This is a genomic window from Inquilinus limosus DSM 16000 (assembly GCF_000423185.1).
Classification (GTDB): domain Bacteria; phylum Pseudomonadota; class Alphaproteobacteria; order DSM-16000; family Inquilinaceae; genus Inquilinus; species Inquilinus limosus.
The window spans coordinates 188456-244435 of record NZ_KE383985.1; the positions used below are offsets into that span (position 1 = coordinate 188456).

53 protein-coding genes and 1 tRNA gene (2 of these 54 only partly in view) are annotated in these 55980 nt (G+C 70.7%); 23 read left to right on the plus strand and 31 right to left on the minus strand.

Annotation, left to right across the window (positions count from 1 at the left end):
• The 5 genes from hisF to G537_RS40875 form a co-directional block, all read left to right on the plus strand.
• Window positions 1-406, plus strand: the 3' portion of a protein-coding gene (gene hisF / locus G537_RS0130565) for an imidazole glycerol phosphate synthase subunit HisF (RefSeq protein ID WP_026873283.1). It extends 359 nt beyond the left edge of the window; the window shows 406 of its 765 coding nt (coding positions 360-765); the start codon falls outside the window, past its left edge; its stop codon occupies window positions 404-406.
• Window positions 403-744 carry a phosphoribosyl-ATP diphosphatase gene (locus tag G537_RS0130570; protein WP_026873284.1) on the plus strand — a complete coding sequence of 114 codons (342 nt, stop codon included), beginning with the start codon at window positions 403-405 and terminating at the stop codon, window positions 742-744. The genes hisF and G537_RS0130570 overlap by 4 nt, the downstream gene beginning before the upstream one ends.
• A 149-nt stretch (window positions 745-893) precedes the next feature.
• Window positions 894-1265, plus strand: a complete 372-nt coding sequence (locus G537_RS0130575; protein WP_026873285.1) for a histidine triad nucleotide-binding protein — start codon at window positions 894-896, stop codon at window positions 1263-1265.
• The gene (locus G537_RS40870) at window positions 1262-3124 is read left to right on the plus strand and encodes an adenylate/guanylate cyclase domain-containing protein (protein ID WP_034853637.1); all 1863 of its coding nucleotides are present in this window, start codon (window positions 1262-1264) and stop codon (window positions 3122-3124) included. The genes G537_RS0130575 and G537_RS40870 overlap by 4 nt, the downstream gene beginning before the upstream one ends.
• Window positions 3125-3208: 84 nt before the next feature.
• On the plus strand, window positions 3209-5161 hold the full coding sequence (locus G537_RS40875) for an NAD(P)-binding protein (RefSeq protein ID WP_051249335.1): 1953 nt from the start codon (window positions 3209-3211) through the stop codon (window positions 5159-5161).
• A 108-nt stretch (window positions 5162-5269) separates the two neighbouring features.
• Here G537_RS40875 and G537_RS40880 read toward each other — a convergent pair whose 3' ends face one another.
• Window positions 5270-6175, minus strand: a complete 906-nt coding sequence (locus G537_RS40880; RefSeq protein ID WP_051249336.1) for a DMT family transporter — start codon at window positions 6173-6175, stop codon at window positions 5270-5272.
• Window positions 6176-6264: 89 nt separating this feature from the next.
• Here G537_RS40880 and G537_RS0130595 point away from each other — a divergent pair, with 89 nt between their 5' ends.
• Window positions 6265-7155: a LysR substrate-binding domain-containing protein gene (locus tag G537_RS0130595; RefSeq protein ID WP_034853534.1), complete on the plus strand. Its 891-nt coding sequence runs from the start codon at window positions 6265-6267 to the stop codon at window positions 7153-7155.
• A 6-nt stretch (window positions 7156-7161) separates the two neighbouring features.
• Here the strand turns inward: G537_RS0130595 and G537_RS0130600 are convergent, their stop codons facing one another.
• From G537_RS0130600 to G537_RS40890, 3 genes are all read right to left on the minus strand, one after another.
• Window positions 7162-8421, minus strand: a complete 1260-nt coding sequence (locus G537_RS0130600) for a lytic murein transglycosylase (protein WP_034853535.1) — start codon at window positions 8419-8421, stop codon at window positions 7162-7164.
• 101 nt (window positions 8422-8522) lie between these two features.
• Window positions 8523-9404 (minus strand): MBL fold metallo-hydrolase, encoded by an 882-nt coding sequence (locus G537_RS40885; protein WP_034853536.1) that lies wholly within the window; start codon window positions 9402-9404, stop codon window positions 8523-8525.
• Window positions 9405-9736: 332 nt separating this feature from the next.
• A complete protein-coding gene (locus tag G537_RS40890) occupies window positions 9737-10804 on the minus strand; it encodes an aldo/keto reductase (RefSeq protein ID WP_034853537.1) in 1068 nt (355 codons plus the stop codon).
• A gap of 195 nt (window positions 10805-10999) precedes the next feature.
• On the opposite strand from G537_RS40890, the gene G537_RS42550 reads away from it, so the two are divergent.
• The 3 genes from G537_RS42550 to G537_RS0130625 all read left to right on the plus strand — a co-directional run bounded on the left by G537_RS42550 (window position 11000) and on the right by G537_RS0130625 (window position 14753).
• Window positions 11000-11884: a helix-turn-helix transcriptional regulator gene (locus G537_RS42550; RefSeq protein ID WP_051249337.1), complete on the plus strand. Its 885-nt coding sequence runs from the start codon at window positions 11000-11002 to the stop codon at window positions 11882-11884.
• Between the two features lie 179 nt (window positions 11885-12063).
• Complete coding sequence (locus G537_RS0130620; RefSeq protein WP_026873288.1) at window positions 12064-12543, plus strand: (2Fe-2S)-binding protein; 480 nt, start codon at window positions 12064-12066, stop codon at window positions 12541-12543.
• Window positions 12543-14753, plus strand: coding sequence for a xanthine dehydrogenase family protein molybdopterin-binding subunit (locus G537_RS0130625; protein WP_026873289.1), 2211 nt, complete (start codon window positions 12543-12545; stop codon window positions 14751-14753). Before G537_RS0130620 ends, G537_RS0130625 begins: the two co-directional genes overlap by 1 nt.
• A gap of 55 nt (window positions 14754-14808) precedes the next feature.
• Here G537_RS0130625 and pnp read toward each other — a convergent pair whose 3' ends face one another.
• From pnp to rimP, 8 genes are all read right to left on the minus strand, one after another.
• On the minus strand, window positions 14809-16959 hold the full coding sequence (pnp, locus tag G537_RS0130630) for a polyribonucleotide nucleotidyltransferase (protein ID WP_034853538.1): 2151 nt from the start codon (window positions 16957-16959) through the stop codon (window positions 14809-14811).
• A gap of 229 nt (window positions 16960-17188) precedes the next feature.
• On the minus strand, window positions 17189-17458 hold the full coding sequence (rpsO, locus tag G537_RS0130635) for a 30S ribosomal protein S15 (protein WP_026873291.1): 270 nt from the start codon (window positions 17456-17458) through the stop codon (window positions 17189-17191).
• Window positions 17459-17472: 14 nt separating this feature from the next.
• Entirely contained in the window at window positions 17473-18429 is a 957-nt protein-coding gene (gene truB / locus G537_RS0130640; RefSeq protein WP_026873292.1) for a tRNA pseudouridine(55) synthase TruB, read from the minus strand.
• Window positions 18419-18850, minus strand: coding sequence for a 30S ribosome-binding factor RbfA (gene rbfA / locus G537_RS0130645; RefSeq protein ID WP_034853540.1), 432 nt, complete (start codon window positions 18848-18850; stop codon window positions 18419-18421). Before rbfA ends, truB begins: the two co-directional genes overlap by 11 nt.
• 114 nt (window positions 18851-18964) lie before the next feature.
• Window positions 18965-21652 (minus strand): translation initiation factor IF-2, encoded by a 2688-nt coding sequence (gene infB, locus G537_RS0130650; protein ID WP_026873294.1) that lies wholly within the window; start codon window positions 21650-21652, stop codon window positions 18965-18967.
• A 21-nt stretch (window positions 21653-21673) separates the two neighbouring features.
• Window positions 21674-22402: an RNA-binding protein gene (locus tag G537_RS0130655; RefSeq protein WP_245579174.1), complete on the minus strand. Its 729-nt coding sequence runs from the start codon at window positions 22400-22402 to the stop codon at window positions 21674-21676.
• Window positions 22375-23865, minus strand: coding sequence for a transcription termination factor NusA (gene nusA, locus G537_RS0130660; protein WP_026873296.1), 1491 nt, complete (start codon window positions 23863-23865; stop codon window positions 22375-22377). The genes G537_RS0130655 and nusA overlap by 28 nt, the downstream gene beginning before the upstream one ends.
• 13 nt (window positions 23866-23878) lie before the next feature.
• The gene (gene rimP / locus G537_RS40900) at window positions 23879-24433 is read right to left on the minus strand and encodes a ribosome maturation factor RimP (protein ID WP_051249338.1); all 555 of its coding nucleotides are present in this window, start codon (window positions 24431-24433) and stop codon (window positions 23879-23881) included.
• 311 nt (window positions 24434-24744) lie between these two features.
• On the opposite strand from rimP, the gene G537_RS40905 reads away from it, so the two are divergent.
• The 7 genes from G537_RS40905 to G537_RS0130700 are packed head-to-tail and all read left to right on the plus strand — an operon-like array spanning window position 24745 to window position 33263.
• Window positions 24745-25968: an ROK family transcriptional regulator gene (locus G537_RS40905; RefSeq protein WP_034853543.1), complete on the plus strand. Its 1224-nt coding sequence runs from the start codon at window positions 24745-24747 to the stop codon at window positions 25966-25968.
• Window positions 25955-27328 (plus strand): glycoside hydrolase family 28 protein, encoded by a 1374-nt coding sequence (locus G537_RS40910; RefSeq protein WP_051249339.1) that lies wholly within the window; start codon window positions 25955-25957, stop codon window positions 27326-27328. Before G537_RS40905 ends, G537_RS40910 begins: the two co-directional genes overlap by 14 nt.
• 17 nt (window positions 27329-27345) lie before the next feature.
• Window positions 27346-28446 carry an ABC transporter ATP-binding protein gene (locus G537_RS0130680; protein ID WP_026873297.1) on the plus strand — a complete coding sequence of 367 codons (1101 nt, stop codon included), beginning with the start codon at window positions 27346-27348 and terminating at the stop codon, window positions 28444-28446.
• Between the two features lie 2 nt (window positions 28447-28448).
• The gene (locus G537_RS40915; protein ID WP_051249381.1) at window positions 28449-30224 is read left to right on the plus strand and encodes a GH116 family glycosyl hydrolase; all 1776 of its coding nucleotides are present in this window, start codon (window positions 28449-28451) and stop codon (window positions 30222-30224) included.
• A gap of 26 nt (window positions 30225-30250) precedes the next feature.
• Window positions 30251-31501, plus strand: coding sequence for an ABC transporter substrate-binding protein (locus G537_RS0130690; RefSeq protein ID WP_026873298.1), 1251 nt, complete (start codon window positions 30251-30253; stop codon window positions 31499-31501).
• A complete protein-coding gene (locus G537_RS40920; RefSeq protein WP_051249340.1) occupies window positions 31498-32445 on the plus strand; it encodes a carbohydrate ABC transporter permease in 948 nt (315 codons plus the stop codon). The genes G537_RS0130690 and G537_RS40920 overlap by 4 nt, the downstream gene beginning before the upstream one ends.
• Window positions 32446-32447: 2 nt before the next feature.
• On the plus strand, window positions 32448-33263 hold the full coding sequence (locus G537_RS0130700; protein ID WP_026873299.1) for a carbohydrate ABC transporter permease: 816 nt from the start codon (window positions 32448-32450) through the stop codon (window positions 33261-33263).
• Window positions 33264-33281: 18 nt separating this feature from the next.
• On the opposite strand, the gene G537_RS0130705 is transcribed toward G537_RS0130700, so the two are convergent.
• The 13 genes from G537_RS0130705 to G537_RS0130770 all read right to left on the minus strand — a co-directional run bounded on the left by G537_RS0130705 (window position 33282) and on the right by G537_RS0130770 (window position 44346).
• Window positions 33282-33563, minus strand: a complete 282-nt coding sequence (locus G537_RS0130705; RefSeq protein ID WP_026873300.1) for a helix-turn-helix domain-containing protein — start codon at window positions 33561-33563, stop codon at window positions 33282-33284.
• A complete protein-coding gene (locus tag G537_RS0130710) occupies window positions 33560-33886 on the minus strand; it encodes a type II toxin-antitoxin system RelE/ParE family toxin (protein WP_026873301.1) in 327 nt (108 codons plus the stop codon). Before G537_RS0130710 ends, G537_RS0130705 begins: the two co-directional genes overlap by 4 nt.
• Before the next feature lie 56 nt (window positions 33887-33942).
• Window positions 33943-34650 (minus strand): tRNA (guanine(46)-N(7))-methyltransferase TrmB, encoded by a 708-nt coding sequence (gene trmB, locus G537_RS0130715; RefSeq protein ID WP_026873302.1) that lies wholly within the window; start codon window positions 34648-34650, stop codon window positions 33943-33945.
• Between the two features lie 4 nt (window positions 34651-34654).
• Complete coding sequence (gene metK / locus G537_RS0130720; RefSeq protein ID WP_026873303.1) at window positions 34655-35824, minus strand: methionine adenosyltransferase; 1170 nt, start codon at window positions 35822-35824, stop codon at window positions 34655-34657.
• 104 nt (window positions 35825-35928) lie between these two features.
• Window positions 35929-36402 (minus strand): helix-turn-helix domain-containing protein, encoded by a 474-nt coding sequence (locus G537_RS0130725; protein WP_026873304.1) that lies wholly within the window; start codon window positions 36400-36402, stop codon window positions 35929-35931.
• 134 nt (window positions 36403-36536) lie between these two features.
• Window positions 36537-38171: an apolipoprotein N-acyltransferase gene (lnt, locus tag G537_RS0130730; protein WP_081689159.1), complete on the minus strand. Its 1635-nt coding sequence runs from the start codon at window positions 38169-38171 to the stop codon at window positions 36537-36539.
• Window positions 38107-39012, minus strand: a complete 906-nt coding sequence (locus tag G537_RS0130735) for a hemolysin family protein (RefSeq protein WP_026873306.1) — start codon at window positions 39010-39012, stop codon at window positions 38107-38109. Before G537_RS0130735 ends, lnt begins: the two co-directional genes overlap by 65 nt.
• 4 nt (window positions 39013-39016) lie before the next feature.
• Window positions 39017-39541 carry an rRNA maturation RNase YbeY gene (ybeY, locus tag G537_RS0130740; protein WP_026873307.1) on the minus strand — a complete coding sequence of 175 codons (525 nt, stop codon included), beginning with the start codon at window positions 39539-39541 and terminating at the stop codon, window positions 39017-39019.
• Window positions 39538-40539, minus strand: a complete 1002-nt coding sequence (locus tag G537_RS0130745; RefSeq protein ID WP_026873308.1) for a PhoH family protein — start codon at window positions 40537-40539, stop codon at window positions 39538-39540. Before G537_RS0130745 ends, ybeY begins: the two co-directional genes overlap by 4 nt.
• Window positions 40540-40568: 29 nt before the next feature.
• Window positions 40569-41963, minus strand: a complete 1395-nt coding sequence (gene miaB / locus G537_RS0130750) for a tRNA (N6-isopentenyl adenosine(37)-C2)-methylthiotransferase MiaB (RefSeq protein WP_281171516.1) — start codon at window positions 41961-41963, stop codon at window positions 40569-40571.
• An 82-nt stretch (window positions 41964-42045) separates the two neighbouring features.
• On the minus strand, window positions 42046-42888 hold the full coding sequence (locus tag G537_RS0130760) for a lysophospholipid acyltransferase family protein (protein WP_026873310.1): 843 nt from the start codon (window positions 42886-42888) through the stop codon (window positions 42046-42048).
• Between the two features lie 8 nt (window positions 42889-42896).
• On the minus strand, window positions 42897-43733 hold the full coding sequence (locus G537_RS0130765) for a GNAT family N-acetyltransferase (protein WP_051249341.1): 837 nt from the start codon (window positions 43731-43733) through the stop codon (window positions 42897-42899).
• Between the two features lie 202 nt (window positions 43734-43935).
• Window positions 43936-44346 carry a Ros/MucR family transcriptional regulator gene (locus G537_RS0130770; RefSeq protein ID WP_026873312.1) on the minus strand — a complete coding sequence of 137 codons (411 nt, stop codon included), beginning with the start codon at window positions 44344-44346 and terminating at the stop codon, window positions 43936-43938.
• Window positions 44347-44435: 89 nt separating this feature from the next.
• On the opposite strand from G537_RS0130770, the gene G537_RS0130775 reads away from it, so the two are divergent.
• Both G537_RS0130775 and G537_RS0130780 read left to right on the plus strand, forming a co-directional pair.
• On the plus strand, window positions 44436-44690 hold the full coding sequence (locus G537_RS0130775) for a sulfurtransferase TusA family protein (protein ID WP_026873313.1): 255 nt from the start codon (window positions 44436-44438) through the stop codon (window positions 44688-44690).
• A gap of 74 nt (window positions 44691-44764) precedes the next feature.
• On the plus strand, window positions 44765-45142 hold the full coding sequence (locus G537_RS0130780; protein WP_026873314.1) for a YciI family protein: 378 nt from the start codon (window positions 44765-44767) through the stop codon (window positions 45140-45142).
• Here the strand turns inward: G537_RS0130780 and G537_RS40925 are convergent.
• Window positions 45139-46047, minus strand: a complete 909-nt coding sequence (locus G537_RS40925) for a LysR substrate-binding domain-containing protein (RefSeq protein WP_051249342.1) — start codon at window positions 46045-46047, stop codon at window positions 45139-45141. The genes G537_RS0130780 and G537_RS40925 overlap by 4 nt on opposite strands.
• 103 nt (window positions 46048-46150) lie before the next feature.
• Here G537_RS40925 and phnX point away from each other — a divergent pair, with 103 nt between their 5' ends.
• The 5 genes from phnX (at window position 46151) to G537_RS40930 (ending at window position 52121) form a co-directional block, all read left to right on the plus strand.
• Window positions 46151-46981, plus strand: a complete 831-nt coding sequence (gene phnX, locus G537_RS0130790; RefSeq protein WP_026873315.1) for a phosphonoacetaldehyde hydrolase — start codon at window positions 46151-46153, stop codon at window positions 46979-46981.
• Between the two features lie 112 nt (window positions 46982-47093).
• Window positions 47094-48113, plus strand: a complete 1020-nt coding sequence (locus G537_RS0130795) for a putative 2-aminoethylphosphonate ABC transporter substrate-binding protein (protein ID WP_026873316.1) — start codon at window positions 47094-47096, stop codon at window positions 48111-48113.
• Window positions 48114-48164: 51 nt separating this feature from the next.
• Window positions 48165-49238 (plus strand): putative 2-aminoethylphosphonate ABC transporter ATP-binding protein, encoded by a 1074-nt coding sequence (locus G537_RS0130800; protein WP_026873317.1) that lies wholly within the window; start codon window positions 48165-48167, stop codon window positions 49236-49238.
• A gap of 13 nt (window positions 49239-49251) precedes the next feature.
• Window positions 49252-50967 carry a putative 2-aminoethylphosphonate ABC transporter permease subunit gene (locus tag G537_RS0130805; RefSeq protein WP_051249343.1) on the plus strand — a complete coding sequence of 572 codons (1716 nt, stop codon included), beginning with the start codon at window positions 49252-49254 and terminating at the stop codon, window positions 50965-50967.
• 11 nt (window positions 50968-50978) lie between these two features.
• Window positions 50979-52121, plus strand: a complete 1143-nt coding sequence (locus G537_RS40930; RefSeq protein WP_034853545.1) for a TIGR03364 family FAD-dependent oxidoreductase — start codon at window positions 50979-50981, stop codon at window positions 52119-52121.
• Window positions 52122-52231: 110 nt separating this feature from the next.
• Here the strand turns inward: G537_RS40930 and G537_RS0130815 are convergent.
• The 5 genes from G537_RS0130815 to G537_RS0130835 form a co-directional block, all read right to left on the minus strand.
• A tRNA-Arg gene (locus G537_RS0130815) sits at window positions 52232-52308 on the minus strand.
• Window positions 52309-52434: 126 nt separating this feature from the next.
• Window positions 52435-53211 (minus strand): ABC transporter permease, encoded by a 777-nt coding sequence (locus G537_RS0130820; protein ID WP_026873319.1) that lies wholly within the window; start codon window positions 53209-53211, stop codon window positions 52435-52437.
• A complete protein-coding gene (locus G537_RS0130825) occupies window positions 53195-54025 on the minus strand; it encodes an ABC transporter ATP-binding protein (RefSeq protein WP_026873320.1) in 831 nt (276 codons plus the stop codon). The genes G537_RS0130820 and G537_RS0130825 overlap by 17 nt, the downstream gene beginning before the upstream one ends.
• Before the next feature lie 7 nt (window positions 54026-54032).
• Window positions 54033-55046 carry an ABC transporter substrate-binding protein gene (locus tag G537_RS0130830; RefSeq protein WP_026873321.1) on the minus strand — a complete coding sequence of 338 codons (1014 nt, stop codon included), beginning with the start codon at window positions 55044-55046 and terminating at the stop codon, window positions 54033-54035.
• A gap of 56 nt (window positions 55047-55102) precedes the next feature.
• Window positions 55103-55980: the 3' portion of a 4-oxalomesaconate tautomerase gene (locus G537_RS0130835; protein WP_026873322.1), read on the minus strand. Its footprint extends 226 nt past the window's final position; the window shows 878 of its 1104 coding nt (coding positions 227-1104); its start codon lies beyond the right edge, outside the window; the stop codon is at window positions 55103-55105.

A 55980-nucleotide genomic window follows, 5' to 3' on the forward strand; every position in this document is an offset into this window, starting at 1 on the left:
CGGCCGGCAATGCGTGGTCGTGGCGATCGACGCCAAGCAGGTGTCGCCCGGGAAATGGGAGATCTTCACCCATGGCGGCCGCAAAGGCACCGGCATCGATGCGGTGGAATGGGCCGACCGGATGGGGGCGGCGGGCGCCGGCGAGCTGCTGGTGACCTCGATGGACCGCGACGGCACCAAGGAGGGCTTCGACCTCGAGCTGCTGAAGGCGATCCGCAAGGTGGTCGGTATCCCGATCATCGCTTCGGGCGGGGTCGGCACGCTGCAGCACCTGGCCGACGGAGCGCTGGTCGGCGGCGCCACCGGACTGCTGGCCGCCTCGATCTTCCACTTCGGCACCTATTCGATCGCCCAGGCCAAGCAGCACCTGGCCGAGGCCGGGCTGCCGGTGCGGATGGCGGCATGAGCGGCAAGCCGGAGATCGACGCCAGGATCCTGGACCGGCTGTCCGCCGTGATCCGGTCGCGGCGCGGCGCCGATCCGGCGTCGAGCTACACCGCCAAGCTGCTCGCCCGCGGCCGGCCGAAGATCGCCCAGAAGCTGGGCGAGGAGGCGGTGGAGACGGTGATCGAGGCGATGCGCGGCGACGCCGACGCCATCGCCGCCGAAAGCGCCGATCTGCTCTACCATCTCCTGGTGCTGTGGGCCGATGCCGGGGTGGCGCCGGAGGCGGTGTGGACGGTGCTCGAATCGCGGGAAGGCGTCAGCGGCATCGCCGAGAAGGCGGCGCGGCCGACGGAGTGAACGCGTCCGTCCGTGACGGAAGAGGCCGGCCGGGGCCCGCGACAACGCGTCGCCGCCGGCACCGAAAGGGTCGCTGGGGCGTTGGCTGAATTTCGCCGCGATTCAGCAGCATGTGTCATCCTTCATCAGCGAAGACCGAGGACGAACCGATGGCCTATGACCCGAACAATGTCTTCGCCCGCATCCTGCGCGGCGAGCTGCCGTGCAAGAAGGTGTACGAGGACGAGCATGTCCTGGCCTTCCACGACATCGGCCCGAAGGCGCCGGTGCATGTGCTGGTCATCCCCAAGGGCGCCTACGTCTCGATGGACGATTTCTCGGAGCGCGCCAGCGACGCCGAGATCGCGGCGCTGACCCGGGCGGTCGGCCGGGTCGCCCGCGATCTCGGCTTGGCCGAGCCCGGCTACCGCATCCTGTCGAACATCGGCGGCCACGGGCACCAGGAGGTGCCGCACCTGCACATCCATGTCTTCGGCGGCCGGCCGCTCGGCCGGATGCTGGATCCCGCCATCGCCCCATGACCCTGCCGGTCTCCGCCGAGGCCGCGGCACCGGCCCGCAGGAGCAACGGGCCGCGCCGGCGCACCGTCACCCTGGCCCGCACGCTGGCCGTCGCCATCGGCGGCCTGGTGGCGATCGCGGTCGCGGCGGTGCTGGCGATCTACTGGACCACGGCGGCGCGCACCACCTTCGACCTCTTGACCAACCAGGCCGAGATCGGCGTGGCCTCGGTCGAGGCGCAGCTGCGCCAGCATCTCGAGCCGGTGTCGAACGAGCTCGGCAGCCTGGCCCTGCTGCTGCAGCAGGGGCGGCTCGACCCGGACAACATGGACCGGTTCTCGACCATGCTGACCGGCGCGCTCGCCGCGTCGCCGCAGGTGCGCTCGATCGCCTACCTGACCGAGGATCTGCGCATCCGCGGCGTCACGCGCGAGCAGGACGGCAGCTACGACACCTTCGACGAACAGAACGAGACCGAACCCAGCCGCCAAGCCCTGGCCGAGGCCGCCGGCAAGGTCGACGCCTATTGGGGCGAGATCCTGTACCTGAAGGAGGGGCCGCACGCGACGGTGATGAACCTGCGGCAGCCGGTGCGCCGCGAGGGCCAGCTGGTCGGCGTGCTGTTCGCGGTGGTCACGGTGCAGGACCTGTCGAAGTTCCTGGCGCGGGTCTCCAGCGACCCGTCGCAGGTGCCCTTCATCCTCTACGGCGAGAACCGGGTCCTGGCCCATCCGCGCATGGCCGCGGACCCGCCGCCGGCTTCGGAGGAGCAGCCGCTGCCGCGGCTCGACCAGGTCGGCGACCCGGCGCTGGCGGCGCTGTGGACCGAAGGCGCGCCGGTCACCGTGCGCAACCCGCGGGTGCGGATCCGCGAGGTCCAGATCGGCGACCAGGACGAGATCTTCCTGTACCGCACCATCTACGGCTTCGGCCCGACGCAACTGATCCTCGGCATCCATGTGCCGGGCGACGCGATCGGGGCCGAGGTCTGGCGGGTGATCCGCGCCGGCCTGGCCGGCCTCGCGGTGATGGTGCTGGCGATCATCGTCGGCGTCTTCGTCGGCCGCATGATCGCCCGGCCGGTGCGCGCCTTCTCCGACCAGGCGCGGGCGGTGGGGACGCTGGAGTTCAGCCAGCTCAAGCCGCTGCCGGGCAGCGTGTTCCGGGAGCTGAACGAGGGCGCCCAGGCCTTCAACACCATGCTGGTGGGGCTGCGCTGGCTCGAGACCTATGTGCCGAAGGGCCTGGTCCGGCGCCTGATCGTCAAGGGCGACGGCGAGGATGTGGTCTCGATCGAGCGGATCATGACGGTGATGTTCACCGACATCGCCAATTTCAGCGCGGCGGCGGAACGGCTGCCGGCGGCGCGGATCGCCGCCTTCCTGAACGAGCATTTCGCCATGCTGGCGCGCTGCGTCGAGGCCGAATCCGGGACCATCGACAAGTTCATCGGCGACTGCCTGATGGCGTTCTGGGGGGCGCCGGAGAAGGTGAAGGACCATGCGCCGCGGGCGGCCCGCGCGGCGCTCTCCATCGCCGCGGTGATGCGGGCCGAGAACGACCGCCGCGCCGCCGCCGGCCGGCCGCGGCTGAAGCTGCGCATCGGGCTGCACAGCGGCCCGGTCGTGGTCGGCAACATCGGCGCGCCCGGGCGCACCAACTACACCATCGTCGGCGACACCGTGAACATCGGCAACCGGCTGGAGCAGCTGGGCAAGGTGCTGGCGGGCGACGAGGAGACGACGATCCTGATCAGCGCCGAGACCGCGGGGCTGCTGGGCCCGGAGTTCGAGGTGGAGAGCCTGGGCCCGCGTCGCGTCCGCGGCCGCAACGGCGAGGTCGAGATCTTCCGGCTGATCGGGATGAAGCCGGCGGACTGAGATCCGCAAGCCGCCACGGTTCGTACCGCAATTCCGCCACCATGACCCCTCTGAATCGGTGCCAGCCAGGGACAGGGGGGAACCATGCCGTCCGATCGCGATCTGGGAATGGGCCGGGCCATCAGCCGGCGGGATTTTCTCGACGGCGCCGCCATGACGGTGGCAGCGGCCGTGCTGCACCGGCCGTTCGTCCGCAGCGCCTTCGCGGCGACCCAGGGCTATCCGCCGAAGCTGACCGGCCTGCGCGGCCATCACGAAGGCTCCTACAGCGTCATGCACGCGGTGCGCGACGGCAGCTTCTGGGACAAGGCCGGGGCGCCGGAGCCGACCGGCGAGCGCTACGACCTGGTGGTGGTCGGCGGCGGCATCTCGGGCCTGGCCGCGGCGGTTCAGTACCGCAAGCAGGCCGGCGCGAATGCCCGTGTGCTGGTGATCGAGAATCACGACGATTTCGGCGGCCACGCCAAGCGCAACGAGTTCACCAGCGCCGACGGCCGCACCATCATCGGCTATGGCGGCTCGCAGTCGCTGCAGACGCCGAGCTATTTCAGCCCGGCGGTGAACGCCCTTCTGGCCGAGATCGGCATCGAGCCGAAGCGCTTCGAGGATTATTACGACCAGGGCTGGGCCGAGGCGCGCGGCCTGTCCCGTGCCGTGTTCTTCCCGAAGGAGGTGTTCGGCGCCGACGCGCTGGTGAAGGAGGCCGAGGCCGCCGCCGACTGGGTGCCGCAGACGCCGCTGACCGACAAGACCAAGCAGGACCTGATCGCCCTGATCGATTCGCCGGCCGACTACCTGCCGGGGCTGTCGCGGGCCGAGAAGCTGGAACGGCTGTCGAAGACCACCTACGCCCAGTTCCTGACCGAGCTGGTGAAGGCCGACCCGCAGCTGGTCGCGTATTTCCAGGGCTCGACCGAGGGCTATTTCGGCGTCGGCATCGACGGCACCACCTGTCTCGACGCCTGGGCCAACGGCAATCCCGGCTTCGACGGCATGGATCTGGGCGACGGTGCCTATCCGACCATGAGCCCGAGCGGCCGCCTGGCCCGCACCGACCCGGACGACTACATCTACCACTTCCCCGACGGTAATGCCGGCGTCGCTCGGGCGCTGGTGCGGGCGCTGGTCCCGGCGGCCGTGCCGGGCGGCAGCATGGAGGATCTCGTCCTCGCGCCGGTCGATTACGCCAGGCTCGACCTCGACGGCCAGCCGGCGCGGATCCGGCTCAGCTCGACCGTGGTGCGGGTGAAGCACCAGGGCGACCCCGCCTCGGCCAGCTCGGTCGAAATCTCCTACGTCCAGGGCGGCCGCCTGCGCACGGTCGAAGCCGGCCATGTGGTGCTGGCCTGCTGGCACCGGGTGATCCCGTTCCTGACCGACGAGCTGCCGGCGGCGCAGGTCGAGGCGCTGCGCGACCAGCAGAAGGTGCCGCTGATCTACACCAACGTCCTGATCCGGAACTGGACCGCCTTCGCCAAGCTGGGCATCGACGGCTTCGACGCGCCCGGCCATTTCTGGTCGGGGGCGGAGATCGACTTCCCGGTCAGCATGGGCGGCTACCGCTTCGCCGACAAGCCGGAGGACCCGGTGCTGCTGCATCTCAGCAAGGTGCCGCTGCAGCCGGGGCTGTCGTCGCGTGAGCAGTCCCAGGCCGGGCGCCTCGAGCTGACCCGGCTGACCTTCGAGGAGATGGAGCGGCAGATCCGCGACCTGCTGGGCCGCGCCCTGTCCGGCGGCGGCTTCGACCCGGCGCGTGACATCGAGGCGATCACCGTCAACCGCTGGTCGCACGGTTATGCCTATGAATACATGCGGCCCTGGGACCCGTTCTGGCCGAACGGGCCGCTGCCGATCGAGACGGCGCGCCGGCCCTGGGGCCGGGTGGCGATCGCCAACTCCGATTCCGGCGCCTACGCCTACGCCCATTCGGCGATCGACCAGGCCACCCGGGCGGTGCGCGAGCTGCTGGGCACGCCGGACGGGGCGCCGGCCTTCGCCGACTTCCCCGGCCCGCCGCGCGAGCAGCTGGGTCTGTAGGAACAGTTCTCACACCGTCATTGCGAGGAGGCGAAGCCGACGAAGCAATCCAGGGGCCACGCTAAACTGCCCTGGATTGCTTCGCTGCGCTCGCAATGACGAGAAGCCTCACATTTCCTTAGGGAAAGCGATAGCCGCAGTCGACCCCGCACGTCCGCGCGTGTTGACCAGGACCACGCCGGCGATGGCGATCGCGCCGCCCAGCAGCGTCTGCGGCCCCGGCATCTCGCCCAGCATCGGCAGGGCGAGGACGGTCGCGACCGGCGGCACGAGGTACAGGAAGTTCGCCGCCCGCGCCGCGCCGAAATGGCCGAGGGCATAGGTCCAGGTGGCGTAGCCGATCGCGGCGGGCAGCACGCCGAGGCCGATCACCGCGGCGACCGTCGCCGGGCCGGCCTGCGACAGCCCGTCCGCCGCGGCGGGCAGCCAGGGCGAGAGCAGGAGCGCGCCGGTCAGCAGCGTCCAGGCGGTGCAGGTCAGGGCGCCGTACCGCGCCACCAGCGGCTTCTGCAGCACGACGTAGCAGGCCATGCACAGCGCCGAGCCCAGCACCAGGCTGGCGCCGGCGCCGAAGGCCAGGCCGCCGGGCTGGGCCGAGGCGATCAGCGCGATGCCGGCGAAGCTGACCAGCGTGCCGGCCCAGCCGCGGGCGCCGAAGCGCTCGCCCAGCACCAGCCGGGCCAGGAGCGCGGTCAGGATCGGCGCGGTGTTGACGATGAAGCTGGCGGCCCCGGCGGCCACGGTGCGCTGCCCGGTGTTCAGCAGGATATTGTAGGCGGCGATGCCGATCAGCCCGCACAGGGCGAAGCGCAGCAGGTCGGGCCAGGCCGGGCGCGGCGGCCGGCGCCAGGCCAGCCAGGCCAGAACCAGCAGCGCCGCCACCGCGAAGCGGGCGGCGGCCAGCGGCACCGGCGCCAGCTCGCGCAGCGCCAGGCGGATCGCCGGAAAGGCCGAGGCCCAGGACAGGATGGTGACGGTCACCGCGGCAGTGGCCAGGGAAGCGCGGCTGGGCACGGCAAGGCACCTCGGTTCGACGAAGGGTCTCCGTTCTGGCACCGGCCGGGCTGTTGACATAGCGCACCGATCGAGCGCGAGCTGTGCGTATGCATCACAGCTCGTCACCCGAACGCCCGCCGCTCGACGCCCTCGACACGGTCTGCGTCGTCGCCCGCCAGGACTCCTTCAGCGCGGCGGCGGAGGCGCTGGGCCTGACCCATGGTGCGGTCAGCCGGCGCGTCGCGACGGTGGAGGCCTGGCTCGGCACCGCCCTGTTCGAGCGCCATGGCCGCGGCGTGCGCCTGACCCCGGACGGGCAGCGCTTCGTGTCGAAGGTCGAGGCGGCGTTCCGGCTGATCGACGAGGCGGCGGTGCGCTGGCGCCGCCGGCGCGGGCCGGAGGTGGTGCGGATCAGCGTGGTGCCGGGCTTCGCCAAGCTGTGGCTGTTCGAACGGCTGGCGGAACTGGAGCAGGGGGACCCGGCACTGCGGATCGAGATCGCCGTGGAGGGCCGCAACGCCGATGTCGAAGGCGGCGAGGTCGACCTCGCCGTGCGCTACGGCACCGGCGGCTGGCGCGGTGTCGAGGTGTCGAAGCTGCTGCCGGAACGGCTGTATCCGGTGGCGCATCCCCGGCTGGCGCAGCGGTTCGGCCCGTCGCCGGAAGGGCTGCTGCGGGCGCCGCTGCTGCACGATTCCGACCTGACCGGCTGGCGCGCCTGGTTCGCGTCCTGCGGCATCACGCTGAAGCCGCGGCCGCAGGACCGGCGCTTCGAAGACTACACGCTGGTCCTGGCGGCGGCGGAAGCCGGGCTGGGCGTCGCCCTGGCCCGGGCGCCGTTCTCCGACCGTGCCATCCGTGCAAGCGGCCTGGTGCGGCTGGGGGAGCGGGAGGTGGCCAGCCCGCTGGCCTACCACCTGCTGACCCGCACGGGCGAGACCCGGCCGGCGGTCGCCGCGCTGGTGGTACGGATGACGGCCCTGGCCCGGACGATGTGACGCCGGCTATCCCGCCCGCACCGCCTGCAGCAGGCTCGTCGTCGCGAAGCCGTCCGGGACCAGGCCCTTGGAGACCTGCCAGGCCCGGATCGCGCCGCGCGTCGCCGGCCCGATCAGCCCGTCCGGCGTCCCGCCGGTGGAGAAGCCCCGGGCCGCCAGCAGCGACTGCAGCTCCATCACCTCGCTGCGCGACAGCGGCTGCTCCTCGCGCGGCCAGGCCCCGGCGATCGGGCCGCCGCCGGCCAGCCGGTCGGAGAGGGTGGCGACCGCGAGCGCGTAGCTGGTCGAGTTGTTGTACTTCATGATGACGCTGAAGTTCGGCCCGACCAGGAAGGCCGGGCCGCGGGCGCCCGCCGGGGTGATCACCGAGGCGTCGCCCAGCGCCGGCAGGCTGCGGCCGGAGACGGGCTTCACCCCCAGCGCCGCCCACTGCGCCACAGGGCGCTTGGTGCTCAGCTCCGCCACCGAATAGTCGAAGCCGGGCGGCAGGGTGACCTCGACGCCCCAGGGCTGGCCGCGCTGCCAGCCCGACTGCGCCAGGTAGTTGGCGGTCGAGGCCATGACGTCGGGGATGCTGCCCCAGATGTCGCGGCGGCCGTCGCCGTCGGCGTCGACGGCGGAGCTCAGGAACACCGTCGGCAGGAACTGGGTGTTGCCCATGGCGCCGGCCCAGGAGCCGAGCATGCGGTCGCGGCTGATGTCGCCCTGCTGCAGGATCTGCAGTGCGGCGAACAGCTGCTCCCTGGCCCAGTCCCGGCGGCGGCCCTCATAGCCGAGGGTGGCGAGGGCGTCGATCACCTCGGTGCTGCCGAAGTTCTGGCCGTAATTGCTCTCGATGCCCCAGATCGCGACGATGACCTGCTTCGGCACGCCGTAGCGCTGCTCCACGGCATTGGCGATCGATCCCCACTGCGCCAGCATCGCCTGGCCGTTGCGGATGCGGTCGGCCGAGACGGAGCGGTCGAGATAGTCCCAGATGGCGCGGGTGAACTCGGCCTGCGACTGGTCGGATTCGATCACGTTCGGCAGGAACTGCACGGTGTCGAAGGCGGTGGCCAGCGTCGCCTGGCTGATCCCGCGGGCCGCGGCCTCGGCGCGGAACGCCGCCACCCATTGCTGGAAGCCCTGCGCCTCGGACTGGGCCGGGGGGAAGGCCGAGGCGCCGGGCGCCGGGGTCGGCACCACCGGCTGGCCCTGGCCCGAGCTCTGGCAGCCGGCCAGCAGCACCACCCCGGCCAGAACCGCCATCCGTGTGGTCATCGACATGGGCCTCTCCGCGATTCCGAATCAGTCGGTGAACGTCGCGGCAAAGTGCCTTGAGATCAAGGCCGGAAGGCGGCAGGGCTGCCGCAAAGTCCCACGCAAGGTCACCCCTGCGGCGCGTCGGGGAAGGCGTCGAGCGGGATCTTCAGATAGCGCCGGCCGTTCGCCTCGGGCTCGGGCAGGCGGCCGCCGCGGATGTTCACCTGCAGCGCCGCCAGCATCAGCGCCGGCAGTGGCAGCGTCCGGTCGCGGTCCCGGCGCAGCGCCACGAACTCGGCCTCGGTGAGCGCGGCGACGTGGATGTTGCGCTCCTTCTGGTCGGCGACGGTGCTCTGCCAGCGCGGCTCCCGCCCGTCCGGCTGGTAGTCGTGCCCGGTGAACAGGCGGGTTTCGTCCGGCAGAGCCAGGATCCGCTGGATCGAGGCCCAGAGCTGGCGCGCATCGCCGCCGGGGAAATCGGCGCGGGCCGTGCCACCGTCGGGCATGAACAGCGTGTCGTGGATGAAGGCGGCGTCGCCGACGAGATAGGTGACCGAAGCCAGCGTGTGGCCCGGGCAGAACATCACCTGGGCCTCCAGCGACCCGATGCGGAACCGGTCGCCGTCGCGGAACAGCCGGTCCCAGCCCGACCCGTCGGTCGGCTGGCCCGGCAGGTTGTAGATCTCCCGCCACAGCGCCTGGACGCCGGCGACCTTCTCGCCGATCGCGGTCGGCGCGCCGGTCTTCTCCTTCAGATATGCCGCGGCGGAGAAATGATCGGCATGCGGGTGGGTGTCCAAAATCCAGGCGATCCGCAGCCCGGCGCGCTCGACATGGTCCAGGATCCGGTCGGCATTGCGGGTGGAGACGCAGCCGGATTTCGGGTCGAAGTCGAGGACGGAATCGATGATCGCGCAGGTCTCTCCGTCGGAGACGACGTATTGCAGGCTCGAGGTGCGCGGGTCGAAGAAGGCGTCCACCGTGGGCGCCGTGCCGGCCAGTGCCATGGTCGCTCGCTCGCAGGAATTCGTCGCAGCATCTCTCACCATGGTGGCAAAATACTCCGCAAACGGGAATTTCAACCTGAAGCGAAATCTTGACGCAGGATTACAGACTCAAGTCATCAATCGCAACAATAACACAATAAATGCTGTCCATCCATATCATTGGATGTTACCAGACGATCGGGAAGCATTGACATGAGGTCTGCGTCCAATACTGAGATCGGTGCGCGAGCCGGCCATGGATTTAGGATCAAAGACAGAACGTCTATGCGGATTATCGGTTTATGGCCGGCGGGCGGTTGGGGTTCGCATGAGCATTCCCATGCATGCTGCGATCAGCTCCGGGCGCGCAGCTCGGCCTGGGCGCGGGCGATGATGCCAGGGTAGCGCTTGTCCGGGTACCACGGCATCCCGGCGATGCCGTCGAAGCCGGGGATCGTCTCCATGTGCCGCAGCATGCGCCGGCGCATCTCGGCATCGGGCAGCGGGCCGCGCAGCGCGGTGATGTTCTCGGCGGCGTGGTCCGGATCGGCGGTCGCCGGCAGGGCGCAGGTCACGGCCGGGTTCGAGATCACCCATTTCAGGAAATACGCCGCCCAGCTGTCGATGCCGAGCTCGGCGGCGAAGTCGGGCAGCGGCCGGCCTTCAACGACCTTGAACAGCCGCGCCTTCTCGAACGGCATGTTGGTCAGGACGGCGGTGCCGCGGTCGGCGGCTGCCGGCAGCACCCGCTCCTCCGCGCGCCGGTTGAAGATCGAGTAGTTGACCTGCACGAAGTCGAGATCGCCGCGCTCCACCCAGCCGGCCAGCGGCTCCAGATAGGCGTTCTCGTAGTGGGTCACGCCGAGATGGCGGATCCGCCCCTCCTTCTTCCAGGCGCGCAGATACGGAACGATGAGGTCGACATTGACCAGGCTGTGGCACTGCATCAGGTCGATCCGGCCGCGCCACAGCCGGTCTTCCGACAGGCGCAGGCTGCGCTGGGCGTGGCTCTCATCGGCCAGGAAGTCGCCCGTCGCCCAGATCTTGTTGGCGACGAAGATCCGGTCGCCGATGCCGAGCGCGGTGGCGAAATCCCCGACCGTGGTCTCGGCGGTGCCGTAGAGGGGCGAGGTGTCGACCACGCGGGCGCCGCCGTCCCAGTACCGGCGCAGCACCTCGCGCAGATGGTCGCGCGGCGCGCCCGGAATGGTGTCGAAGGTGAGGAAGGTGCCGAGGCCGATCGCCGGCAGGGTCTCGCCGGTGCGCGGCACGGTGCGGGTGACGACGCCGCCATCGGCGGTCTGCGCGCGGGCGGAAGGGCCGGGCAGGGCGGGCGCCGCGGCGAGGAGGCCGAGCCCGAGCGCACCGCGCATCAGGCCGCGCCGATCGGTGGAAGGGAGAAGGTCCTGGGTCCGTCGCATCGCTGTATCCGTTCGGGCTGGTGCGATGCGGACTGTACCGGCCGTCCCCGCGGCGGATGCGCCGGATCCTGACCCGCCTGCGCCGGATCCTGACCCGATCCGCGGGCGGGGATGCGTCGGCGGGGCACACTGACACCCGAAATCGCCGCGGCTAACCTCGGCGCGTCGGTCGAGACCGGGAGCCGCAGGGACCGCATGGCATACGAGCGCAGGATCGAGCCGCGGGCCACCGGCTGGCGCAGCTTCGCCTGGGCCGGCGGCGTCTTCGACACGGCGCGCCGGTCCTACACCGAGGCCGTCGAGGGCACGATCCGGATCCCGCATCACCTGGTCCTGGTGACGCTGACGGGCGGCGCGCGCCATCAGGAGGTGCTCTCGTCCTGCGGCCACCGCTTTGTCGGCAGCGACCGGCCGGGCGCCGTGTCCTTCGTGCCGGCCCATTGCGAACGCCGGCTCCGGCTGCGCGGGGTCGAATCGGAATGGGCGTCGATCTCGCTCGACCCCGCCCTGCTGGAGGACGAGGTGTTCGACCCGGCCGGGCGGTCGCTGGACGGCGCCGCCTTCACCAATCAGGAGGCGCCGTTCCTGGCCGGCATGGTGGCGGAGGCCGCGCGCCTCGCAGCGGAAGGCGGGCTGGACCGCAGCTATGGCGAGGCGATGTCCTGGGCCCTGGCCCATCACCTCGTCCGGCGCTACGGCCGCGCCCGGCCCGACGGCGGCCCGCGCCGCTGGGCCTTGCCACCCTGGCGCCTGCGCCGGATCGCCGACTATGTGGACGCCCATTTCGCCGCGGAGATCCGGATCGCGGATCTGGCCGAGGCGGTCGGCCTCTCGCCCGGCCGCCTGCATCGGGCGTTCCGGGCGACGACGGGCCAGACGCCGCTCGCCTTCATCAATGAGAGGCGGATCCGCCGCGCCATGCGGATGCTGGCGACCGGCGGCGGCTCCGTGGCGGAGATCGCGCTGCGCTGCGGCTTCGTCAGCCCTGGCCACTTCGCCCGGGTGTTCCGCGGCGTCACCGGCATGACCCCGTCGCAGTACCGCGCGGTGAACGGCGCCGGCCCGGCCCGCGAGGCCTAGCAACGGACCGTCCGCATGGGACCGGATGCCGCAGCGGGCCAGTGACCTAGGACGGTCACCGGGTTACCTGGCAAAGTTCTGCGACAAACGGATCGTATCCTTCTCCTTCCCGGATTTCCGGACCGGGCGCGCAGGCGGCGGTCCGCCAGGCACGCCCGGTCGCAGAGACGGAGCTGTCCATGGCTGTCGACCTCAACATCAATGGCCGGACCGAGCGGATCGACGCCCCGCCGGAGATGCCCCTCCTGTGGGCGCTGCGCGACGAGCTCGGCCTCGTCGGCACCAAATTCGGCTGCGGGGCGGGGCTGTGCGGCGCCTGCACCGTGCATCTCGACGGCGCCCCTGTGCGCGCCTGCCAGACCGCGATCGGCGATGTCGGCACGTCGAAGATCGTCACCATCGAAGGCATCGGCGCCACCGAGATCGGCGCCCGGCTGCAGCAGGCCTGGCTGGCCTTCGACGTGATGCAGTGCGGCTACTGCCAGGCCGGGCAGATCATGTCCGCCGCGGCGCTTCTGGCCACCACCCCGGCGCCCGGCGACGGCGACATCGACGCCGCCATGGCCGGCAATCTCTGCCGGTGCGGCACCTACAACCGCATCCGCGCCGCCATCCTCCGGGCGGCCGAACGGAAGGCGGCGGAAGGGAGGGCCGGCTGATGGGACACATCCTCACCGAATCCGGCCTCGGCCGGCGCGCCTTCCTCAAGGCCTCGCTGCTGGTGGGCGGCGGCCTCCTGATCGACGCGACCCTGCCCCTCCCGGCCGCAGCAGGGGAAGACGGCGGCGGAACGTTCGGTGCCTTCATCGCCATCGCGCCGGACGGGCGGGTGACGATCACCGGCAAGAACCCGGAGATCGGGCAGGGCATCAAGACCTCGCTGCCGATGATCATCGCCGACGAGCTGGACGTCGACTGGGACCAGGTCACCGTGACCCAGGCCGTGGCGGACGAGGCCGTCTACGGTCCGCAGACGGCCGGCGGCAGCCGGGCCACGCCGAGCAACTGGATGCCGATGCGCCAGGTCGGCGCCGCGGCACGGGGGCTGCTGGTCCAGGCGGCGGCGCGGCGCTGGGGCGTGCCGGCCGACAGCGTCACCACGCGATCGGGGCGCCTGCTGCACGCCGCCAGCGGACGCAGCCTGGGCTATGGCGAGGTCGCGGCCGAGGCCGCGGCGCTGCCCATGCCCGACCCGGCCGAGATGCGGCTGAAGGACCCGGCCGAGTTCCGCATCATCGGCCGGCCGATCGGCGGCTGCGACAGCCCGAAGGTGGTGCGCGGCGAGCCGATCTTCGGCATCGATGTCCGGCTGCCGGGCATGCTGTACGCGGTGTTCGAACGCTGCCCGGTGTTCGGCGGCACGCTGAAATCGGCCGATCTCGACGCCGCCCGCGGCCGGCCGGGCGTGCGCCAGGTCTTCACGGTCCGGGGCAACGGCCGGCCGGAAAGCCTGGTCGACGGCGTCGCGATCCTGGCGACGAACTGGTGGCTCGCGGATCAGGCGCGGCAGGCGCTGAAGCTCGAATGGGATGAAGGCCCCGGCGCGACGCAGAGCAGCGACGGCTACGACGCCCGGGCCAAGGCGCTGTTCGAGGGCAAGCCGCAGGCCGAGCTGTTCCGCGCCGGCGACGTGGAAGGCGCCATGGCCGGCGCGGCCAGGCGGATCACGGCGGACTACGCCTATCCGTTCCTGTCGCACGCGCCGCTCGAGCCCCAGAACTGCACCGCCCTCTACCGCGAGGACGGGACGCTGGAGCTGTGGGCGCCGACCCAGATGCCGCAGCGCGGGCGTGCCCTGGTGGCCGAGGCGCTGGGGCTGAAGCCCGAGGCGATCACCATGCACATGCCGCGCATCGGCGGCGGCTTCGGCCGGCGGCTGATGAACGACTATGTGGTGCAGGCGGCGGCGATCGCGCGGCAGGTGCCGGGCACGCCGGTCAAGCTGGTGTGGACGAGGGCGGAGGACATCCAGCACGACTTCTACCGCCCGGCCGGCTGGCACCGTTTCACCGCCGGCTTCGACGCCACGGGCAGGCCGACCGTCTTCACCGGCCATTTCGTCACCCTGACGCGGGGCGGAAAGCCGGTCCCGAGCGGCGATTTCGACTTCCAGGAGCTGCCGGCGCTGATGGCGCCGAACCTGCTGTTCGCCCAGTCCGGCATCGACAGCGTGGTGCCGACCGGGGCGATGCGGGCGCCGCGGTCGAACGGGCTGGCCTGGGCCTACCAGTCCTTCCTGGACGAGGTGGCGGCCGAGGTGGGCATCGACCTGCCGACGCTGCTGCTGGGGCTGCTCGGCGAGCCCAGGGCACTGCCGGCGCGCGAGGGGGCGCGGGCGCAGTTCCACACCGGCCGGGCCCGCGGCGTGATCGAGAAGGTGGTGTCGATGTCGAACTGGCCGGTCAAGCCGGCCGCCGGCAGCGGCAAGGGCTTCGCCTTCTACTTCTGCCATCTCGGCTATTTCGCCGAGGTGGCGGAGGCGGCGGTGGCGCCGGACGGCACGGTCACCGTGCCGCGCGTCTGGGTGGCGGGCGACATCGGCAGCCAGATCGTCAACCCCTCCGGCGCCGAGAACCAGGTGCGTGGCTCGGTGATCGACGGCCTCGGCCAGGCGCTGGGCGGCCTCGCCATCACCGTGGCCGGCGGGCGGGTCGAGCAGGAGAATTTCGACACTTATCCTCTGCCGCGGATCCCCGGCACGCCCGAGATCGCGGTCGAGTTCGTCGCCACCGATTTCCCGCCGACCGGCCTCGGCGAACCGGCCCTGCCGCCGGTGATCCCGGCATTGTGCAACGCCGTCTTCGCCGCGACCGGCAAGCGGGTGCGCCGGCTGCCGATCGACACCGCCGGATTCAGGCGGGCGGCGTAAGCAACAAAAAGGGCGGCCCGAAGGCCGCCCTTGTCTTCTCCACCGAGGGGAAGCCTCAGCCTGCCGTCTCCGGCTGCGGCTTGGCCTCCTCGCGCGGCAGCTCCTGGCCGGTCTGCTGGTCGATGAACTTCATCGACAGCTTGATCTTGCCGCGGTCGTCGAAGCCCAGGACCTTGACCTTGACCTCGTCGCCGACCTTGACGACGTCGGCCACCTTGGCGACGCGGCCGGGCCGCATCTCCGAGATGTGGACCAGGCCGTCGCGGCTGCCCAGGAAGTTGACGAAGGCGCCGAAGTCGACGGTCTTCACCACCTTGCCGTTGTAGACCTTGCCGACCTCGGGTTCGGCGACGATGCCCTTGATCCACTCGATCGCCGCGGTGGCCGCGCCCTCGTCGACCGCCGCCACCTTGATGGTGCCGTCGTCCTCGATGTCGATCTTGGCGCCGGTGGTCTCGGTGATCTCGCGGATCACCTTGCCGCCGGTGCCGATCACTTCGCGGATCTTGTCCTTCGGGATCGAGAAGGTGGTGATCCGCGGCGCGTTCTTGTTGACCTCGCCGCGGGCGGCCGACAGCGCCTTGGCCATCTCGCCCAGGATGTGGATGCGGCCCTCGCGCGCCTGCTCCAGCGCGATCTTCATGATCTCCTCGGTGATCGAGGTGATCTTGATGTCCATCTGCAGGCTGGTGACGCCGCGCTCGGTGCCGGCGACCTTGAAGTCCATGTCGCCGAGATGGTCCTCGTCGCCCAGGATGTCGGTCAGGACGGCGAAGCGGTCGCCCTCCTTGATCAGGCCCATGGCGATGCCGGCGACCGGGCTGGACAGCGGCACGCCGGCATCCATCAGCGCCAGCGACGAGCCGCAGACCGTGGCCATCGAGGAGGAGCCGTTCGACTCGGTGATCTCCGACACCACGCGGATGGTGTAGGGGAACTGCTCCTTGGTCGGCAGGATCGGATGCACCGCGCGCCAGGCCAGCTTGCCGTGGCCGATCTCGCGCCGGCCCGGGCTGCCCATGCGCCCCGCTTCACCGACCGAATAGGGCGGGAAGTTGTAGTGCAGCATGAAGTTCTCGCGGTACTCGCCCTCGAGCGCGTCGATGATCTGCTCGTCCTGGCCGGTGCCGAGGGTGGTGACCACCAGCGCCTGGGTCTCGCCGCGGGTGAACAGGGCCGAGCCGTGGGCCCGCTTCAGCACGCCGACCTCGGCGACGATCGGGCGGACCGTCTTCGTGTCGCGGCCGTCGATGCGCAGGCCGGTGTCCAGGATGTTGCCGCGGACGATGTCGCTCTCGAAATCCTTGAACACCTTGGCGCCGACCGCGAGCTCGGCGTCGTTGCCCTCCAGCAGGGCCAGCGCCTTCGCCTTGACCGCGTCGACCGCGGCGTAGCGGTCCTGCTTGCGGACGATCTTGTAGGCCTCGCGCAGCTCGCCGGCGACATGCTCCTGGAACTTGGCGCGGACGGCGGCGACCTCGGCCGGCTCCTCCGCAAGGTCCCAGGGCTCCTTGGCGCACATCTCGGCCAGCTCGATGATCGCCTGGATCACCTGGCGGCTGGCCTCGTGGCCGAAGGCGACGGCGCCCAGCATGACCTCCTCGGTCAGCTCCTGCGCCTCGGACTCGACCATCAGCACGCCTTCATCGGTGCCGGCGACGACCAGGTCGAGCGCGCTCTCCTTGATCTGCGCCAGGGTCGGGTTCAGCACGTACTGGCCGTCGATGTGGCCGACGCGGGCGGCGCCGATCGGGCCCAGGAACGGGATCCCGGAGATCGTCAGCGCGGCGGAGGCGCCGATCATCGCCGGGATGTCCGGGTCGTTCTCCAGGTCGTGGCTCAGCACCGTGGCGATGACCTGGGTCTCGTTGCGGTAGCTGGGGTGGAACAGCGGGCGGATCGGGCGGTCGATCAGGCGGCTGACCAGCGTCTCGTTCTCGGACGGGCGGCCTTCGCGCTTGAAGAAGCCGCCCGGGATCTTGCCGGCGGCGAACGCCTTCTCCTGGTAGTTGACGGTCAGCGGGAAGAAGTCGGCGGCCGATTTGGCCTTGGAGCCGACCGCGGTGCAGAGCACGACCGTCTCGCCATAGGTGACGAGGACGGCGCCGTCGGCCTGGCGGGCGATCTTGCCCGTCTCGAGGACCAGCTTGCGGCCGCCCCAGTTGATCTCTTTGCGATAGATGTTGAACATCGCTTTTCCTTCCATCGGACACCCCGTGCCGCGGGGGGCATCAGGGTCGGGCCGCTCCACGCCGGGCCCGGGGGCGAAATGCGACAAGCGCCGCCGGCGGGGTGCCGGCGGCGCCGATGTCACGAAACGAAGCCGCTGTTCTGCACGGGTCCGGCGCAGCCGCTCGCCACGGCGGTCCGCCGGAGCGGTCGGAGTCCGACCGTCGACGGACCTGGGCGAAGGCGCTGGCCGGGCATGCGGGAGTTCAGCGACGCAGGCCGAGGCGCTTGACGATGTCCTCGTAGCGCGCGGCGTTCTTGCGCTTGAGATAGTCGAGCAGGCGGCGGCGGCGGCCGACCATGATCAGAAGACCGCGACGGCTGTGGAAGTCCTTCGCATGCGTCTTCAGGTGTTCGGTCAGGTTGGCGATGCGCTCGGACAGAATCGCGATCTGCACCTCCGGCGAACCGGTGTCCCCGGCCTTGGGGGCGTAGGTGCCAATGACTTCCTGCTTGCGCTCCGGCGTAATCGACATCGTGGTCTCCTGGATCAGAGGTTGAGGAGGCGCACCGGCCGGATCTCGCCGCCGTCGACACGGGCCAGGGCCACGGGAACGCTCCCGCAGGTGGCCAGCACGATGGCGTCCGGGTTGTCCGGATCGAGATCGAGGGCGGCGATCCGCTCCCGATCCGAGCGTCGTAGCAGCGCGACCGACTGGCCGTGCCGCATCCGATGCGCTTCGGCTTCCGTCAGGGCCACCGCCGGGATGTCGTCCAGCGGGGTCTCGACCGGAAGCAGAATGCCGTCGAGGGCCGATCGCTCGGCCCCCGGCTGCTTGGCTAGCGCGTCGATATGCTCCAAGGGGACCGCGTCGTCAAGACCGAAGGGGCCCACCGCGGTGCGGCGCAATGCGACGATGTGCCCCACGGTGCCGAGGGCGAGGGCGATGTCGCGGGCCAGGCCGCGCATATAGGCGCCCTTGCCGGACTGCACGTCGAACACGGCATGATCGCGGTCCGGGATCTCGACCAGGCGCAGATCGTCGATCCGGATCAGCCGCGGCGCCAGCGTCACCGCCTCGCCGGCCCGGGCCAGGTCGTAGGCGCGCTCGCCCTCCACCTTGATCGCGGAGAAGGCGGGAGGGACCTGCTCGATCTCGCCGATGAAGCGCGGCACCACCGCGGCGACGGCGGCGGGGTCGGGCCGGACCTCGCTGGTCGCGGTGACCCGGCCCTCGGCGTCGTCGGTGTCGCGCGCCTCGCCCCAGCGCACGGTGAAGCGGTAGGTCTTCTCGCCGTCCATGGCGTAGGGCACGGTCTTGGTCGCTTCGCCCAGCGCCACCGGCAGGATGCCGCTGGCCAGCGGGTCCAGCGTGCCGGCATGGCCGGCCTTCTCGGCGTCGAACAGCCGGCGGATGCGGCCGACCACCTGGGTCGAGGTGACGCCGACCGGCTTGTCGACCACCACCCAGCCATGCACCGGGCGGCCGCGCTTCCTACGCGCCATCTTCGGAGTCCGTCTCGTCGTCCGCGCCCTTGCCGTCCCGCTCCAGGTCGCGCGCGACCGCGTCCTGGTGCATCAGCGTGTTGATCTTCTGCGCGTAGTCGAAGCTGGTGTCCGCCTGGAAGCTCAGCTGCGGCGTGTAGCGCAGCCGCACGGCGCGGGCGACCTGGCTGCGCAGGAACGGGGCGGCGCGGCGCAGCGCCGGCAGCACCGTGTCCATGCCGGTGCCGGTCAGCGTGGTGACGAAGACGGTGGCGTGCTTCAGGTCCGGGCTCGGCCGCACCTCGGAGACGGTGATCGACACGCCGGAAAGGTCGGGGTCGTGCAGCTCGCCGCGCATCAGGATCGCGGCCAGGGCGTGGCGCAGCTCCTCGCCGACGCGCAGCTGGCGTTGGCTCGGGCCGTTGGCTGGATGGTGTCGCATGATCTGTACTCGAAACGGCGCCGGTCCGGCGGGCGGGGATGCCGCCCGGCCGGACCGGGGAAGGAACTGCCGCCGGGCCCAGGGCCGGCGGCGCTGGCGCAGAAGGGGCGGGCGTTAGAGCGCGCGCGCCTCCTCGACCAGCTCGAAGCACTCGATGACGTCGCCGGCGCGGATGTCGTCGTAGTTCTCGAAGGCCATGCCGCATTCGTAGCCCTCGCGCACCTCGCGGACCTCGTCCTTGAAGCGCTTCAGGGTCTTCAGCGTGCCCTCGTGGATCACGACGTTGTCGCGCAGCAGGCGGACGCCGGCGCCGCGCTTGACGATGCCGTTGGTGACCATGCAGCCCGCGACCTTGCCGACCTTGGTGATGTTGAAGACCTCGCGGATCTCGGCATTGCCGATGTAGTTCTCGCGCATCTTCGGCGCCAGGAGGCCGGTCAGGGCCGCCTTCACGTCGTCGATCACGTTGTAGATGATCGAGTAGTAGCGGATCTCCACGCCGTCGCGCTTGGCCATCTCCCGCGCCTGCGGGTTGGCGCGGACGTTGAAGCCGATCAGCATGGCGCCGGTCGAGGCGGCGAGGGTGACGTCGCTCTCGGTGATGGCGCCGACCGCGGAGTGCAGCACCCGCACCTTGACCTCGGCGTTGTCGCCCGCGGCCTTCTCCAGCGATCCGGCGATGGCTTCGACCGAGCCCTGCACGTCACCCTTGATGATGACCGGCAGCTCCTTGGCCTCGCCCTCGCGGATCTTCTCGAACATCTGCTCCAGCGAGCCGCGCGCGGTGGCGACATGCGCCGCCTCGCGCCGCTTGCGGGTGCGGAACTCGGTGATCTCGCGGGCCCGCGCCTCGCTGTCGACGACGATGAAGTCGTCGCCGGCCAGCGGCGTGCCGTTGAGGCCGAGCACCTCGACCGGCTGGGCCGGGGCCGCCGACTTCAGGTTCTGGCCGCGGTCGTCGAGCAGGGCGCGCACGCGGCCCCATTCGCCGCCGGTGACGAAGATGTCGCCGACCTTCAGCGTGCCGCGCTGGACCAGGACGGTCGCGACGGAGCCGCGACCGCGCTCCAGCTTGGCCTCGATCACCGTGCCCTCGGCCGGGCGGTCGGGATTGGCCTTGAGGTCCAGCACCTCGGCCTGCAGCAGGATCGCCTCGACCAGCTTGTCCAGGCCCTGGCCGGTCTTGGCCGAGACCAGGACGTCGAGCGTCTCGCCGCCCATCTCCTCGACCACGACCTCGTGCTGCAGCAGCTCGGTGCGCACGCGCTCGGGCCGGGCATCGGGCAGGTCGATCTTGTTGATGGCGACGATGATCGGCACCTCCGCCGCGCGGGCGTGGCGGATGGCCTCGATCGTCTGCGGCATGACCCCGTCATTCGCCGCCACCACCAGCACGACGATGTCGGTGGTGTTGGCGCCGCGGGCGCGCATCTCGGTGAAGGCGGCGTGGCCCGGCGTGTCGATGAACGTCACCCGGTCGCCCGACTCCACCTGCACCTGATAGGCGCCGATGTGCTGGGTGATGCCGCCGGCCTCGCCCGACACCACGTCGGTGTGGCGCAGCGCGTCGAGCAGCGAGGTCTTGCCGTGGTCGACATGGCCCATGATGGTCACGACCGGCGGCCGCGGCTGCAGCTCCTCCGGCCGGTCCTCGTCGCCGCGCAGGCCGATCTCGACGTCGGATTCGGCGACGCGCTTCGGCTTGTGGCCGAATTCGGAGACCACCAGCTCGGCGGTGTCGGCGTCGATCGACTGGGTGATCGTCGCCATCACGCCCAGGCGCATCAGGGTCTTGACCACGTCGCCGCCGCGCTCGGCCATGCGGTTGGCCAGCTCCTGCACGGTGATGACCTCGGGGATCACCACCTCGCGGGCGATCTTCTCCTGGTTCTGGCTCTGCATCGCCAGGCGCTCGCGCTCCCGGGCCCGGCGCATCGCCGCCAAGCTGCGGCCGCGGATCTCGCTGCCGTCGTCGCTGAGCGCCTGCACCACGGTGAGCTTGCCGGAGCGGCGCTTCGGCTCGGCCTTGCCGGCGCCGGGGGCGCGCTTGGCCGGACCCGGAGCCGCACCGCGGCCGGCGGGGCCGCGGGCCGGCCCGCGACCGCCGCCACCACGACGGCGGGTGTCCTCTTCGTCATCGGCGACGACCGGGGCGCCGCGGACATTGCCGGCCGGCTCGGGCAGGCCCCGGGCGGCCGCGGCCTGGCCGGAGCGGTCGGCCGCGGCCTTGCGGCGGGCCTCCTCGGCGACGCGCTCGGCGTCGCGGCGCTTCTGCTCTTCCTCGAGCAGGAAGCGTTCCTCCTCGGCCTTGCGCTTGGCCTCGCTCTCGATCGCGGCCAGCTCCTCCAGCTCGCGCCGGCGCAGCGCCTCGGGATCGAGCGGGGCCGCCGGCTCCGGCGTCGGCTCGACGGCCTCGGGCTCCAGCTGCGGCGCAGGCTGTGCCGGCGCCGGCTGCTGATGCCGGCGGGCCTCCTCCTCGCGCAGGGCCTCCTGCAGGGCGCGCTGCCGCGCCTCGCGCTCGGCCTGGGACAGCACCCGGCCGCCGAGGATGCCGCCGCCGCCGCGGGGGCCGCGCCCGAGCTGGCCTTCGGCCGCCCGGCGTGCCGCCGCGCCGCCGTCGGCGAGGGCGGTGTTGGTGCCGCCGCGCTGGCGCTTGACCTCGACCGTCACCGCCTTGGAGCGGCCATGGCTGAACTGCTGGCGCACCTGGCCCGAATCCGCCGGCTTCCCACCCAGGGTGAGCTTGGGTTTCGCACTGCCCAGCGACAGCGTCTTGCGATCCTGTTCCTTGCTATCCGTCATATCGTCCAGCGTGATCCGCCGCTATCCCTGCACAGAGAAGGCCGGCGCGGCATTTGCTGCCCCGTCGACCACACCACGTCCAGCCGGTCCGACCCGGTCGGCTCGACCACGAACTCCCTCCAGCCGTGCCGCTTCCGCGACCAGCCGTTCCGCCAGCCCGCCGCGGGCGACCGCAGCGTGTACCATCCGGTCCCGGGCGAAGGCCATCCCGAGCGCGTCGGCGGAGAAGATCTCCAAAATCGCCGGCGCCGGCCGGACCGCGGCGGCCAGGGCCGCCAGCTTGGCTCGCCCATCCGCCGCGCCGTCCGCTGCCGCCAGCAGCACCGCGGCGCGACCCTCGGCCAGCCACGCCTTCACTTTCTCATATCCGGCCACCGCCTGTCCCGCGCGGCGTGCCATCCCGATAAGATCGATGCAGCTCTTGTGCAAGAGCGCTTCGACCCGATCGACCAGATCCTCGGGGGCGCGGACCGGCTGGCGGGCCGCCTTGGCGAACAGGCCCTTGGCCTGGGCCCGGCGCAGCGCCTCGCGCTCCGCGGACACCCACAGGCCGCGGCCCGGCAGCCGCTCCGCCAAATCGGGCACGACCTGACCGTCGGGGCCGACGACGAAGCGAATCAGCTCCGCCTTCGGCCGCACGGCTCCGGTCGCGATGCAGCGCCGCTCGGGCCCCGTGGCCTCGGGCAGGTCTGCGTCCTCAGGAAAAATGGCGGTCGCGTCGCTCAGGCCTTCTCCTCCTCCTCGAACCAATGGGCCCGCGCCTGCATGATCAGGGCGTTGGCCTCGTCGAGGGTGATCGTCTTCTCACCCAGGATCTCGACCAGCTCATCGCCGGCCAGATCCGCCAGGTCATCCAGGGTCTTGACCCCGTTCTCGCCGAGCTTGACCAGGATCGCCGGCGTCAGCGACTCCAGCGCCGCCAGATCGTCGGCCACACCGAGCTCCTTATAGCGCTCGGTCAGCTGCCGGTCGCGCTCCTCGAGCCAGCGCAGCGCGCGCTCCTGCAGCTCGCCGGCCACGTTCTCGTCGAAGCCTTCGATCTCCGCCAGCTCCTCGAGCGGCGTATAGGCGATCTCCTCGACCTGACGGAAGCCCTCGGCAACCAGGAGATGGGCAATGACGTCGTCGACGTCCAGGGCCTCCATGAACAATTCGCTGCGCTGCTTGGTCTCTTCCTGGCGGCGCTCGCTCTCCTCGGCCTCGGTCAGGATGTCGATGTCCCAGCCGGTCAGCATCGATGCCAGGCGGACATTCTGGCCGCGGCGGCCGATCGCCAGCGACAGCTGGTCGTCCGGCACCACCACCTCGATCCGGTTCTGGGTGTCGTCCAGCACGACCTTGGCCACCTCGGCCGGGGCCAGGGCGTTGACCACGAAGGTGGCGGCATCCGAGGACCAGGGGATGATGTCGATCTTCTCGCCCTGCAGCTCGCCGACCACGGCCTGGACGCGGCTGCCGCGCATGCCGACGCAGGCGCCGACCGGGTCGATCGAGCTGTCCTTCGAGATCACCGCGATCTTGGCGCGGCTGCCCGGGTCGCGGGCCACCGCCCTGATCTCGATGATGCCGTCATAGATCTCCGGCACCTCCATGGCGAACAGCTTGGCCATGAACTGCGGATGGGTGCGGGACAGGAAGATCTGCGGCCCGCGCGGCTCCTCGCGCACGTCGTAGATATAGGCGCGGACGCGGTCGCCGACCTTGAAATGCTCGCGCGGCAGCAGCTCGTCGCGGCGGATGACGCCTTCGGCGCGGCCGAGGTCGACCGTGACGTTGCCGTATTCGACGCGCTTGACCGAACCGTTGACGATCTCGTCGACGCGGTCCTTGTACTCCTCGAACTGCCGGTGGCGCTCGGCCTCCCGCACCTTCTGCACGATCACCTGCTTCGCCGTCTGGGCGGCGATGCGGCCGAAATCGATCGGCGGCAGGTCGTCGATGACGAAGTCGCCGAGCTTCAGATGCGGCCAGCGCTTGGCCGCGAAACCCGCGTCGATCTGGGTCGCCTCGTCCTCGACCGTCTCGACGATCTGGCGATAGCGGCGCAGCTCGATCTCGCCCGACTTGCGGTTGATGTGGGCGCGGATGTCGTGCTCGTGGCCGTACTTGGAGCGGCCGGCCTTCTGGATGGCCTGCTCCATCGCGGTCAGCACCTCGTCGCGATCGATGCTCTTTTCGCGGGCCACGACATCGGCAACGTGCAGAAGTTCCATGCCTCGGGCGTTCCTATGCGTCTTGGGTGTCGGGCTGGGGGGCGGCGGCGGCAGCCGCGGCCTCGGCCTGCTCGACCTCTGCGGCGGCGGCTTCGATCAGGGCGTCGGTCAGGATCAGCTTCGCCCGCTGGATCTCGGCGAAGGGCAGCCGCACCGGCTCCTCCCCGATCTCCTCGGCGCGCAGCAGCACCGTCTCGCCGTCCAGCCCGGCCAGGACGCCGCGGAAGCGCTTGCGGCCGTCGACCGGGACCCGCGTCTCGATCCGCGCCTCGTGGCCGAGGAAGCGTTCGTAGTCGGCGAGCCGGGTCAGCGGGCGGTCGATGCCGGGGGAGGAGACCTCGAGCGTGTAGGCCGTCGGGATCGGGTCCTCGACATCGAGGATCGCCGACACCGCGCGGCTGATCTCGGCGCAGTCGTCCACGGTCATGCCGCGGCGGTCGATCCGCTCGGCCATGATCTGAAGCTGCGGCCGGTGCTCGCCGCCGGTCATGAGGACGCGCACGACCTCATAGCCCATCGCCTCCAGCGACGGCGCCACGATCGCGCGCACCTGATCCACTTGCGTCATCCTCTCCGGCATTCCCCGCGTCCAGAGCCTTGGAAAGCCGTCACCACAACGAAAAAAGGCGGGCCGCAGCCCACCCTCTCAATCATTCGACCGAACCATAGTCAAGTCGAACGCTATGGGTAACTGCGCTGATATATAGCCATCCCCCAGCAATAAGCAACTCGATTCGCCCGGATGGGCCACCGCCGATTCGATTCGGCCGCCGCGGCGTCCCGGATCGTCCATTCGCCGGCCGGTTCCGATCCGCGGTTGACAGCACACGGCGTTTCCCGTCAGGCTTAGTTCGTCAACCTGCCGAACAAACGGGAACGATGCAGCGCCTCGACAACCCCGTGCCGCTGACACGCCAGCTCAGCCTCCGTGCCGTGATGGAGACGGTTCTCCATCGCGGGCCGATCTCGCGGTCGCAGATCGCGCGGGAGACGGGGTTGTCGAAGCAGACGATCTCCGAGGTGATGCGCGTGCTGGAGGAGGCGGGCTGGGTGCGCGAGACCGGCCGGACGCACGGCGCGATCGGCCGCGCCGCCGTTACCTACGAGGTCCGGCCCGACGCGGCCTTCGTCCTCGGCATCGATCTCGGCGGCAGCAAGGTGATCGTCGCCCTGGCCGATCTGGCCTGCAGCATCGTCGACGAGGTGGTGGAGCCGACCGACCTCTCCGGCGGCGCGGCCATCCTGGCCCAGATCGTGGCGCTGCGGGACCGGCTGGTCGCGCGCAACGGCATCGACGGCAGCCGCATCAAGGTCGCGGTGCTGGGCAGCCCCGGTGTGCTCGACCCGGCCTCCGGCGCCATCCGCCTCGCCCCCAACATCCCGGGCTTCGACGGCTTCGACGTGCGCGGCGGGCTCGAGGCCGCGCTGGGCTGCCCGGTCAGGATCGAGAACGACGTCAATCTCGGCGTCATCGGCGAGCACTGGCAGGGCCGCGGCAAGGACGCCGCCACGCTGGTGTTCATGGCGATCGGCACCGGCATCGGCGCCGGGGTTCTGGTCGACGGCAAGCTGCTGCGCGGCGCGCGGGGCGCGGCCGGCGAGGTCTCTTACCTGCCGCTGGGCGGCGATCCCTTCGATCCGGAGCTGAAGGCGAAGGGGGTGTTCGAGACCGCCGCGGCCGCCGCCGGCATCGTCGACCGCTACGAGGCGGCGGGCGGCGCGCCGGGCCTGTCGGTGCGCGACATCTTCGACCGCGCCGCCGCCGGGGAGACGCCGGCCGGGGCCGCGCTGGCCGAGACCGCGCGCCTTCTGGCCCTCGCCATCGCCGCGATCTGCGCCGTGGTCGATCCGGAACGGGTCGTGCTCGGCGGCAGCATCGGCATCCGGCCGGAGATGCGGGACCTGATCGAGCCGGCATTGCGCCGCTGCATGATCGACCCGCCGCCGGTCGAATGCAGCAGCCTGGGCAACCGCGCCACCCTGGTCGGCGCGCTCGCGGTCGGGCTGAACCGCCTGCACAACGCGCTGTTCGGCGCCCACGACCTGCCGGGCGAGCTGCCGCTGCCCGTCACCTTGAGGATGACGACCGATGCCGCCGCCTGATCCCGCCCACGGCTCCGTCGCGATCGCCCCGCCCGAGACCGGCAACGACCTCACCGCGGCGATCCGCGCCGCCATCGCCGCGGCGCATGCCCGGGGCGGCGGGACGGTGGTCGTGCCCCCCGGCGACTGGGTCAGCGGCGGCCTGCGCCTGCTGGACGGGGTGCAGCTGCATCTCGCGGCCGGTGCCCGGCTGGCGGCGGCGCCGGGCTGGGACCGCTATGCCGAGACCACCGTGGACAGCATCGCCGAGGACTCCGACCGCGGCTTCATCACCGCTTCGGGCGCCCGCGACATCGGCATCGGCGGCCGGGGCCTGCTGGTGGGCGACAGCCGGCACTGGCGCGTCCCCGGCGCCGGCAGCCTGGGCACGCATCTGCCGGTCGGCCGCCGGCCGCGCATGGTCGTGTTCGAGGATTGCGAGCGGGTCGAGATCGCCGATATCGGCATCGCGGATTCGCCGATGTGGACGATCCATCTGGTCGGCTGCCGCCGGGCGGTGGTGCGCAATGTCGAGATCCGCAACGACAAGCGCATGCCCAACACCGACGGCATCAACCTCGACGGCTGCTCGGACTCGCGGATCGAGGGCTGCTTCATCAGCGCCGCGGATGACGGCATCTGCCTGAAGACGACACGCCGCGACCCGGCCCGGCTGCGCCCCTGCGAGCGGATCGTCGTCACCGGCTGCGTGGTCGAGAGCGAGAGCTGTGCCCTGAAGATCGGCACCGAGACCTGGGCCGACATCCGCGACGTGGTGTTCGCCGACTGCGTGGTCGCGGCCTCGAACCGGGCCTTCGGCATCTTCTCGCGCGACGGCGGGGTGATCGAGCGCATCCGCCTCGACGGCGTGACGGTCGACTGCCACCAGACCCCGGAGGGCTTCTGGGGCTGCGGCGAGCCGGTGACGGTCACCATCGCGCGCCGGCATCCGGGGGTGGAGCCGGGCGCGGTGCGCGACGTCACGATCACCGGCCTGTCCGGGCGGGCCGAGGGCGCCGTGGTGCTGGTCGGCCTGCCCGACCGGCCGGTCGGCCCGGTCACCCTGGCCGGCATCGACCTGCGGCAGGAGGCCGGGGACCTCGACCCCGTCGGACATTATGACCTGCGCCCCACCACCGCGGACCTCGCGCCCGAGCCGGGGCAGGAGGGGCGCAAGAACGCCTGGGTGCGCGGCGCCGACGGGCGGATCGTCGGGCTCGTTCCCTATGACGGCGGCATGCCGGCGCTCTACGCCCGGCATGTCGACGGGCTCGGCCTCGCCCAGCTGCGTCTGCGCCGCCCCGAGCCGCTGCCGCCCGGCTGGAACCGCAGCGCGCTGGCGCTGCGGCATGTCGTGTTCGCGCCGGACCTGGCCCCCTGAACGCCGGAGCAGACGGAATGGCCTCCCTGACCCTCGAGCGCATCAAGAAGTCCTTCGGCCCGGTGCCGGTGATTCACGGCATGGATCTGGAGATCCGCGACGGCGAGTTCGTGGTCTTCGTCGGCCCCTCGGGCTGCGGCAAGTCCACGCTGCTGCGGCTGATCGCCGGGCTGGAGACGCCGACCGAGGGCACCATCCGCATCGGCGGCAAGGACGTCACCGCGGCCAGCCCGGCGGCGCGCGGCATCGCCATGGTGTTCCAGTCCTACGCCCTCTACCCGCATATGAGCGTGCGCCAGAACCTGTCCTTCGGGCTGGAGAATCTGCGCATGCCGCGGGCGGAGATCGAGCGGCGCATCCTGGCCGCGGCGAAGATGCTGGCGATCGAGCCTTATCTCGACCGCCGGCCCAAGGAGCTGTCGGGCGGCCAGCGCCAGCGCGTCGCCATCGGCCGGTCGATCGTCCGCGACCCGTCGCTGTTCCTGTTCGACGAGCCGCTGTCGAACCTCGACGCGGCGCTGCGCGTCCAGACCCGGGCCGAGATCAGCAAACTGCACCGCGAGCTGGGCACGACCATGATCTACGTCACCCACGACCAGGTGGAGGCGATGACCATGGCCGGGCGCATCGCCGTGCTGCGCGATGGCAGGCTGGAGCAGTTCGGCCCGCCGCTGGAGCTGTTCAACCGCCCCGCCAACAAGTTCGTGGCCGGCTTCATCGGCTCGCCGCGGATCAACATGTTCGCCGGCACGCTGACGGGGCGCTCGGAATCCGGCGCCGTGATCGAGGCGCCGGGTCTCGGCACCGTGACGCTGCCGGTCGATGCCGGCGGCCTGGCGCCGGGCGCGGCGGTGTCGGTCGGCATCCGGCCGTCGCATCTGCGCCTGGGCGGCGACGGTCCGGTGCGGCTGCTGGTCCAGCACAGCGAGAATGTCGGCACCGAGACCTATGTCTACGGCGCGGTGGAAGGCGCGGCCGACAGCACCATCCTGCACGTGCCGGACCAGCTTTCGGTCGCCATCGGCTCGGTGCTGCCGCTGTCCCTGCCGCCGGAGCGCTGCCACGTCTTCCGCGAGGATGACGGCCGGGCGCTCGCCCCGCTGGCGGAGGCGGCGTGATCATGGTCGCCGTGGAACTCGACCGTCCGGCCGCCCCCCTGGCGCCGCTGCCCAGCGGCCTGCTGCAGGCCGAGGCGCCGGTGCATCTGCCCTTCATGGCGCCGCGGCTGCAGGGCGACCTCCTGCCCGACGGCCGGCTCAGCGTCTCGGTCTGGGGCGCCGGGCATCTCGCCACCCTGTCGCTCGGGGCGGTGCCCGGACCGGTGACCTACGGTCCGAACCGGGCGGAGGGGGGCGGCTGGTCGCTGCATGTGGCGCAGAGCGCGCCGGCGCTGCTGCTGCGCGGCGTTCCCGATGCCGCGCGGGTCACGCCCGCGCCGCGCTGCGCCTGGTGGCACCGCGATTCCGGCCGGCCCGGCTCGGTGCGGCGCGAGGGCGGGCGCCGCATCGTCGACCTGCCCTGGGGCTGCGTGATGCTGGAGCCGCGAGGCGGCGACCTGATCGTCGCCGCCGGCGCCGACCGGGCGGAGGCCGAGGCGGCGCTGGCACTCTCGGCCGCTTCGATCGTGGCCGAAGCCGATGCCTATGTGCGGGCCACCGACCGCTTGCCATCGGCCGGGCCGGTGCTGCGCAGCATGGTGCAGCAGGGCGCGCATGCGGCGCTGTCCAGCATCCGCCGCGACCCGGCCGGCCGCTTCGCCGGCCTTGCCGCCGGCCAGGCCTATTCCGCGCCGGCCCGGACCTATTACCGCGACGGCTACTGGACGGTGCAGCCGCTGCTGACCCTGGCGCCGGAGGCGGTGCGGGACGAGATCGACATGCTCGCCGGCGGAATCCAGCCCGACGGCGAGGCTCCGAGCGCCGTGATCCTGTCCGGGCCGCAGCAATCCGCCGCCTGGGAGGTGTTCCGGCGCACCGACCCCTTCATCTCGCGCGAGCATCTGCGGCCGGGCGACTGGTGGAGCGACCATTTCGACAGCCCGCTCTTCTTCATCCTGATGATCGCCGACTATGTCCGCGCCACGGCCGACACCGGCCCGGCGGAGCGGCACTGGCCGATGATCCGCACGATCACCCGGCGCTACCGCGGCTTCGACGCGGCCGGCGACGGGCTGCCGGTGAAGCCGAACCATGAGCGCGACTGGGCCGACAACGTGTACCGCCAGGGGCTGGTCGCCTATGATCTCGGCCTGTGGGTCGGCGCCCTGGATGCCATCACCCGGCTCGGCCGCGACCGCGACCCGGATCTCGCCGCCGAGGCGGCGGAGATCGCAGCCCGGGCGCGCGAGGCGATCGGCCGCCGGCTTTGGCTGGCCGATCGCGGCTGGTGCGCCGAGTACCGCAACGACGACGGCTTCACCGAGGACCACCTCGCCATCGACAGCCTGACCCTGCTGCGCGCCGACGCGCTGCCGCCGGACCGGGCCGAGGCGACGCTGCGGGCGATGCAGCGCCGGCTCTACAGCGGCGCCAATGCCGACCAGCCCTATGGCGACTGGGGCGTGCTCTGCGCCTTCCCGCCCTACAAGCGGCGGCGCGACACCCGGGCCAAATCGGCCTTCGCCTTCCGCTACCACAACGGCGCCGACTGGCCCTACTGGGACGGCGTGCTGGCGCGCGAGCTGCTGCGCCGCGGCCTGCCGGGCTGGCGCTACCCGCTGCTGCGCTGGTGGGAGAGCTGCCTCGCGAACGGCTGGCTCGGCGCCGTCGAATATTTCAGCCCGCCCTTCGGCCGCGGCTCGCTGCTGCAGGGCTGGAGCGGCGTTCCGGCCGGGGTGGCGCTGGAATTCGCATCGCAGGTCCTCGCCGGACCGGCGGGGGATCACCAAAGGCCGTGAACCGGCCGCAACGGGAGGCAATCGACGTGACGCTCGCAACGACCATCCGCACCGCACTCCTGGCCGGCGCCGCGCTGACGGCCATGGCAGCCTCGGCGACAGCGGCGGAGCTGACGGTGATGTGGACCGTCAACAGCGACAAGGAGGAGCAGGTGCTGCGCGGCCTGCTCGCCGAATACACCGCGCAGCATCCCGACACCACCTTCAAGCTGCAGATCGTGCCCTATGACGGCTACGACCAGAAGCTGGCCCAGGGCGCGGCCTCCGGCACCGCGCCGGACCTCGCCAAGACCACCAGCATGCGGCCGGTGGTGCGGCCCTTCCTGACCGACCTGGCCCCGGCATTCGGCAAGGACTATCTCGACCAGTTCGTGAAGGCCTGGGCCACCGGCGCCCAGCTCGGCGACCAGATCATCGCGGCGCCGCTCGACGTCACCGCGACCGGCATCTTCCTCAACGCCGACGCCTTCAAGAAGGCCGGCGTCGCCATCCCGGACGCGGCCAAGGGCTGGACCTGGGACGAGTTCCTGGCCGCGATCAAGACCGTGTCGGAGAAGGCGGGCGTCCGCTATCCGTTGGTCTGGGACGTCTCGGCCAGCCGCTGGATCACCTATCTCTACCACAACGGCCAGCACATCTTCACCGAGGCGCCGCCCTACAAGGTGGTGCTGGACAAGGCGCGGGGGGCCCAGATCCTCGACGACTTCGTCAAGATCACCGAGACCCATATGCCGCCCGGGCTGTGGAAGGGTTCGAGCGCCGAGAACCCGAAGCAGCTGTTCCTGCACGGCCAGGCCGTGGCCTGGATGTCGGGCAGCTGGCAGATCAGCAGCCTGGTCTCGGATGCCGGCTTCGACTGGCAGGCCGGGCCGACGCCGCATGGCGAGGTCGCCTCCAGCGTGGTCGGCGGCGACTACATCGTCGCCTTCAACACCGGCGAGCATGTCGACGAGGCGCTGGAGGTGCTGCGCTGGTTCTCGACGCCGGAGGTGCAGGCGAAATACGCGGCGCCGCTGATGATGATCCCGGCCAGCCTGAAGACCGGCCCGGTCGACTACGGCGACGCCAAGGCCAGCGCCGCGCTGGCGGCGCTGCAGAAGGAGCTGGCCGACAGCCCGCTCTACGCCGGCACCGACCAGGGCAACCCGGCGATGCAGTATGTCTGGGACCCGATCAAGCAGGCGGTGATCCAGCGCGTCGCCGGGCAGATCACCTCGGCCCAGGCGATGGACCTCATCGCCAAGGCGGCCGAGGATTCGCTGAAGGCGGAGCAGTGACCAGCGCGGTAAACACGGCGGGTCGGGGTGCGGCGCGCCCCGACCGGTCCGGCGTCGCCGGCCGCGGGCTGGGGGCGCGCCTCTTCCCCTATGCGCTGGTGGCGCCGACGCTGCTGCTCCTCGCCGTCTTCACCCTGTTTCCGCTGGTCGAAGGCTTCTGGACCTCCTTCTTCAAGCGCGGGCTGGTGGTGGCGCCGAAGGCCCCCGCCACCTGGCCGGTCTTCGTCGGGCTCGACAACTACCTGGCGCTGGCGACCGACCCGGAATTCACCGGCACGCTGATCAAGACCGTCGGCTTCGTCTGCGTGGCGGTGCCGCTGGTGATCGTGGTCTCGCTCGCCCTCGCCCTGCTGCTGGCCAAGCCGTTCCGCGGCGTCGGGGCGATCCGCGCCGTCGTGTTCTTCCCCTACATGACCAGCCTCCTGATCGTCGGCATCGTCTGGAAATGGCTGCTCGGCTACAACTCCGGCCTGGTCAACTTCGTGCTCGACCTCGCCGGCATCGCCCCGGTGCCGTGGCTGGAGCATGAGCTGCTGGCCCAGGCGGCGCTGGTCTTCGTCTGGGTCTGGGCCAATGCCGGCTTCTACATGATGATCTTCATCGCCGGGCTGATGATGATCCCCGGCGACTATTACGAGGCCGCGGCGATCGACGCCGCGACGCCGTGGCGGATGTTCGTCCGCATCACCCTGCCGCTCTTGCGCCCGACCATGCTGATCGCCGTGGTCCTGGCCTCGGTCGAGGCGTTCAAGGTCTATGAGGTGGTGGTGTCGCTGACCGCCGGCGGACCCGGCCGCGCCACGGTCTATCTGATCCAGGCGATCTACGAGACCGGCTTCACCAAGCCGGCCTCGGCCGGCTTCGCCGCCGCCCAGTCGATGGCGCTGTTCGCCATCCTGATGGCCCTGACGATCCTGCAGCTGCGCATGGCGAAGGAGCGGTGAGGATGGGCGCGAAGCAAGGCCTGAAGACCGGCCTCGTCCTGCTGGTCCTGCTGTTCTTCCTGTTCCCGCCGCTGTGGATCGTGGCGAGCTCGCTGAAGCCGCCGATGGAGATCTTCGCCTGGCCGCCGACGCTGCTGCCGAAGGAGTGGACGCTCGCCAACTTCGCCAGCGCCCTCGGGGCGGCGCGGTTCGACCTGTTCTTCGCCAACTCGGCGATCGTCGCGGTCGGCTCCAGCATCCTGTCGGTGGTGATCAGCATCATGGCCGGCTTCGCCCTGTCCAAGTACCGGTTCCCGGGCGACGGGCTGTGCTTCCTCTTGATCATGGCGACGATGATGATCCCGCTGCAGGTCGTGCTGATCCCGATGTTCATGGTGCTGAAGGGGCTCGGTCTCTTGGACAGCCTGTGGGGGCTGATCATCCCGCCCGCGGCGACCCCGACCGGCGTGTTCCTGATGCGGCAATACATGCGCGGCATCCCGGACAGCCTGCTGGAGGCGGCGCGGATCGACGGCACCAGCGAATGGCGCATCCTGTGGCGCATCGTCGTGCCGCTGTGCAAGCCGGCGATCGCGACGCTGGCTGCCTTCACCTTCGTCTGGCGCTGGAACGACTATCTGTGGCCGTTCCTGGTGGTGAACGACCAGTCGCGCTGGACCGTGCAGCTGGCGCTGGCCAACTATGTCGGCCAGTGGGACATCGACTGGCCGCGGCTCCTGGCCATGGCGGTGCTGTCCAGCCTGCCGATCCTGGCGCTGTTCATCGCCCTGCAGCGCTTCTTCATGAGCGGCATGATGGCGGGGGCGACGAAGGAGTAGGGTCGGCGATGGAGCCGCTTACGCGGCGTCCAGCTCGACATGGACGCGGCGGCCGAGGGCGGTCGCGATGTTCACCAGAGCATCCAGGGAGAAGCGGGAGACCCGGCCGCGCAGCAGGTCGTTGATCCGCGGTTGGGTCACACCGCAATGCGCGGCCGCCTCCGCCTGTGTCCAGCCGTTCTCCTTGACGATCTCCGCGATCTTCATCATCAGCTCCGCTCGGGTCCGCAGGTTGGCCGCTTCCTCGGGGGTGTCGGCGATGGCGTTCCACACGCTGTCGAAGGTCTCGAACTCGGTCATCGGGCACCTCGCATCAATTCGGTGAAGCGGGACCGCGCCAACTCGATGTCGCGCTTGCTGGTCGCCTGCGTCCTCTTCTGGAAGCAGTGCAGGACGTAGACAGCCTCGGCCCGTCGGGCGGTATAGATCACCCGGAAAGTGCCTGAGTCGTCCCACACCCTGATTTCCTCGACGCCCTTGCCAATGGACGGCATCGGTTTGAAGTCGTCGGGACGCCGCCCGCGTTGCACCTTGTCCAACTGATAGCCGGCATCCTGGCGGGCTTCGGCCGGGAACGCACGCAGGCTTTCGAGCGAATCCCCCAGGAAGCGGAGCGGCTTCATTCAGCGGAGTATATCCAAACGGATATAAGCTGCAATCTCTCGCGAGCAGACCTGCTCTATCCCCGCGGCCGGCGGCGGAAGCGCAGGTAGTAGGGCCGGCCGTGCAGGGCCTTCTCCTCGTAGCGGGTCGGCGGCCAGTCGGCCGGCCGCTCGCGCCAGTCGGCCGGCCCCTCGGCGGTCCAGGCGAAGGCGGGGTTGCGGCGGACATGGCCGAGCGACCAGTCCAGCAGCGGCGCGTCGTCGGTGGCGATGCGCAGCTCGCCGCCGTCCTTCAGCAGGCGGGCCAGGTCGGCCACGGTGTCGTCCTGGATGAAGCGGCGGCCGTGGTGGCGCAGCTTCGGCCAGGGGTCGGCGAACAAGAGGAAGACGCGGCCGACGGAGCCCTCCGGCAGCCGGTCCAAGAGCGGCCGGGCGTCGTCGGGCCAGACCCGGACCATGTCCAGGCCGTCGCGCTCCACCAGCGACAGCAGCGTCGCCATGCCGTTGATGAAGGGCTCGCAGCCGATGAAGCCGACATCGCGGTGATGCGCCGCCTGCCAGGCCAGGTGCTCGCCGGCGCCGAAGCCGATCTCGACCCACAGGTCGGTCGGCGGGCGCGGGAACAGGGCGGTCGGGTCCAGCGCGCCGCCGTGCTCCGGCAGCGCCACGGTCAGCCGCGGCAGAAGGGTCTCGATCAAAGCGGCGCGGCCGGCGCGGAGCTTTCGCCCATGGCGCCGGCCGTGGAAATGGCGGCGCTTCTCGGCGCCGCCGTTCGGTTCAGTCATGGGGTCAGGCGAAAGCCGAGCGCAGGTCGTCCACCAGATCGGTCCGCTCCCAGGAGAAGCCGCCATCGGCCTCGGGCGTGCGGCCGAAATGGCCGTAGGAGGAGGTGCGGGCGTAGATCGGCCGGTTCAGGCCGAGATGGGTGCGGATGCCGCGCGGGCTGAGATTGACCAGCTGCTGCAGCACGCCGGACAGCTTGTCCTCGTCGACCTGGCCGGTGCCCTGGGTGTCGATGTAGACCGACAGCGGATGGGCCACGCCGATGGCGTAGCTGAGCTGGATGACGCAGCGCTCGGCCAGGCCGGCGGCGACCACATTCTTGGCCAGGTAGCGCGCGGCATAGGCGGCCGAGCGGTCGACCTTGGTCGGATCCTTGCCGGAGAAGGCGCCGCCGCCATGCGGGGCCGCGCCGCCATAGGTGTCGACGATGATCTTGCGGCCGGTCAGGCCGGCGTCGCCGTCCGGGCCGCCGATGACGAAGCGCCCGGTCGGGTTGACGTAGAAATGCGGCTCGTCGCACATCCAGCCCTCGGGCAGGACCGACAGCACATAGGGGCGGACGATCTCGCGCACCTCGGCCTGGTCCAGGCCGTCGGCGTGCTGGGTCGAGACCACCACCGAGGTGGCGGCGACCGGCCGGCCGTTCTCGTAGCGCAGCGACACCTGCGCCTTGGCGTCGGGGCCGAGCTGCGGCGCCTTGCCGGAATGGCGGGCGTCGGCCAGCTTCTTCAGGATCTGGTGCGAGAACTGGATCGGCGCCGGCATCAGCGCCTCGGTCTCGCGGCAGGCGTAGCCGAACATGATGCCCTGGTCGCCGGCGCCCTCATCCTTGTTGCCGGCGGCGTCGACCCCGACGGCGATGTCCGCCGACTGGCTGTGCACCAGGACCTCGACCCTGGCATTCTGCCAATGGAAGCCTTCCTGCTCGTAGCCGATGTCGCGCACCGCCTGGCGGGCCGTGCTCTCCAGCCTGTCGGTGGTGATCGAGGCCGGGCCACGGACCTCGCCGGCGATCACGATCCGGTTGGTGGTGCACAGCGTCTCGACCGCGACCCGCGCCTCCGGGTCGGCGCCGAGATAGAGGTCGACGATGGAATCGGAAATCCGGTCGCAGACCTTGTCGGGGTGCCCTTCCGAGACCGATTCGCTGGTGAAGATGTAATTGCCTTTGGCCACGTCGAACCCCTGGCTGCGATGGGAGGATGGCGTCGAAATCATGCGGCGGCGACCGGGCTTTTTCGCAGGGGCCAGTGGCGCGGTCAAGTGCGGGCGCCTCGGAATCAGCCTTCTTCGCTACCGCCCTCGTCCGGGCGGCTGCCCGACATGGCCTTGAGGAGATCAAGGACACGCCGCCGGGTCGCCGGATCCTCGACCCGGTAATAGGCGCGGATCAGCTCCAGCGTCTCGCGCCGCTGCATCGGGTCGGGCCCGGCGTCATAGGGCTCGGCCTCCTCGGCCAGGCCCTGCACCGGCATTCCGGCCACCGAGGGCGCGTCCTCGAAGAAGAAATCGACCGGCACCTCCAGCACCCGGCTCAGCTGATGCAGGCGGCTGGCGCCGATGCGGTTCGAGCCGTGCTCGTATTTCTGGATCTGCTGGAAGGTCAGGCCGATCGCCGACGCCAGCTTGGCCTGGCTGTATCCCAGCAGGGTCCGCCGCAGACGGATGCGGCCGCCGATATGCACGTCGAGCGGGCTGGGTTCGTCATTCCGAGGACGACCACGAGGCCGTTTCGGTGCATCGGATGCGGCCACACATCACTCCGCAGCAATTCGCAAGGGGGCGGGTGGGTTCATTTCACAAGGCGCGCATCCTAATGCGCCGAACCGGGCAACTTCAAGGCAGTCCGGCGGAAATCGTCCGAGCCTCGGGGCCCCGGCGGCAGGGCCTATCGCACCGGGCGCCCCATTCGGCCGGCCAGCAGCCCCAGAAGCAGCAGCAGCCAGAATCCGGCCTCGCCCCACCGGGCATAGGGCGTCTCCGGCAGCGCCGCGGGCAGGGCGGCGTCGAGGATGCCGGCCTCGCCCAGGGCGATCTCGCCCCTGACCCGGCCATAGGCGTCGACCACGCCGCTGATGCCGGTGTTGGCGGCGCGCACCAGCGGCAGCCCTTCCTCCACCGCACGGGTCCGGGCGATGGCGAAATGCTGGTACGGGCCGCTGGTCATGCCGTACCAGCCGTCATTGGTGACGTTCAGCAGCCAGCCCGGCCGTTTGCCGGCGGGGTCCAGCACCGCGCCGGGGAAGATCGCCTCGTAGCAGATCAGCGGGCTGACCGGCGGCAGGCCGGGCAGGTCGATGGTGCGCGGCCCCGGCCCGGGCGAGAAGTCGACCGACCCGGCGGTGATCTTCTCGATGCCGAAGGGCGCCAGCAGGCCGCGCAGCGGCACATATTCGCCGAACGGCACCAGATGCGCCTTGTCGTAGGTGGACAGGATGGTGCCGGCGCGGTCCAGCACATAGACGCTGTTCCAGGCGGTGAGCGGCTGCGTGCCATAGGGCGTGGCCCGGGTGGCGCCGACCAGGGCCAGGGCCCCGGGGGGGAGGATCGAGCCCAGTGCCCGCTGCGCCTCCGGCTCCCACGACAGGGTGAAGGGCACCGCGGTCTCGGACCAGATCAGGGCGGTGACGCGCTCGATGCCCGGCGCCGCCGACATCTGCAGCTGCTTGTTGAAGTTCTCGATCCGCTTGTCGCCCGCCCATTTGTCGGCCTGGGAGATGTTCGGCTGCACCAGGCGCAGGGTCACGCCGGGGACGACAGCGCCGTCGTCGCCGGACAGGCGCTGGGCGCCCCAGCCGGCGACTGCCGCCAACAGCAGGATGCCGGCGGTCGTCGCGACCAAACCTTGCCGGCGCGATCCGGCCAAGGTGGCCGGCAGGGTGGCGGCGGCCACGGTCAGGGCGCTCAGCCCGTAGATGCCGATGACCGAGACGCCCTGCAGCACCGGCAGCCAGCCGACCCAGGTGTAGCCGACCAGGTTCCAGGGGAAGCCGGTCAGGACATGGCCGCGCAGCCATTCCGCCAGGCCCCAGGCGGCGGCCAGGGCCAGGGGGCCGCCCCAGCCGGCGCGGCGCAGCCAGTGGAAGCCGAGCCCGGCGAGGCCGGTGAAGATCCCCAGCAGTGCCGGCAGCCCGGCGAGGGCGAAGGGGATCATCCAGAAGAAGCGCGGCAGGTCGACAGTCAGCGCCCAGGACACCCAGTACAGGCCGGGCACGAAGAAGCCGAAGCCGAAGGCCCAGCCGGTCAGGAAGGCGGAGCGGCCGTTGCGGGCGCCGGCCAGCAGCCAGAACAGGCCGGGAAAGGCCAGCCACAGCACCGGCGCGGCATAGAGCGGCGGCACCGACAGGCTGGCCAGGACGCCGAGCGCCACGGCGGCGCCGAAGCGCCGCCAGCGGCTCAAGGCCGCGATGCGGGCGGCGAGGCGCTCGATACCGTGGCCGGGCAGCGGCCCGGCCGCCTCACGCAGATTCGGTACCGTCCCGGCGGCGGATGCGGAGGCGTTTGATCCGGCGCGGATCGGCATCGATCACCTCGAACTCGAACCCCTTGGGGTGGGTCAACAGCTCGCCCCGCGCCGGGATCCGGCCGGCGAGCGCGAAGACGAGGCCGCCGAGCGTGTCGATGTCGTCGCGCTCGTCCTCCTCCAGCACCGTGCCGACCTTGGCCTCGAAGGCCTCGATCGGCAGGCGGGCGTCGGCGATCAGCGTGCCGTCCGGCTTCTCGACCAGCTGCGGCGGCTCGTCGATGTCGTGCTCATCCTCGATCTCGCCGACGATCTCCTCGACCAGATCCTCGATCGTGATCAGCCCGTCGATGCCGCCGAACTCGTCGATCACCAGCGCCATGTGCTGGCGCTTCTCGCGCATCTGCAGCAGGAGGTCGAGCACCGGCATCGACGGTGCGACGATCTGGACCGGGCGCAGGATCTCGGTCAGAGACTTCGGCGCCTCGGCGTCGCCGGCCCGGGCCCGGCTCAGCGCCGCGACCACGTCCTTGACGTGGATCATGCCCAGCGCGTCGTCGAGATTGTCGCGATAGACCGGCATGCGGCTGTGCGCCTCGCGCGCCAGGATATCGAGCACCCCGGGCAGCGGCGTGTCGACCTCGACCCCGACGATGTCGGCCCGCGGCACCATCACGTCGATGGCGGTGCGGTCGCGCAGCCGCAGGATGTTGCCCAGCAGCATCCGCTCATGCCGGGCGATCGAGGCCTCGTCCTCGCCTTCCTCGCCGTCCTCGATCAGCTCCTCGATGGTCTCGCGCCAGTCCTCCTCGCTCTTGCCGCGCAGCAGGCTGCGCAGCCAGCTGCGCAGCGGGTTGGCGTCGGAGGAGCGGGAAGGTCGGCCGGAAGAGGTGTCGGACATGGCCTCAGTTGGGCGGGTCGGAATAGGGGTCGGCGATACCGAAGCGGGCCAGGATTGCGGTCTCGATCCGCTCCATCGCCTCGGCCTCGGCATCGGTCATGTGGTCGTGGCCCAGCAGGTGCAGGATACCATGAACGACCAGGTGCCGGGCATGGTCGGCGGGGGCCTTGCGGTCCCGCTCGGCCTCAGCCAGCACCGTCTCGAGGGCGAGGACGACGTCGCCCAGAACCAGCGGCGCGCCGGGGAAATCCGGCTCCTCAGCCTCCGTCAGAGCGAAGGACAGGACGTTGGTCGGGGCGTCCTTGCCGCGATAGTCGCGGTTCAGCCGCCGCACCGTCGCGTCGTCGGCGAACACGATCGACAACTCGGCCGGGCGGCCGGGCTCCAGCACCGCGCCGGGGCCGGCCCCGTCCGCGACCGCGGCCTCGACCAGCGGGCCGAGGGCGGTCGCCAGCGCCTCCTCATCGGCGAAATCGGGGCCGAGCGCCGACCAGCCGGGCGCGTCGATGCTGACGGTCAGGTCGATCACGGCTTGGTCTTCCGGGCGCGGTCCGCCGTCTCATAGGCGCGCACGATGCGCGCGACCAGCGGGTGGCGCACCACGTCGCGGTCGCCGAAGCGGACGATGCGGATGCCCTCGACCCCCTCCAGGATCTCCAGCGCGTCGACCAGGCCGGACTTCTCGCCGCGCGGCAGGTCGATCTGGCTGATGTCGCCGGTCACCACCATGCGGCTGGCCTCGCCCATCCGGGTCAGGGCCATGCGCATCTGCATCACCGTGGTGTTCTGCGCCTCGTCCAGGATGACGAAGGCGTGGGCCAGGGTGCGGCCGCGCATGAAGGCCAGGGGCGCGATCTCGATCACGCCGGTCTCCATGTGCTTGGCCACCTGCTCGGCCGGCAAGAGGTCATACAGCGCGTCGTAGAGCGGGCGGAGATAGGGGTCGATCTTCTCCTTCATGTCGCCGGGCAGGAAGCCCAGCCGCTCGCCGGCCTCGACCGCGGGACGCGACAGCACGATCCGGTCGACCCGGCCGGCGATCAGCATCGCCACCGCCTGGGCGACGGCGAGATAGGTCTTGCCGGTGCCGGCCGGGCCGACGCCGAACACCATCTCGCTCTGCGCCAGAGCCTCGATGTACTCCGCCTGGGTCGGCGAGCGCGGGCCGATCCGCTTGCGCCGGGTGACGATGGCGGCGTCGGATTTCAGCAGCGCGCGCAGCGGCGCCCCCTCGGGCGCGGGCGCGTCGCGCACCAGCCGGATCACACCGTCGATGTCGGCATTGGTCACGCCCTGGCCCTGCGACAGGCGCTGCCACAGCGTCTCCAGCACCAGCCGGGCCAGCTCCACCGATTCGGCCGAACCCTTGATGGTGACGGTGTTGCCGCGTGAGGCCACCGACACGCCGAGCTGGTGCTCGATCCGCAGCAGATGCGTGTCGTGCTCGCCGTAGAGCAGGGGCAGCAGCCGGTTGTCGTCGAAGCTGATCTCGGCGCGGTGGGCCGCGGGCTTGGACCTTGCGGGCATGACGCCCGATCCGTCGGAGGCGGACGCGGTCACGCGGCCTCCTCCGCTGCCGCCGGCATGACGGTGCCGGTCAGGCTTAGCGGCTTGGCTTCGGTGATGCGGACCGGCTGGATGGTGCCGAGCAGCCGGGCCGGCGCGTCGAGATGGACCGACTGCATCCACGGGCTGCGGCCGTGCAGCTGGCCGGGCCGGCGGCCGGGGCGGTCCAGCAGCACCGGCACGACCTTGCCGGCCATGTCCTGGTTGAAGGCGGCCTGCTGCGCCCACAGCAGCTGCTGCAGCGCCTGCAGCCGTTCGTCCTTCACCGCCTCGGGAAGCTGGTCCTCCAGCGCCGCGGCCGGCGTGCCGGGGCGGGCGCTGTACTTGAAGCTGTAGGCCTGGGCGAAGCCGATCTCGGTGACCAGGCGCAGCGTGTCGGCGAAGTCGCGGTCGGTCTCGCCCGGGAAGCCGACGATGAAGTCGGAGGACAGCGCCAGGTCCGGCCGCGCCGCGCGCAGCCGGTCGACGATGCGGCGATAGGCCTCGGCGTCGTGCTTGCGGTTCATCGCCGTCAGGATGCGGTCGGACCCGCTCTGCACCGGCAGGTGCAGGAACGGCATCAGCTGCGGCACGTCGCGATGCGCCGCCACCAGCTCGTCGTCGACGTCGCGCGGATGGCTGGTGGTGTAGCGGATGCGGTCGAGGCCGTCGATCTCGGCCAGGGCGCGGATCAGCCGGCCCAGGCCCCAGGCCGACCCGTCCGGCCCGTCGCCGTGGAAGGCGTTGACGTTCTGGCCCAGCAGCGTGATCTCGCGGGCGCCGAAGCCGACCAGGCGGCGCGCCTCGGCCAGGATGCCGGCGACGTCGCGGGAATATTCGGCACCGCGGGTGTAGGGCACGACGCAGAAGGTGCAGAACTTGTCGCAGCCCTCCTGCACCGACAGGAAGGCCGAGGCGCCCTGGCCGCCGTTCGATTCGGAGGCTTCGGCCGGCAGGTGGTCGAACTTGCTCTCGACCGGGAAGTCGGTGTTGACCAGCGGCCGGCCTGCCTGGCGATGGGCGCGGGCCACCATCTCGGGCAACTGGTGGTAGGTCTGCGGCCCGAACACCATGTCGACCCAGGGGGCGCGATGCGCGATCTCCTCGCCCTCGGCCTGGGCGACGCAGCCGGCGACGGCGACGATCATCGGCTCGTCCCCGGCCTTCGCCTCCTTCAGCGGGCGCAGCCGGCCCAGGTCGGAGAACACCTTCTCCGTCGCCTTCTCGCGGATGTGGCAGGTGTTGAGGATGACCATGTCGGCCTCCTCCGGGCTGTCGGCCATGGCATAGCCGAGCGGCGCCAGGATGTCCGCCATCCGACCGCTGTCGTAGACGTTCATCTGGCAGCCCCAGGTCTTGATGAACAGCTTCTTCGCCCGATGCGGGTTGGTGGCTGCTGTGGTCACGCGCGCGGGTCCGGTCCGGTCCAGATCTCGATGGAATTGCGATGATAGATCACGGCGCGCCCGTCGGAAATCAAGCCTTGGCTCACGCGGCGCGACGCTGATCGGCTATGCTCTGGCCTGCCGGCTCCGGCAGGCGGCCGGCATTGGCGTCGGACACGCCGCCGGCGATGGCCCGCCAGCAATGGTCCGCCAGCGCCTTGCGCGACCGGACATCCTCCAGCGTCACCGGCGGGTGGAAGATGACCGTGATCGTCAGCCGTCCCTGCTTCACCACGTTCCACAGATGCGGCACCAGGTCCATGTCGCCGTACCAGGCGTAGATCGGGCGCAGCCGGCGGCCCAGCGGAATGCCGTCCAGCGCGGTGCAGGCCAGCGACACCGGCTGCACCGTCAGCGGCCTGCCGTCGATGCGCAGCCCGGCGGCGGCGAACAGCGCGCTCTTGAACGGCAGGGTGCGGTTGCCGTCGCTCGAGGTGCCTTCCGGGAACAGCACCAGGTTGTCGCCGGCCTCGAGTCGCGCCTGCAGGCTGTCGCGCTGCACGTCGGCCGATCCGCGCTTGCTGCGATCGACGAAGACGGTGCGCTGCAGCCGCGCCAGGGCGCCGAAGAACGGCCAGGTGCCGACCTCGGTCTTGGCGACGAAGCTGCCGGGGATCAGGGAGCCCAACACCTCGATGTCGAGATAGGAGAGGTGGTTGGAGACGAACAGCGTCGGCGCCGCGGTCGACATCGTGCCCCGGGTCTCGACGTCCAGGCCGAGGATGCGGCAGCAGGTGCGGTGATAGAACACCGGCAGGCCGGTCTGCAGCCGCCAGCCGAAGCGCACCGCCAGCGCCTGGACCGGCATCAGCACGACGGTCCAGGGCACGTAGAGGGCGAGCCGCTTCAGCGCCCGGAGCTTCGATCCGAGACGGGTGCCCGCCATCGCGCCGGTCAATCCTTGCGGAAGGCCAGGACCGGCCCCTGGTCACGCTTGCGTTCGTAGTGCTTGAAGTACTTCTCGGTCACCAGGTCGGTCTTGACCACGATGGCGACGTCGGTGGTGCCGAACTGCTCGTCGATCACGGCGCCGTCGCCGACATGGCCGCCGAGGCGGAGATAGCCCTTGATCAGCGGCGGCAGGGCGGCGATCGCCTCTCGCTGGTCGATCTCGGCCAGCGGCAGTAGGCGCATGTCGGTGTAGCGCTCGGGCAGGGCCTTGGGCCGCAGCGCCGGCGGCGCCAGGTGATAGTGATACAGGTAGGACAGCGGCAGCTTCAGCGCGTCGGGGTCGGTCCCCGGCAGGCTGGCGCAGCCGAACATGATCTCGATGTCGTGCTGGAACAGATAGGCGGCGATGCCGCGCCAGAGCAGCTGCATGGTGCCGCCGGAGCGATAGGGGCCGGCGACGCAGGACCGCCCGAGCTCCAGGATCTGGCCGGGATGGGCCTCGATCTTGGCGATGTCGTATTCGCTGGCGGAGTAGAAGGCACCGATCTTCGCCGCCCCGTCGCGCTGGATCAGCCGGTAGGTGCCGACCACGCCCTGGGGGCCCTTGCCGCGCGCGTGGTCGATCACCAGCAAATGGTGGGCGACATCGTCATACGTGTCGAAGTCGCGGCGGGCGGCCGCCATCTCGGCGGTGGGGCGGGCCGCCATCTCCTCGTAGAAGACGGCGTAGCGCAGCTCCTGGGCCGCCCAGATCTCCTCCTCCGTCTCCGCCAGCCGGACCTCGAGATTGCCCGCACGCAGGCTGAATCCGTGGTCATCGACGAAGGTTGTGACTGCCATGCTGCGTCCGTCCGCTTCAATTCTCCCGAGGCGCCTGCGGCGATTCTCACGTCACCGCACAAGACGCTCGCCCAATTATAAAGCAGAACGGTTACAAATGTGCGCTGATTTCGCGGGCAGGGTCGCCGCCTCCCCTGGGCGGGGCGGGAACCGGGCGGTCAGTCGGACGACGGGCCGCCGCGATTCCAGATCGAACCCGGGGTCAGTCCCGCCGGGCGCGGGTGCCGAGGCCGATCTGCTTGGCCAGCTTGCTGCGCTGCTTGGCATAGTTCGGCGCCACCATCGGATAGTCGGCCGGCAGGCCCCAACGCTCGCGATACTCGTCGGGCGTCATGTTGTAGGCCGTCTTCAGATGCCGCTTCAGCATCTTCAGCTGCTTGCCGTCCTCGAGACAGATGATGTAGTCCGGGGTCACCGACTTCTTGATGGGAACTGCCGGCTGCGGCTTTTCCGCCACCGGCGTCGGCTCAGTTCCGAGGCCGTTCAGCGCGCGATAGACTTGCTCGATCAAGCCCGGCAGGTCCGAGATCGCGACGGTATTGTTTCCTACATGTGCCGCGACGATTTGAGTCGTAAGGTTCATCAAATCGTTGGACGGCGTTTCATTGCTCATGTTCACACTCCCGCGGCACGATTGTTGGGTATATAAGTCGTCCACTATTGGACTGCAACACGAATCGCCATGAAATCCGAGAAAGTGTCATGAGCAACCAGCCGACGGTCCGGACACTCGATGTAACGGCGGAAGTCTGCCCTTTCACTTTCGTCAAAACCAAGCTGCTGCTGGAAGATATGGAACCCGGCGAAGTGGCGGAAATACGGCTGAATGCCGGCGAGCCACTGGTCAATGTTCCCCGCTCGGCGACGGAAAGCGGGCATCGCGTGCTGTCGGTCGAACCCGAGGATGAGGGCCGGACGCGCTGGCGCGTGCGGATCGAGCGCGGCCCGAAGGGCTGATCGCGGACCGCTGTCGAATCCTCGCGGCGCCGGACGACAAGAGGCATTCACGGCGCAAACAGAAGGAGCCCGTCATGCGCTATGCCTGCCTCATCTACTACGATCCGCAGACGCTGTTCGGCGGCAGCCCCGAGGCCAATGCGGCGCTCGAGCAATGCTCGACCCATGACGAGGTGCTCAGGGCCAGCGGTCATTTGGTGGCCGGTGAGGCGCTGGAGCTGCCGGACGGCGCCCGCACCGTGAAGGTGCGCGAAGGCAGGATGTCGGCGGTCGACGGCCCGTTCATGGAGACCAAGGAGATCCTCGGCGGCTTCGTGGTGATCGAGGCGCGCGACATCGACGAGGCGGCCGAGGTCGCGGCCGGGCATCCCCTGGCCCGGATCGGCTTCGTCGAGGTGCGCCCGCTGGTCGATTTCAGCACGCCGCCCCCGGATCTCAGCCAGCAGGGCTAGCCCCGACCGGGCGCGGCCGCCTCGCGCCGCGCCCGGCTGGCCTCGGCGGCGATGTCGAGGAAGGCGCGGACGATCGCCAGGCGCTGGCGCTCGCGCAGGCACACGACGTATTCGTCCATCTCGACCCGGCAGCCGCCGATCGGGCGGCTGACCAGGCGGGGGTCGGGGGTCATCTCGCCGGCCGACATGAAGCCGATGCCGAGGCCGGCGGCGATCGCCTCGCGCGACGCCTCCCGCCCCTCCACCTCCATCCAGGGCGTGAGCGGCAGGTCGACCGCGGCGAAGGCGCGCTCCACCGTCTCGCGCGTCATCGACCCGGCCTCGCGCATCACCAGCCGCTCCTGCGCGATCAGGTGCGCCGGCACGGTGCGCAGCCTGGCCAAGGGGTGGTCGCGCGGCAGCAGCACATGCACCGGGTCGTGCCACAGCGGCACCGCATGCAGCTGCGGGTCGCCCGGCACCCGCGCCAGCACGGCGACATCGAGGCGGATGTCGATCAGCGCGGCCAGCACCCGCTGGGCGTTGCCGACCGTCATCTGGATCCGTGCGCCGCGGTGACGGGTGCTGAAGGCGGAGATCAGCGGAACCGCGTGGAACGGCCCGTCCGCGCCCAGCCGCAGCGTGCCGGTCGGCACCCGGCTGGTGCCCTGCAGCAGCTCTGCCGCCTCCTGCTGCGCGGCGAAGACGCGGTTGGTGTAGGTCAGCAGCTCGGCGCCCAGCAGGGTCAGCTCGATCGCCCGGCCGGAACGGCGGAACAGCTGAACGCCGTAACGCTGCTCCAGCGCCTTGACCTCGATCGACAGGGTCGATTGCGACACGCCGATCGCCCGCGCCGCCTTGGTGAAGCTGCCCTCGGTCGCCACCGCGTGGAAGGCGCGGAGCTGGATATTGAGTGTTGAGCTCATCAATACATCGCATGGAGAACATGAATTGGATCAATAATAACCTTTCTGGCTCAATCAGGCCATCCGATCCCATCGATGCGATCCGCATCAGCGGAGGGCCCCTATGAGCTTCACCTACCGCCGCCGCTACGCCGGCCCGATCCGGGCCGCGATCTTCGACTGGGCCGGCACCACCGTCGATTTCGGCTGCCAGGCGCCGATCACCTCGCTGGTCGATGCCTTCGCCAAGGTCGGTATCGAGGTGCCGCTGGCCACCGCCCGGCTGCCGATGGGCACCGCGAAATGGGACCACATCCGGGCCCTGCTCGACATGCCGCAGGTCGCGGCCTGCTGGCGGCGGGTGCACGGCCGGGCGCCGGTCGCGGCCGATGTCGACGAGCTGTACGACCGCTTCCTGCCGCTGCAGGTGGCGGCGGTGGAGCGCCACGCCGTGCTGATCCCGGGCACGGTCGAGACCATGGTGGCGTTGCGGGCCCGCGGCATCCGCATCGGCACCACCACGGGCTTCCCGCGGCCGGTGATGGAGGTTGTGGTCCCGGCGGCGGCCCGGCAGGGCTATGCGCCGGAGGTGATCGTCTGCGCCGGCGAGACCCCGTCCGGCCGTCCCGGCCCGGCGATGGCGCTGAAGGCGCTGATCGAGCTCGACATCCATCCGGTCCAGGCCGCGGTCAAGATCGGCGACACGGTGGTCGACGTGGCCGAGGGGCTGAACGCCGGCATGTGGACCATCGCGCTGGCCGTGACCGGCAACGAGGTCGGGCTGACCGCGGCGGAATGGGCGGCGCTGCCGGAGGACCAGCAGGCGGGGCTGCGCCGCGCCGCCGCCGACCGGCTGCGCGGCGCCGGCGCCCATGAGGTGGTGGACGGCATCGCCGAGGTGCCGGCCGCGATCGACCGGATCGAGGCGCGCATCGCCGCCGGCGAGACGCCCTGACATCAAACATTCGTCAAATTGCAACGGTGTCGACGGATCGTCATGGGACGACCCCACCGCGCCGTCGTCACCGACCGGCCGCCGGCCGGTTCTCACAGAGGGGTTTCAGGAAATGAAGCGCTCCGTCCTGCTGGCCGGCGTCGCCGGCCTGCTGGCTCTGGCGGCCCCCGCCGTCGCCGCCGAGAAGATCACCGTCTACACCGCGCTCGAGGCCGACCAGCTCAAGGCCTATGAGGCGGCGTTCGAGGCCGCCAACCCGGATGTCGAGATCCAGTGGGTGCGGGATTCGACCGGCATCGTCACCGCCAAGCTGCTGGCCGAGAAGGACAACCCGCAGGCCGACGTGGTCTGGGGGCTGGCCGCCACCTCGCTGATGCTGCTCGACAGCCAGGGCATGCTCCAGGGCTACGCCCCGGCCGGGCTCGACCAGGTGACGCCGGCCTTCCGCGACCCGCGGCCCGAGCCGACCTGGGTCGGCATGGACATCTGGGCCTCGGCCCTGTGCTTCAATACCGCCGAGGCCGAAGCCAAGGGCCTGCCCGCTCCGAAGAGCTGGGAGGACCTGACCAACCCGGCCTACAAGGGCCAGATCGTGATGCCGAACCCGGCCTCCTCCGGCACCGGCTACCTGATGGTCTCGGCCTGGCTGCAGCTGATGGGCGAGGAGAAGGGCTGGGCCTTCATGGACAAGCTGCACGAGAACATCGGCAGCTACGTCCATTCCGGCTCCAAGCCGTGCCGGCAGGCCGGCGCCGGCGAATACGCGATCGGCCTGTCCTTCGAATACCGCGCCAACAAGACCAAGGAGGACGGCGCGCCGATCGAGATCGTGTTCCCGTCCGAGGGGCTCGGCTGGGACATGGAGGCGGTCGCGCTGGTCAGGGGCACCAAGCATGCCGAGGCGGCGAAGAAGCTGGTGGACTGGGCCGTGTCCGGCGCTGCCAACGACCTCTACGCCGAGAGCTATGCCATCACCGCGGTGCCCGGCCATGCCAAGCCCCTGCCGCATGTCCCCGCGGATCTGCAGCAGCGGCTGATCAAGAACGACTTCACTTGGGCCGCCGCGAACCGCGACCGGATCCTGGCCGAATGGAGCCGCCGCTACGACGGCAAGTCCGAACCGAAGAGCTGAGCTGACGGCGGCCGGTCCCGCGACCGGCCGTCCCCTGCAACGGAGGGCCCGATGACCGACCCGTATCTGACCGTCCGCGACGTCACCAAGCGCTTCGGTTCCTTCACCGCGCTGGACGGCGTCAGCCTCGACATCCGGACCGGCGAGTTCGTCTGCTTCCTCGGGCCTTCCGGCTGCGGCAAGACCACGCTGCTGCGCGCCATCTCCGGACTCGACGTCCAGACCACGGGCGAGATCCGCCAGGCCGGGCGCGACATCTCGCGGCTGCCGGTCGGCCAGCGCGATTTCGGCATCGTGTTCCAGTCCTATGCCCTGTTCCCCAACCTCTCGGTCCGGGCCAACGTGGCCTACGGGCTCGAGAACCGCGGCAAGCCGCGGGCCGAGATCGACGCCCGGGTGGCGGAGATGCTCGACCTGGTCGGCCTCGCCGACCAGGCGCGCAAATACCCGTCGCAGCTGTCCGGCGGCCAGCAGCAGCGCGTCGCCATCGCCCGTGCGCTGGCGCCGGCGCCCGGCCTGCTGCTGCTGGACGAGCCGCTGTCGGCGCTCGACGCCCGGGTGCGGGCCCGGCTGCGCGGCGAGATCCGCGACCTGCAGCGCCGCCTCGGCATCACCACCATCATGGTGACGCACGACCAGGAGGAAGCGCTGACCATGTCCGACCGGATCGTGGTGATGAATCGCGGCCGGATCGAGCAGATCGGCACCCCCGCCGCGATCTACGACCGGCCGGAAACCCCCTTCGTCGCCGATTTCGTCGGCAGGATGAACGCCTTCGCCGGCCATGTCGCGGCGGCGGAGGAGGTCGACATCGGCGCCGCCCGGCTGCGCTGCGCCCCGACCGCCATCGCCGCCGGCCGGGCCGTCACCGTCTGCATCCGGCCGGAGGAGGTGGCGATCCGCGACCTCGGCGGCGCCGGCGCCAATGTGCTGGAGGCGGAGGTGGCGGCGCTCGACTTCGTCGGCACCCATTTCGCCGCCCGGCTGGCGGTGCCCGGCACCGCCTTCGACCTGACCGTCGACCTGCCGGTGGGCGAGGCCCGCGCCATGGACATCGGGGTCGGCCACCGCCTGCGCGTCGGCCTGCCGCCGGATCGGCTCCGGGTCTATGCCCGGGCGGCGTGAGGGGGAGGCGGCCATGACAGCGATCGCAACCCCCGCCCCGCCGCCGGGGCGGACGGCGGGGCTGCGCCAGATGCTGGACCGAGACGACCGGCTGATGCGGTTCGGCATCATTGCCCTCGGCGCCTGGCTGGTGCTGACCGTGCTGCTGCCGCTGGCCGTGCTGCTGGTCAAGAGCGTGCAGGCCCGGGACGGCGCCTTCGTCGGCCTCGACAACTTCGCCCGCTACTTCGCCACGCCCAACCTGGTCGCCTCGATCGGCAACAGCCTGGTGATCGCGGCGATCAGCACCCTGGTCTGCCTGGTCCTCGCCTTCCTGTTCGCCTATGGGCTGACCCGCACCTGCATGCCGCTGCGCGGGGTGTTCCGCACCATCTCGCAGATCCCGCTGCTGGCGCCGTCGCTGCTGCCCGCGATCAGTCTGGTCTACCTGTTCGGCAACCAGGGGCTGCTCAAGGGCTGGATGCTGGGCCATTCGATCTACGGCCCGATCGGCATCGTCATGGGGTCGGTGTTCTGGACCTTCCCGCACGCGCTGATCATCCTGGTCACCGCCCTGTCGCTGTCCGACGCCCGGCTGTACGAGGCGGCGTCGAGCCTGCGCGCCAGCCCGTGGCGCACCTTCTGGACCGTGACCCTGCCCGGCGCGCGCTACGGGCTGATCAGCGCCGGCTTCGTCATCTTCACCCTGGTGGTCACCGATTTCGGCGTGCCCAAGGTGGTGGGCGGCCAGTTCAACGTGCTGGCGACCGACATCTACAAGCAGGTGGTGGGGCAGCAGAACTTCCAGATGGGCGCCGTGGTCGGCCTGGTGCTGCTGCTGCCGGCGGTGCTGGCCTTCGTCGCCGACCGGGTGGTGCAACGCCGCCAGACGGCGCTGCTGACCGCCCGCGCCGTGCCGCTGGAGCCGAAGCCGAACCGCGCCGTCGACCTCGCCTTCCTGGCGATCTGCAGCGTCATCGCCATCGCCATCATCGGCGTGATCGGCGTCGCCTTCTTCGCCTCGATCGCCAAGTTCTGGCCCTACAACCTGACGCCGTCCTGGAAGAACTACGATTTCGACATGATGGACGGCGGCGGCTGGGCCAGCTACGGCAACTCGCTGCGCATGGCGGCGCTGACCGCCGTCTTCGGCACCGCCATCGTCTTCGCCGGCGCCTGGCTGGTGGAGAAGAGCCGCGGCTTCGGCAAGGCGCGCACCGCGGTGCAGATGCTGGCGTTGCTGCCGCTGGCCGTGCCCGGCCTAGTGCTCGGCCTCGGCTACATCTTCTTCTTCAACAACCCGGCCAATCCGCTCGGCTTCATCTACGGCACGATGACCATCCTGGTGGTATGCACCATCTCGCATTTCTACTCGGTGGCCCATCTCACCGCGACCACCGCGCTGAAGCAGATGGATCCGGAGTTCGAGACGGTCTCGGCCTCGCTCAAGGTCCCGGCCTGGCGCACCTTCCTGCGCGTCGGCATTCCGGTGTGCCTGCCCGCGATCCTGGACATCGCCCTCTACCTCTTCATCAACGCCATGACCACGGTGTCGGCCGCCGTCTTCCTCTACGCCCCGGACACCACCCTCGCCGCGATCGCCGTGCTGAACATGGACGATGCCGGCGACGTCGCCCCGGCGGCGGCCATGGCCATGGTGCTGTTCGGAACCTCCGCCGCGCTGCGGCTCGTCTACCTCGCCGCCACCCGCGGGCTGCTCGCCCGCACCCAGTCCTGGCGCCGTCGCTGAAAGGAGCCATCGTGACCCAAGACCGCTACGATCTCGCCGTCGTCGGCGCCGGCATCCTCGGCCTCGCCCACGCCCTCGCGGCCGCGCGGCAGGGCCGCCGGGTGGTGGTGATCGACCGCGAGGCGCGCGCCATCGGCGCCTCGATCCGCAATTTCGGCTTCGTCACCGTCACCGGCCAGTCGGCCGGCCCGACCTGGCGCCGGGCGATGCGCAGCCGCGATGTCTGGGCCGAGCTGGCGCCGCGGGCCGGCATCCCGGTGCTGCATCGCGGCACCGCCCTCCTGGCCCGGACTCCGGAAGGGCTGGGCGTGCTGGAGGCCTTCGCACGTACCGAGATGGGTCAAGGCTGCGAGCGGCTGACCGCCGCCGGCATGGCCGCACGCCTGCCGATGGCGGCCGATGGGTTGCTGGGAGGGCTGTGGAGCCCGCACGAGCTGCGGATCGAGCCGCGCGAGGCGATCCCGCGCCTGGCCGCCTGGCTGGAAGCGGCCCATGGCGTCGCCTTCCGCCGTGGCGTCCAGGTGCGGGCGGTCCAGGCGCCGCGGGTCGAGACCAGCGACGGGGCGATCCTGGCCGACCGCGTCGTGGTCTGCCCCGGGCCGGACCTGCGGTCGCTGTTCCCGGAGGTCATGGCCCGCCGCCGCACCACCCTGTGCAAGCTGCAGATGCTGCGCCTGGCGGCGCCGGGCTGGCGGCTGCCGGCGGCGGTGATGGGCGATCTCAGCTTCGCCCGCTACCGCGGCTACGCCGACCTGCCGGAGGCGGCGGCGCTGAAGGCGCGGCTGGCGGCCGAGGTGCCGGAGACGCTGGCCGAGGGCATCCACCTGATCGTGGTGCAGTCGGCCGACGGATCGCTGGTGGTCGGCGATTCGCATCACTACGACGACGCGCCCGACCCCTTCGCCTCGCAGGCGGTCGAAGCCCTGATCCTGCGCCATATGGCGGAGCTGCTGCAGGTGCCGGATCCTGCGGTGGCCGAGCGCTGGGTCGGGATCTATCCCTCCGGCCCGGAGGAGGCCTTCGCCGAAGCGCCGGACGCGGCGACCCGCGTGGTCCAGGTCACCAGCGGCACCGGCATGAGCACCGGCTTCGCCATCGCCGAGGAGGTCGTGGCCGAGCTGTTCGGCGCCGCGGCCCCACGCCACGCGGCGTGACAGGAGAGAGCCCGGGGTATCTCGGATGAATCAATTGTAACGAAGTGCCGGAACGGTGCGACGAATCGAGCCCACCCCGGCGTTCAACTGTCGATTCATTCGGAAGAAGATGGCGCACTCGACAGGATTCGAACCTGTGACCTTCGCCTCCGGAGGGCGACGCTCTATCCAGCTGAGCTACGAGTGCAGCCTTGGACTCGGGGCCGAAGGGCCCGGAGCGGCGCGGACCATACTGCAAAGCGGCGGCGATGCAAAGCCCGGATTCGTTCGGCTCCCCTCCGCCGGATGAGAGGAGCCGTAAAGTGCCGGATCCTCAGGTCGTGGCCTCCGCCTCCTGGTTCGGGCGCCAGGTGATCAGCCGCTTCTCCGTCCAGTCGAGGACGCGATCGAGCAGCAGCACGAAGACGGAGAGGACGACGATGCCGGCGAACACCCCCGTCGCGTCGAACACGCCCTCGGCCTGCGCGATCAGATGGCCCAGCCCGGCGGAGGAGCCGAGATACTCGCCGATGATCGCCCCGACCACGGCGAAGCCGACCGAGGTGCGCAACGAGGACAGAATCCAGCTCGCCGCCGTCGGCAGGTAGACGTGGCGCAGCAGCTGGCTACGGCCGGCGCCGAGGATCCGGGCGTTGTTCAGCACCGCGCGGTTGACCTCGCGCACGCCCTGATAGGCGTTGAAGAAGGTGATGAAGAACACCAGCGTCACCGCCAGCGCCACCTTCGACCACAGGCCGAGCCCGAACCACAGCATGAAGAGCGGCGCCAGCACCACCCGCGGCACCGAGTTCAGCACCTTGATGAAAGGGTCGAGGATGGCCGCCAGCCGGGGGCTCAGCCCCAGGGTGATGCCGAGCGCGATGCCCAGCGCCGTGCCGATCAGATAGCCCAGAACGGTCTCGGTCAGGGTGATCGAGACATGGCGCAGGAAACCGGCATCGGATGTCCATTCGGCGATCTTGGCGCCGATCGCCGAGGGCGCCGGGAAGAAGAAGACGTCGAGAAGCCCGGTGCGGGTCGCGATCTCCCAGGCGCCGAGCAGGACGGCCAGGATGGCCAGCTGAATCAGCCGGTCAGCGGGTCTGGGCATAGCTCTTCTCCACTTCGCTCTTCAGGCAGGTCCAGATCTGCCGGTAGAGGTCGAGGAACCGGGGTTCCAGCTTGATTTCGGCGACGTTGCGCGGCCGCTTCAGCGGGATGTCGAAGGTGCCGACCAGCCGGCTCGACGGGCCGGCCGACAGCACCGCCACCCGATCGCCCAGCGCGATCGCCTCCTCCAGGTCGTGGGTGATCAGCACCACCGCGCGCCGCCGCTCCTGCCATAGCCGCAGCAGCTCGGTCTGCATCAGGTGGCGGGTGTGGATGTCGAGCGCCGAGAACGGCTCGTCCATCAGGATCACGTCGGGCTCGTAGATCAGGGCCTGCGCCAGCTGTACGCGCTTCTTCTGCCCGCCGGACAGCTGGTGCGGATAGCGCTGCTCGAAGCCGGCCAGCCCGACCTTGGCCAGCCAGTCCCGCGCCCGGGTCCGCGCGCCGGCGCGGTCGTCGCCGCGCAGCACGGGGCCGAGCTCGACATTCTCCAGCGCCGTCTTCCACGGCATCAGCGCGTCCTGCTGGAACAGGTAGCCGATGCGCCGGTCGATGCCGCGGACCGGCTCGCCCTGGATGGCGATCGTGCCGGCGGCCGGGGTCAAAAGCCCGGCCACGGCGTTCAGCACCGTCGACTTGCCGCAGCCGGTCGGGCCGACGATGGCCAGGAACTCGCCGTCCGCGATCTCCAGCGACAGGTCCTTGACCGCGGTGAACCGGCCGAAAGCCATGGTCAGGCGTTCGATCCGCACCGCCGGAACATCCGGGTCGGTCTGCGAGGTTGGCCCGATCCGGGCCAAGGTCTGCACGCTCATCTCCGCCTCACTGCGTATACTGCGCCAGCGCCTTGTCGACGAAGGCGTTGGTGTAGGTCCGGGACAGATCGATCGGGGCCGCCCGCACCGCCTCGTTGAACTGGCGCAGCACGCGCAGCGGCGTCTCCAGCGTCGCCGGGTCGAACCGGCCGTCGGGCGAGAACAGCGTCTTGGCATGGGCGATCGCCGCGACATAGCTGGCACGCTCGCCGACCACGTAGTCGCTGGGCACCTTGTCGTAGATCTCCTCGGCCGAATGGGTGGCCATCCAGCGCAGCGTCTTCACCGTCGCGTTCACCACCTTCTGCACGGTCTCCGGATGCTGCTCCAGGAACTGCCGTGTGGTGTAGAGGACCGAGGTCGGATAGGTGCCGCCATAGACCGTCTCGGCCCCGGCATCGGTGCGCGCATCGATGAGGATGCGCCCAGCGCCGCGCTCCTCGATCAGCGTGGCCGCAGGGTCGTAGTTGGCCAGCAGGTCGACCGTGCCGCGCTCCAGCGCCGCCACCGCCGATGCGCCGGAGCCGACGCCGATGATGCTGACATCGCCGGCGCTCAGGCCATGATGGTCGAGATAGTAGCGGACGAAGAAGTCGGAGGAGGAGCCGGGGGCGGTGATGCCGATCTTGGCGCCCTTGATCGTTTCCGGCTTGGCCGGGTCGAACGCCGCCTCCTTGCCGGCGGCGAGCACCAAGCCGGAGTTCCGGGCCAGCAGCGCGACCGCGACGACGTCCTTGTTCTGCGCCTGCATCTGGATCGTATGGTCGTAGAAGCCGACGGCGATGTCGGTCGATCCGGCGACCAGGGCCTGCAGCACCTTCGACCCGCCCGAGCTGAAGTTCTCGGTGGTGACGTCGAGGCCCTCCGCCTCGTAGAAGCCGAGGCTGCGGGTCAGCGGGAACGGCAGATTGTTCAGGTTGAACGACCCGACGCTGATGCGGACCTCCTCCGCCTGGGCCGGGCCCTGCAGCGCGGCAGCGGCCATAAGGCCGGCGACGGCCGCGAAAAGCGCTCGTCTCATCTCATCCTCCCTATGGTCGCCGGTCCCGGGTCGGGGCCGGCTTGGATCTGATCGTATCAGGCGATGGCCGTCCGGCGCGGTGCCTCGGCCAGCACCGATTTCAGGACGCAGACATGCCCCTCGAACAGCCGCCGCGCGGTGCGGACGACCGAGGCGCGGGGGCGGTGCGGCGCATCGCCTTCGGCCAAGGCGATCGACAGCCGGCCCGAGGGATGCTCGATCTCGATCGACACCGGCAGGCGCGCCGGCCGGGCGATATCCGCGGCGACGGTGCCTTCGATGGCGCAGGCGGTGGCGATGCCGACGCCGCCGGTCGCGGCCAGGGCGGTATGGCAGCTGGAGGGCATGAAGTAGCGGGCGGTCAGCGCACCGCCGCGCCGGGGCGGCGACAGCAGGACCGGCTTCGGCACCACCCGTCCGGCGACATCGCCGAGGCCCATGCGACGACCGGCCTCGCGCCGGATCGATTCCAGCCGCTGCAGCAGCTCCCGGTCGGCGTCCAGGGCGGCCGGCGATTCGTCCCCCGCCTTGCCCAGGGCGGCCGCCTCGATCAGCACCAGCGGCATCGCCATGTCGATGCAGGTGGCGCGGACGCCGTCGATCTCCTCGCTGGTCCGGCCGGTCGGAAACAGCCGGCCGGTCAGGGCGCCGGCCGCGTCCAGGAAGGTCAGCCGGATCGGCGCCGCGCTGCCGGGCACCCCGTCGATCCGGGCATCGCCGTCATAGGCCGGGACTCCGCGCGGCGTCTCGACGCTGGCCTCGATCAGCGTGCCGGTGTTGACGTTGTGGATGCGGACCGTGGTCCGGCCCGGCTGCGCCGCGACCAGCCCGGCCTCGATCGCGAAGGGGGCGACGCCGGCCAGCATGTTGCCGCAGTTCGGCCCGGTGTCGACCTGGGCCTCGGCGACCTTCACCTGGGCGAACAGATAGTCGA

Bases quoted from the DNA above. Each gene is read 5' to 3' on its own strand.
- infB (WP_026873294.1), bottom strand. From the start codon at position 21,652: ATGACGGATAGCAAGGAACAGGATCGCAAGACGCTGTCGCTGGGCAGT.
- G537_RS0130680 (WP_026873297.1), top strand. From the start codon at position 27,346: ATGGCCTCCCTGACCCTCGAGCGCATCAAGAAGTCCTTCGGCCCGGTG.
- G537_RS0130780 (WP_026873314.1), top strand. From the start codon at position 44,765: ATGCGCTATGCCTGCCTCATCTACTACGATCCGCAGACGCTGTTCGGC.
- rimP (WP_051249338.1), bottom strand. From the start codon at position 24,433: ATGACGCAAGTGGATCAGGTGCGCGCGATCGTGGCGCCGTCGCTGGAG.
- rbfA (WP_034853540.1), bottom strand. From the start codon at position 18,850: ATGCGACACCATCCAGCCAACGGCCCGAGCCAACGCCAGCTGCGCGTC.
- G537_RS0130820 (WP_026873319.1), bottom strand. From the start codon at position 53,211: ATGCCCAGACCCGCTGACCGGCTGATTCAGCTGGCCATCCTGGCCGTC.
- G537_RS40925 (WP_051249342.1), bottom strand. From the start codon at position 46,047: ATGAGCTCAACACTCAATATCCAGCTCCGCGCCTTCCACGCGGTGGCG.
- G537_RS40885 (WP_034853536.1), bottom strand. From the start codon at position 9,404: ATGGCACTGGCCGGCACGGCGCCCACGGTGGACGCCTTCTTCGACCCG.
- G537_RS0130830 (WP_026873321.1), bottom strand. From the start codon at position 55,046: ATGAGACGAGCGCTTTTCGCGGCCGTCGCCGGCCTTATGGCCGCTGCC.
- G537_RS0130570 (WP_026873284.1), top strand. From the start codon at position 403: ATGAGCGGCAAGCCGGAGATCGACGCCAGGATCCTGGACCGGCTGTCC.
- G537_RS0130700 (WP_026873299.1), top strand. From the start codon at position 32,448: ATGGGCGCGAAGCAAGGCCTGAAGACCGGCCTCGTCCTGCTGGTCCTG.
- G537_RS40905 (WP_034853543.1), top strand. From the start codon at position 24,745: ATGCAGCGCCTCGACAACCCCGTGCCGCTGACACGCCAGCTCAGCCTC.
- G537_RS0130705 (WP_026873300.1), bottom strand. From the start codon at position 33,563: ATGACCGAGTTCGAGACCTTCGACAGCGTGTGGAACGCCATCGCCGAC.
- G537_RS0130625 (WP_026873289.1), top strand. From the start codon at position 12,543: ATGGGACACATCCTCACCGAATCCGGCCTCGGCCGGCGCGCCTTCCTC.
- rpsO (WP_026873291.1), bottom strand. From the start codon at position 17,458: ATGTCGATTACGCCGGAGCGCAAGCAGGAAGTCATTGGCACCTACGCC.
- phnX (WP_026873315.1), top strand. From the start codon at position 46,151: ATGAGCTTCACCTACCGCCGCCGCTACGCCGGCCCGATCCGGGCCGCG.
- G537_RS0130710 (WP_026873301.1), bottom strand. From the start codon at position 33,886: ATGAAGCCGCTCCGCTTCCTGGGGGATTCGCTCGAAAGCCTGCGTGCG.
- G537_RS0130775 (WP_026873313.1), top strand. From the start codon at position 44,436: ATGAGCAACCAGCCGACGGTCCGGACACTCGATGTAACGGCGGAAGTC.
- G537_RS0130760 (WP_026873310.1), bottom strand. From the start codon at position 42,888: ATGGCGGGCACCCGTCTCGGATCGAAGCTCCGGGCGCTGAAGCGGCTC.
- G537_RS0130735 (WP_026873306.1), bottom strand. From the start codon at position 39,012: ATGTCCGACACCTCTTCCGGCCGACCTTCCCGCTCCTCCGACGCCAAC.
- G537_RS0130600 (WP_034853535.1), bottom strand. From the start codon at position 8,421: ATGTCGATGACCACACGGATGGCGGTTCTGGCCGGGGTGGTGCTGCTG.
- G537_RS0130825 (WP_026873320.1), bottom strand. From the start codon at position 54,025: ATGAGCGTGCAGACCTTGGCCCGGATCGGGCCAACCTCGCAGACCGAC.
- G537_RS40870 (WP_034853637.1), top strand. From the start codon at position 1,262: ATGACCCTGCCGGTCTCCGCCGAGGCCGCGGCACCGGCCCGCAGGAGC.
- G537_RS0130745 (WP_026873308.1), bottom strand. From the start codon at position 40,539: ATGCCCGCAAGGTCCAAGCCCGCGGCCCACCGCGCCGAGATCAGCTTC.
- nusA (WP_026873296.1), bottom strand. From the start codon at position 23,865: ATGGAACTTCTGCACGTTGCCGATGTCGTGGCCCGCGAAAAGAGCATC.
- G537_RS0130595 (WP_034853534.1), top strand. From the start codon at position 6,265: ATGCATCACAGCTCGTCACCCGAACGCCCGCCGCTCGACGCCCTCGAC.
- pnp (WP_034853538.1), bottom strand. From the start codon at position 16,959: ATGGAAGGAAAAGCGATGTTCAACATCTATCGCAAAGAGATCAACTGG.
- G537_RS40875 (WP_051249335.1), top strand. From the start codon at position 3,209: ATGCCGTCCGATCGCGATCTGGGAATGGGCCGGGCCATCAGCCGGCGG.
- lnt (WP_081689159.1), bottom strand. From the start codon at position 38,171: ATGCCGATCCGCGCCGGATCAAACGCCTCCGCATCCGCCGCCGGGACG.
- G537_RS0130575 (WP_026873285.1), top strand. From the start codon at position 894: ATGGCCTATGACCCGAACAATGTCTTCGCCCGCATCCTGCGCGGCGAG.
- trmB (WP_026873302.1), bottom strand. From the start codon at position 34,650: ATGACTGAACCGAACGGCGGCGCCGAGAAGCGCCGCCATTTCCACGGC.
- G537_RS0130620 (WP_026873288.1), top strand. From the start codon at position 12,064: ATGGCTGTCGACCTCAACATCAATGGCCGGACCGAGCGGATCGACGCC.
- G537_RS40915 (WP_051249381.1), top strand. From the start codon at position 28,449: ATGGTCGCCGTGGAACTCGACCGTCCGGCCGCCCCCCTGGCGCCGCTG.
- G537_RS0130800 (WP_026873317.1), top strand. From the start codon at position 48,165: ATGACCGACCCGTATCTGACCGTCCGCGACGTCACCAAGCGCTTCGGT.
- G537_RS0130770 (WP_026873312.1), bottom strand. From the start codon at position 44,346: ATGAGCAATGAAACGCCGTCCAACGATTTGATGAACCTTACGACTCAA.
- G537_RS42550 (WP_051249337.1), top strand. From the start codon at position 11,000: ATGGCATACGAGCGCAGGATCGAGCCGCGGGCCACCGGCTGGCGCAGC.
- G537_RS40890 (WP_034853537.1), bottom strand. From the start codon at position 10,804: ATGCGACGGACCCAGGACCTTCTCCCTTCCACCGATCGGCGCGGCCTG.
- G537_RS0130795 (WP_026873316.1), top strand. From the start codon at position 47,094: ATGAAGCGCTCCGTCCTGCTGGCCGGCGTCGCCGGCCTGCTGGCTCTG.
- G537_RS0130805 (WP_051249343.1), top strand. From the start codon at position 49,252: ATGACAGCGATCGCAACCCCCGCCCCGCCGCCGGGGCGGACGGCGGGG.
- G537_RS0130765 (WP_051249341.1), bottom strand. From the start codon at position 43,733: ATGGCAGTCACAACCTTCGTCGATGACCACGGATTCAGCCTGCGTGCG.
- G537_RS40910 (WP_051249339.1), top strand. From the start codon at position 25,955: ATGCCGCCGCCTGATCCCGCCCACGGCTCCGTCGCGATCGCCCCGCCC.
- truB (WP_026873292.1), bottom strand. From the start codon at position 18,429: ATGGCGCGTAGGAAGCGCGGCCGCCCGGTGCATGGCTGGGTGGTGGTC.